Origin of the sequence: Micromonospora sp. MP36 (assembly GCF_008119785.1) — a bacterium.
Lineage (GTDB): Bacteria > Actinomycetota > Actinomycetes > Mycobacteriales > Micromonosporaceae > Micromonospora.
This window is the reverse complement of record NZ_VSFA01000062.1, coordinates 1-41,437: the sequence shown is the minus strand read 5'-3', so window position 1 is coordinate 41,437 and position 41,437 is coordinate 1. Positions and strand designations below refer to the sequence as shown.

Here is a 41,437-nt window from a genome sequence, read left to right as displayed (position 1 = left end):
CCGGAAACCGAGGAGGTATGGCACCGCGGTTACCAGGTCGGCTGGGGATCGCACGGTCAGCTTGTTGTCTGGAAACGACATGGTGATCTCCACTGCTGGTTGAGGTCGACAATTGGCCGGAGGCGAGCGGGTAGGCGCCGCGCGTGCCCGGCGTCGGCTGGGCGCAGCGCGACGCGGCCCCTGCGGGAACAGGCGCGCCGATCACCGGATCGGCGCGCCTGACGGTTCAGTCGCTGTCGGGGTCCAGGTACAGGTCGATACCGGCGCTGTCGACGCTGGCGGTCACGGTGACCAGGTCGTGGTCGATGCCGGCCAGCGCCTGGGCCAGGTCGGCGCGGGCGAGGGCTTCAGCTGCCGCGGCGGCGTCGGCGGAGGTGGCGTGGCCGCGCAGCCACATGTCGTACTCGTGCCGCCACGGAATCCGCCAGCCGTCCTGGTCGACTGTGGCGTACTCGGGGATGGACCAGCCGTACGCGGTCCACGGCCGTGTCTGGTCGGGGCTGCTGGTGGTGGCCGTGCGCATCGTGTCTCGTGCCGCGTCGCAGGCCTCCCGGGCGGTGCCTGCCCTGATCGGCAGCGTCAGGTCGGCGACCACGGTGACGTGGTGCGCTCGAGGTAGTGGGTGGAGCCCGAGATCGGCCAGGAACCGGTCGACGCGCTGCGCGGTGTGTTGATAGGTGCCACCGATCTCGTCATCGGCCAGGGCGCGGATCGCGCGGGCGCGGATGCTGCGCCGCAGGTCGGCGAGGGCCCTGCACCGCCGCGTCGCGTGCCGCCGCCGCGGCGGTGAGGTCGTCTGCGAGTTCGGTCAGCTGTGCCGTGCCTGCCACGGGTTGCGCGACGGTGTCGATGTCGTCCGGCGGGACGTCGTCGGGGTCGTCGGCGGCCTGCCATGTCAGCCCGGTGAGGGTGATGCCGGCGCCGGCCAGCGCGGGCAGGTGGCCCTCCACGATCGCGCGTGCGGCGTCGTGCGCGTCGGCCTCACGGGTCACCGTGACCCAGGTCTGGAGCGTGACTTGCACGGTGATGCGGTACCGCTGCGGCCCAGGCTGGTCGTGTCCGTTCGGCGTGGGTGTCACGTCGATGACGTGTCGCGGGTAGACCGCCATCGCCGGCTGCAGTAGGCGCAGTTCCTCCGGTACGCCGAAGCGTGCCTGCTCGCGGGCCTCGTTGTGGTCGGCGTGCGGGCGTGTGTACGACAGCTGCGCCTCGGCGGAGACGGTCCATCGTTGTGGCAGCGGTTCCAGGCCCCACGTGGCGAGGGCGTCCTCGCAGCCGGTCCGGCAGATCAGCCCGTCCCGCAGCGCGGCGATGAGGGCGGAGCGGGCGTCGACGGCCAGAGTCTGCCGCTGTTCGATGGCGGTGATCGTGTCGGTGTGCAGGGTGTGGATCTGGTCCGCGAGGTTGGTGTCGGTCATCGCTGCGCCGCCGGATTGCTCGCAGCCGAGCGGGTGCTGGTGACCTGCCTGGCGCGGGGAGTCAGCCGTACGGTGGCCGTGTGGTGGGCTCGGCCGGATCCGCTGTCTCCGCCGACGAGTGCGGTGACACCGATGAGGAGATCGGGCGGGGCTGCGTTGTGCTGGTCGGCGAGGAGATCGCCGTCTGTCAGGTACCAGGCGGGACGAAGCATTTGCGTCCTCCTTCGGACATGAAGGAAGGCGGCCACCGGGTGGTGGCCGCCTGAAGGGATGGGGGTGTCCTGCCCCGGTCGCAGATGAGGCGAGGGGCGGGTCAGTGCTGAGGGTCTGAGGCTGGCGGACGGCGGCCGACCGGGAAGGGTGGGCGCGATGCCGTCGCGGACGTGTCAGATCAGCACATGAAATAAGGAGAAGAGCCCTCAGGCTAACCGCGTTGCTGCCGGTGGAGCTGGGGCTGTCAGGTCCGGCCGTCTGGCAGAACCTGACAGCCCAGCTCACCTGCTGTCAGCCGTCGGCGGGCCTGACGCGGGAGTTCGGCTGGCCACGCCGCAGGACCAGGACATCCTCGTGCGCGACGAGGTGCACAGGGAGGCCCTCGGCCCTGGACTTGCGTACCGCCATGAGCCCGAACATCGAGGCGCGGTGCACGATCTGGCCGTCGCGGACGGCGGCGAGCATCGCCGCGCACCGCTGCACCGGTATCAGCCCGACCTGCTGCGCGACCGTCAGGAGCTCACCGGGCAGGTCGATGAAGTCGTCCGGGCTGCGGCGTACCGGGCGGCAGGTGATGACTACCGTGCCGCCGGGGCGCAGCAGCCGGTAGCTGGCGGACAGGATCGCGGCGAACCCATCGAGCAGACCGGACCATCCGGCGTAGGCGAGGTTGCCGCGCGCGCGGTCGCCGTACAGGTGGGCCCGCTTCATGACCCCGGTACCGGTCATGCGGACAAGTCCGTGGGTGGATCGCCCGTACGGCGGTGAGGTGAGCACGAGCCCGACCTCGCCGACCGCGGACGCGGGGGCAAGATCGAGCAGCGCGGTCGCGTCGCCGGTGATGACCGTGGCCATGCCGGCGGCGCCTTGGGACGTGGCGAGGGCGACGTTCGCGGCCGCCAAGGCGGTAAACCGCGGTTCGATGTCCACGCCGAGCGCGTGCCGCCCGAGGTGCAGGGCCTCGACGAGGGTGGTGCCCGACCCGCACATCGGGTCGAGCACCAGATCCCCTGGCGCGGTGTAGGCGGCGATGGCGTGCGCGGCAAGGTGGGGCAGCATCTTGCCCGGGTGCGTGGACGACTCCGGCACGTATCGGCCGCGTCGCTGGTCGCGAGCCGGCTGCTGGCAGGTCAGCCACACGGACGTGATCGGCATCGGCTCAGGCATCGCCGTCACCTCCCGCCGTCTGGGTGAAAACCAGGACGTCGGTGTGGATGTCCAGCTGTGTCCGCTGTCCGCGCGTGGGTGGCTGGTCGGCCGCCACGATGTGCTGCAGGTAGGACAGACCTGCCTGTTTGCCGGCGATGACGACGTCGACCGGAAGGATCGGGTCGCCGTGCGCCAGCAGCACCGCCAGGCATCCGCCGGGCAGGAGCTTGGCCCGACCCCGAGCGAAGAACTCGAGTGCGCCGGCGTCTGGGGCGAGTGGCCAGCCGGTGACGATCAGCATCGCCGCCTCGCTCCCCCAGCCCATCGCACGCGCCGCCTGCAGGTGGCGGTAGCGGTGGGCGACGAGGATGGCGCCGGCGAGCTGCGGCCCCTCCGTCAGGTCGATGATCAGGTCGGACGGGTGGGTGAGGTTGTAGACGAGTCGGAGACCCATCGCGGTGGACATGGTCTCGCCCGGCTGCGGGGCGGGTACCGGCCAGACGGTGATGGGCACGGGCGGGTCGCCGGGCACCACGTCCCCCACGGGAACGGGTGCGCGGTGATGGTTTCTATCGGTCATAGGCACGGTGGCCCCCGGACCGGCGGACGTACTGACGGTCCCCAGTACGCCGCTGACAGGCCGATCGAACCCGCCCCCGGCCTGACAGAACTGGTCACCCCGGCCGCCTGACAGCCACGTCGGCGGGCGCGGGCAGTCGGCGCAGCGGCGAACCTGACACCACCGGGCACGACCTGTCCCGGTCTGACAAACGCTCGTGGTGTCAGTTCGAGCTGTCCCAATCGAGGTCTCGGAGCCATCGCACATCGCGAAGCGCTCCCCTCGAAGGGAGACATCACCATGCCAACGACCACCCGAACGAGGACGGCCGACACGGCCCTGACCGCTGCCGAGAAGGCATTCGAGCTGCTGACCTGCGAACCCGCGCCGCTGGTGTTCAACGCGCGTCCGGTGCCAGGTCTGCCGAACACGACGATGCCGCTGGACGAGCTACGCAACCTGCTGATGTACGAGCGCTACGACAGCGACACCACCGACGAGCTGTGGCGGCAACTGGCCCACCACGCCCGCGAACAGGGACCAGCCTGGGTCGTCGGCGCAATCGGCGTGGCCCTGCCCGCGCTCACGCACCTCGCGGCGAAGATCAGCCGCGGCCACCCGCGGCAGGCCGAGGATGTGGACTCCGAAGTCCTGGCCGGGTTCCTCCAGGCCCTGCGCACGGCGGACCTCGCCCCACCCCGCCTATGGCTACGCCTGTGCTGGGCGGCTTGGCGCGCCGGCGCGGCAGTCGTGAAGGCCGTCGACGGCGAGGAGTTGCCGCTGGAGCTGTCTAGCGGCTCGCGTTCGCCGAGGATGCCCTACGGGCACCCGGATCTGCTGCTCGGCCGAGCAGCCGCCGCCGGCCTGATCACCGCCGAAGCCGCCGAGCTGATCAGCGCGACCCGGTTCGGCGACGCACTGATCGAGCACTTGGCCGCCGAGATAGGCGTGACCGCGTCGATCCTGCGGATGCGCCGCCGCCGCGCCGAACGCGTCGTGGCCGCCGCCCTCACACGAGGCGACCTCTCCGGTCCGGTCCGCTCCCACGATGGCGACGTCCGGCAGCGGGCAGCGGCGCACCCGAATGCCCATCCAGCCAACACGCGCTCGTCGGGATTTCCTCACGCTCGCCGCCCTGCCGGTCGGTGGCACCGGTGAACTCGGCTGGCGCACTCGATCCGCGGCTACGCACAGGATCATGGCTCGCGGGCGTCGGCTGATCGGGCGCGGGCTATGACGCTCGTCGGTTCTTGAGGAAGGGCAGCATCCGGTTCGCTTCGTCGTTGACGGCTTGCCGTTCGGTGGCCGTGAGAGGCCGAAATGGTACGAGTCGTATGTCGTCTCCGGTGAACGACCAGGTCCCACGGGCGAAGCCGTCGATGAGAATGGTGGGGCGTACCAGGGCTCGGCCGGGCATGACCTGCTTGCGGTATTCGTCGCTGATGATGCGGGTGCGGTCGGCGTGGCCCAGCAGGGCGTTGTCGTACGCGGGTAGCAGTCGCACGGGCGCTGGGATGTGCGGGTCGGGTAGCTGCGTGTCGGGCAGGTCGAGCAGGGTCTGGCCGTCGGGTCCGGTGTAGTGGCGTAGTTCGATGCTCATGTCCTCGACGACTTGGTTGAGCCGGGTCAGCCCGCTCCATGCCTGGACGTCGGCCACCGTGGCGGGTCCGAAGGCGGCGAGGTAGCGGCGGATCAGGTCCTGGATCGCCGCGGGTTCGATGGCGTCGGCCGGCAGGGCGGTGACGGTGATGGAAGATCGGTTGCCCCAGCTGCCCCAGGACGCGGTGGTGGGATCGTGGATGAGTGGGGTGCGTAGTTCGAATTCGCCGGCGAGGATCCGGCCGTCGCGGCCCGGGTGGCGGGCGGCGAGGCGTTGGGCGAGTTCTTTACGGGCGAGCGGTCCGGCGTCCAGCAGCGCACGTCCGTCGGCCGTCAGCGTCTCGATAGGTAGCCGGTTTCTGTTGCGCCGGAAGTACGGCGAGTTCGCGGTGCGGTCGAGGACGGGTTGCAGCAGGGGCCGCAGCCGACGGAAATCGTCGGCTGCGGCGATGTGCTGGGTGCTGCGCAGGAGGCTGGAGCGCACGACCTGCCCGTCGGTCAACAGGGTGGTCAGGTCGGCGTGGGTGAAGCCGCGGATCCGGCTCCACAGCCCGGGGTAGGGCCAGTTCGGTTCCTGTGCCTGCAGGGCGACCAGACGCCGGATCACGTCAAGTGGCGCCTGGTCGGTGCGTTCCAGGAGGAATTGGCGCTGCAGCAGTGCCCGGTTGAGGGCGCGACGCGACAGCGGCGTCATGGCAGCCGCACCGAAACGTTGCCGCGGTAGCCGCCTCGCAACAGCGACAGGAAGGCATCGGGCACGGCGTCGATGCCGGCCTCGACGACCGTTTGCGGGAAGACGAACCTGTCCTGGTCGAGCCACGCTTTGAAGTGGGTGTGCCATGCGGCGATCTGGTCGGGCGTGTGGTAGCAGGAGAATGGCAGCAGCTCGATCCCCTTGGCTGCGGCGGCAGCCTGGTCGGGTTCGGGGAATCGCTGGGCCGCCGCACCCAGTTGGGTGGACAGCGATCCGCACAACGCGAACCGCGCTTCCGGCGCGGCGACCTCGAGCGCGGCCTCGTAGAGCGTGCCGCCGACGGTGTCGAAGAAGACCGTGATTCCCTCGGGTGCCAGTTCCTTCAGTGCTGCGACCGGATCCTGGTGGTAGTCGAATGCGGCGTCGATACCGAGCTCGCGGACCAGGTAATCCGCCTTGGCTTGGCTGCCCGCGCTGCCGATGACCTTCGAGGCGCCCAGATTGCGGGCGATCTGGGCGGCCAGGGAGCCGACGCCGCCGGCCGCGCCGGAGACGAACACGACATCGCCAGGGCCGACCTTGGCCACGTCTGCCATGCCGTAGTAGGCGGTCGGTCCCTGGCCGAGGTGGTAGCTCGGATCCGGGTACGCGTCGCGGTCCAGCTTGACATACGAGGCGGCCGGCCCGGCGGAATGCGTACTCCAGCCGCTCATCGACTGGACCAGGTCGCCCTCTCGCAGATCCGGGCTGGCCGACCGCAGCACCGTGCCGATGGCCATGACGCCGATGCGCTGGCCCGGCTGCCAGGCCGGGATCGGCAGGTGGCAGTCGGAGCGCATGAGCTCGAGGTATGTGGCGGCAAGCCCCAGGTAGTCGGTGCGGACGACGACCTCGCCGTCGATCTCGGTATCGACAACGGTGAAGTGCTCCCGGCGGGGTGCGCCGGCGATCTGGGTGGTCAGCTGTATCTCGCGAGTGATCATGTGAATGACCCTAGACCGGCTTCCGGTCACTTTTTGACCGGAAGCCGTGCGAGGATCGCGACATGGCCAACACCAGTTCCCGAACGCTGCGGCTGCTGTCGTTGCTGCAGACTCACCGCCACTGGTCCGGCACCGATCTGGCCGACCGCCTGGGAATCTCGGAACGCACCCTGCGCCGCGATGTCGACCGGCTACGGGAACTCGGCTACCCGGTGCACGCCTCCCGAGGCACCGACGGCGGTTACCAGTTGGCGCCCGGTGCGGTCCTGCCGCCGCTGCTGCTCGACGACGAGGAAGGCGTCGCGCTGGCGGTCGGCATGGGCAACGCCACCCAGAGCGGAATCGCCGGGATCGAAGACGCGGCGGTGCGCGCGCTGACCAAAGTGGTGCAGGTCCTCCCGCCGCGTCTCCGTGCCCGGGTCAACGCGTTACGCGCGATGACCATCTCGCCCACGGCCGCGGGACCGGTCGTGCCCGCCGAAGTGCTCACGGTGATCGCCCAAGCCTGCCGGGACGAGGAACGGCTGCGATTCCGCTACACCGCACGCGGCGGCCCCGACACCGAACGAGAAGTCGAACCGCACCGCCTGGTCGCGCTCGGCGGCCGCTGGTACCTGGCCGCCTACGACCTGACCCGACACGACTGGCGCAGCTTCCGCCTCGACCGACTGACCGACCCGGGCAGCGCCGGAACGAGGTTCCGGCCACGCCCCCTTCCCGCCGGCGACGCCGCCCAGTTCGTGCGCACCTCCACCGGCGTCCCTCCAGCACACACCGTGCAGGCCCTGGTCCACGCATCCGCCGAACACGTCCGCCGGGTCGCCGGGCAATGGGGCACGATCGAACCCATCGACAGCCAACACTGCCGTCTCACTATGGTATCCACCAGCCTGGACTGGCCCACTCAAGCACTGGGCAACATCGGCGCTGAATTCGAGGTGCTCAGCCCACCGGAATTCACCGACCACCTCCAAGACTGGGGAACCCGATTCCTCCGAGCCGCACAAGGATCAGCAGCCCGGACCAACTCCCAACGGACACAACACCAACCCGACGACGCAATCCACCGACCGAAGAAGCGACAGGATCTTGAGAAGGACGGCGCACCATCGGTTCGGCACGGAATGACCTGAAGAAGTGGGCAGAGGAGATCGATCGGGCGGACGTGCGGCTGGGTGGCCGGTCGCGTCACCGCGCTCCGGCCGCCGAGCCACTACGTCGGCACCCGCGTCGGTCAGTGGATCGTCACGGTTCCGGCCGCAGCGTCCACGGTGATGATCTGCCCGGTGGAGATCTTCCGGGTCGCGTCGGGAACGCAGATGACCGCGGGGATGCCGTACTCCCGGGCCACGGTGGGGCCGTGGGCCATGACCGCACCGGTTTCGGTGACCAGCGCTGCGACGGTGAGGAACAGTGGGGTCCATCCCGGGTCCGTGGTGGCGGTGACCAGGACGTCGCCGGGTTCGATGTGGGCAGTGCTCGGGTCGTGGACGACCCGGGCGGGGCCGGTCGCCTGGCCCGCGGCCGCCCCTACGCCCGTCAGCGCGCCATCCGCGGCGGCCGGTGCCGGCAGGACCGCCTCCAGGTCGGTGCCGTCCGACAGCAGCGCCACCGGTACGGTCCGGCGGCGCAACTCCCGCTGGTGGATCGCTTTGCGGGAGGCGACCGTCTGCCGGTGGTCGACGTTCTGGTGCACGGCATTGTGCACCTCGTCGAGGGTCAGGAACATGATGTCGCCGGGCTGGTCGAGCAGTCCGGTGCTGGTCAGGTCGACGCCCACGGAGAGCAGTTGCCGCCGCATCTCCCGCAACCGGTACAGGCCGGCGAACTTGCCCGCCTCCCGCAGGCCCCCCAACGCCCGGGCGCGGCGCAGCAGGAACCCGGCGAGGCGGCCCCGCACCGGCCTGCGGCGGCGGGCCCGGAAGACGAGCTCGTGGAGGGTGGCTTCCGCCGTGGCGGCCGCGCGTGCAAAGCGCCGGTCGGGTGCCTGCTCCGGATCCGTGACCCGTAGGTAGTTGGCGATCATGGTGAAGACCGGTGCAGGGTCTTCGTCCCAGCGCGGCACTCCAAGGTCGACCTCGGCGACGCCCCGGTGGCCGTAGGTGTCGAGGAACGCCGCCAGTCCGATGTCCGGGAGCGTCCCCTGTCGGTACCGCGCGGCCAGCTCGTCTGGCGGCGTGTGCAGCAGCAACTGTCGGTGGTCGCCGGCGCGCTGGGCAAGCCGCCACAGCGCGAGATCCATCTCGATGGTGACGTTGTAGGGCATCCCACCCAGGACGGCGTGGACCTCGTCCTCGCGGGCGACGCCCTTGAGTAGGTGAGCCGGCAGCGCGGCCGCGAGCATTCCGGCCACGATGGGTGAGACGATGTCATTCGGGCTGCTCGCCGGCTCCTGGGCCTGCACGAAGCACAGCCGTTCCGCGGCGGTACGCAGGCCGTCGGGCGCAGCTGACCGAAGCTTCAACTGCTCGATGGCGTCGAACATCCGCGTCCGCGCCGCGTCGGGTCGGGCCAGTGCCCGCACGCCACCGACCACCAGCCGCACGGCGGTCCGCAGTGATGCGGCGTCGGATCTACGCCGGCGTTCTGGGCGGTCCTTGCTCGGGGCGAACCGCGGGTCCGCCAGGACCTGCTGCATGACCGCCTGGGCACGTGGTCCGAAGTCGACAGCCATGAGCTTGACCAGTCGCTTGCGGGCGGACCTGCTGCGCGCCAGATCGGTCAGGTCGCCGTAGAGTCGCCCACCGATGTCGACGATCTCGGCCCTGATGCCGAGCGCGGCGAGCATCGCCGCGACCAGCGACTTCAGCGTTGACATGCCCATCGGCGTGACGGGCTGGAGCATGCCCTGGACGTGGCCGAATTCCAGGTAGACGCGCGGAAGGGGTTTGTCGGTGTCCGGCGGGAGGGGGAAGAGTGTGGTGATCGGCCGCGACTGCAGCAGCCACACCGTCCCGTCTTCGTCGATTGCCCACTCCACGTCCTGCGGGCAGCCGAAGTGCCGCTGGAGGCGCTCGCCGACGCCCCGCAGCTCGGCCAGTTGGGCCGTTGCCAGACAGCCGGTGCCATCCTGGTCCGTCCCGTCGAGGATGTAGTGGTCCACGACAGTGCCGCCGTCCACCACCGCCGTGCCGGGACCGGGCGCGGCGTCGACCATCATCTCGGTGCGGCAGCCGGTCAGTGGGTTCGCGGTGAACAGCACCCCTGACACCTCGGCGGCGACCATCCGTTGCACGACGACGGCCATCCGGACCGCGTCGTGATCGATGTGGTGGGCGTCGCGGTAGGCGACCGCGCGGGCGGCGTGCAGCGAGTCCCAGCACTTCTCGATCGCGGCGATCAGTTCAGCGGTGCCGGTGACGTTGAGAACGGTGTCCTGCTGTCCGGCGAAGCTCGCGTCCGGCAGGTCCTCGGCCGTCGCGCTGGACCGCACCGCCACTGGGCCCGCACCGAGCCGCTGGTACGCGTCGATGATCTCCGCCTTGGGGATGACGCCCGACCGGTACGCCTCGGTGGTGACGCAGAATCCCGGCGGCACTCGCTCGCCCCCGCGGATCAACTCGCCGAGGCCGGCCGCCTTGCCGCCCACCAGATCGGCCATTTGGGCGGACGCTTCGGGCAGCGGGATTACACGCATCGAGGGTCACCTCTTTGCAATACGACTGCATCGCGAACTACCGTAACCTGGTTGGCAATGCAGTCGCAATGTCAACGACCACCCCTGCAGAGAGCGCGGATCATGCCGACTTGGGACCGGCCTTACGGAAGCGACCAGGAGGATCTCCAAACTCTGCGCTACGTAGCGAGCGGGATGTCGATGGCCGGCCTGTTCCCGCTATGCGGCCTCACCATGGGGAGGTATCTGCGACCGGAGCGGCCGCCATCGTCGCCTTCGTACTGCTATGGGGAAGTCGTGCTGTGCGGGTAACGCTGCAGGCGCTCACGTCTTGCCACTCACCTGCCGCGAACCCTGCGCTTCTTGACCGATCGTCCATGGCAGCGACGAAGCTCACTACGCCGAAGCCAGCGGCCGTGTCCAGCACGTCCGGCTATTGCGGACGCGGCGCGGCAGGTGGACATGCGCCGCGTGGGCGGCGGCGACGGGTCATGGCCCTCCGACCGGAAGTGGCAGTATGAGGTGTGCGTTCACGGGGGCAGGGCGTGGCTGGCGAGGTACGGCCTGGCCGTGCGGCCCGATGGTGGGTCTGGACGGTGCCGGGGACTGCCGGATAAGACGATGCCGCTGGACGAGCTGCGCAAGCTGCTGGTGTGCGAGCGCTACGACAGCGACACCACCGACGAGCTGTGGCAGCAGTTGGCTCACCATGCCCGCGACCGGGGACCCGCCTGGGTCGTCGGTGCGATCGGGGTGGCTCTGCCCGCGCTGACGCACCTCGCGGCGAAGATCAGCCGCGGATACGTCCGGGCACGCCGACGACGTTGACTCCGAAGTACTGGCCGGGTTTCTCCAGGCACTACGTACGGGGGACCTCGCCCCACCCCGGCTGTGGCTGCGGCTGTGCTGGGCGGCATGGCGCGCCGGCGCCGCGGTCGTGAAGGCCGACGGCGGGGAGGAACTGCCGCTGGACCTACTGGTCCGCGAACGCCTGGCCGCCGGGGTGGCCCCGGGCCGCTACCAGATCCTCGCCGCGATCAACGCCGTACACACCTCCGCCCGCGACGTACGCGACACCGACTGGTCGCAGGTCGTCGCGCTCTACGACCAACTCGTCCGCCTCGACCCCTCCCCGATCATCGCCCTCAACCGGGCCATCGCGGTCGCCGAGCTCGACGGCCCGCACGTGGCCCTGGCGGCCGTCGACCGCCTCGAGGACAAGCTGGCCGGCTATCACGCCTACCACGCGACCCGCGCCGACCTGCTACGCCGGCTGGGCCAAAGCCAGCAGTCACACGCGGCATACGACAAAGCCATCGAGCTGGCCGGCAACACCGCCGAGACCGCCTACCTGACCCGCCGCCGAGACCAGCTGGGGTAGACGGGATCCCAACCGAACCCGCGCTCGAAGCGGCGGCCGGGTCCCGGGGCGCCCTGCCGACGCACTCCGCAACCTGTCGAGCCAGGTCGAGACGCGGGTAGAGCCCCTGATCTGGCGGGGAGGTTGCACCGTAGAGATGGTGCTTCGTTGGCATGCTGAAATGGTCTCCCGACGGTGGGCGTCGCCCTTGCCGAAACCTCATCCGGCCGGTGGGAGCAGCAGATTGAAGCACGCTGTAGCCACGGCCGCCCGTTGCCGGAGCGGCCGTGGCCGTCGCACCCATGCCGCCGTCAGGCGGGGTTGGTTTGCTCGACGTCATCGATGAGGAAGTGGTCATAGAAGGAGGCTGTGCCGCTGGATGCGAACTGGTGCCCGGTGAGCGCCGTGATACCCGGTGTCGTCGGTGGTGCCGAGCCGACCGGCGCGCCGTCGAGGAATACCTCGGCGCCGGTGAGGGTGGCCTCCACCCGGATCGTGTGCCACTCCTTCTGCGGCACGGTCCCGGCCGGGGTGAGCTTGTTCCATTTCTTTGCGGTGCCGTCGTACCAGCCGATGCTGCCGTCACTGCCGACGTTCATCTGGTACGCCGGCAGGCCGTGAGCGCTGGCGGTGTCGCCCCTGGTGGTGAACCCGAAGCTACGGGCGTAGCCGATGGAGTTTACCCGGAACTCCAGGGTTTGCTTCGGCGCCGCCGCGGAGACGCGGGTGGCCTGGGCGATCCGGTCGCTCCAGGCGTCGGCGAGGCGCATCACGTGGCGCGAGTCATCGACGTCGAAGTCGGTGACCGTCACCCCGACCGCGTCGGTGTAGCCGCGCGGCACCTGGTTGACGGGGTCGTTTTCGAATGAGTCCACGGTGGAGTACAGCTCGACCTCGTTGAGGAACGCCGCACCGTTGCTGCTCGGGTCGTTGACGGTGACGCGGACCTGCTTGGCGCGGACCTTGTCGATGTCGAAGTACTCCAGGGCATGACTGGTGATCTGGCCGGTGTCGACGACCGTCGTCCAGGTCGTGCCGTCGACGGAGGCTTCGACCTTCGCCGCGCTGGGCTGACCGGGGTGAAGGCTCAAGCCCGCGCGGGTCAGCGTGTACGTCCGGTCGAGCGTGAGGGTGTACGTCGCAGGGACCTCCCGGTCCTTGCGGACCGCTGACGACGCCCACTCGGTGCTGCCGTCGATGGCACCGAGCGGACTCATCTCCGGCAGTTTCGGGTTGGTGCTCGTCATCGTGGTGTCGATCGTGACCTTCTTCTTGGCGTACTTGCCGAGCAGGTCGATCTTGCCGGTGCCGGGGCCGACGATGTCGATGAACTTCTTCCATACACGGTACTCACCGTCGGTGTGGAACCCGGAGTCTGTTTCCGGGCAACCCCACGACGGCGCACAGTTGTCGCCCACCTGCAGCACCCGGTTCGCCGCGACGACGGCGTGGGCGCCGTTGCCCGACGAGCCATGGGACCGCTGGAAGCTGGAGACCACCCGCGGGTAGTTGCGGTAGGTCACCTGCGCTTTCTCCCAGCTGTTGCCGAGGCCGTCGGGTGAGATCGCGATCCAGTTGTCGGGTCGGCCCCACGTCATCGTCATGATGCCGTTGGGCAGCATGCGTAGCGTCGGCATCACCCCGGTGGTCGGAGCGGGCTCACCCGACGCGGTCGTGATCTTCGCCGGTACCGGTGTCGACCAGGTCTTCCCGTCGTCGGTCGAGCGGGCCGTGCGCAGCTCTGTCAGGGCGAGACCACCGAGCTTGTACGTCCGCATCACTGCGACCAGGTCACCGTTGACGGCGCGGGCGATTCCGGTCTCGTTGTACTGGTAGCCGTCGCTCGTCGGTGGCCCGACCGTGGCGTATCGCTTCCAGGTCTTGCCGTTGTCGATGCTGCGCGCGATCTCGGCGCGGTGGCCGGAGTCCTGCTGGTAAGCCGTGTAATAGCCCATCAGCAACGACCCGTCGAGGGCGTAGAAGATGTCGCGGTGCGCCCGCATTCCCCGGTCGAACCGTGCGGGGTTGAAGGTCTGGTCGGTGGTGAACATAGCGGCTTCCCGCTTCCACGTCTTGCCGTTGTCGGTCGAGCGGCGCGACACCAGTTCGACGGTGTGGGAGTCGATGACCTTCGCCGGGATGAACTCGACCATGAGGATCGCGCCGTCGCGGAGTTTGGTGTAGAAGCCGGAGCCGGAGTTGCGGTCGATGCCGCTCGGAAACGTGTAACCACGGTCATCGGAATGGATCATCGCGGCGAGGTTGTCGACCGTGGCGATGTCCTCGTTCTCCTGCCAGGTCATCAGCACGTGCTTGGTCGGCAGGTTGTTACGGTCGATCGTGTCGAACGTCTCGACGAACGCGTTGCCGGCGATGACGCCGGGGGCGCCTTCGTAGACCGCGCTGTACGGCTGCTGGGCGATGGCGTAGCCATCTGGGTCGCCACCGTCGGTGGGGTTTTCGCCACTGCTGCTCGCTTGCGGTGACGGTATCGCGATGACGCCCAGCGCCGCGACGCTGAGTACGGCCATCGCCGTGCGAGTCCTCTTCATGTCTGCTCCCGATTGCTGGTCGCCGATCAGCTCGGGCTCGACGGCGCTCTCGAAGACGAGGTATCCACGAGGTCGATCAGGAAGCCGTCGAGCGGTGTCGTTCAGCCGGCGCTGATGGGGGTGAATTTCACGTCGTCGTAGGAGTGCTCCATGTTGCCGACGTCCTCGGGGTTGAGGCCGGTGGCGACGTGCATGCCGGTGACCTTGGAGACGTCGGCGAGCTTGCGCTTCGTCGTGCCAAGGACGGTGCCGTCGAGGGTGGCAGTCGTTCCGGTCGGGGCAACGTCGAGGGAGAAGTGCGTCCACGAGCGGTTCGCAATGGCGGGGGACTTGCGGCCGATCTCCTCCCAGGCCGAGCCGTTCCAGGCCTTGGCGACCATGGCGTTCGCGCTCCAGTCGGCATAGGCATGGAGCTTCTCCGCAGTCTTGGTCGCACCGGAGTCATCCGTGCCGAGGATGTCCCACAACGCGCCGGAACCGTAGCCGTAGCCTTCGTAGCCGAACGCAATCTGCATCGACAACGCCGGCCGGAATGCCGGGATCGTCGCCTCGGCCCGTGCGGTCTGGTCATTGTCCTGCAATGCGGGCCCCGACGACGATCGGGGTCACCGAGACGATCTTCAATGGGGCTCCCGAAGCCGGTCCAACAGTTCACTGGCCCGCTGCCCTTGCCAGGACCCGGAACCACCTACATGCCCGGGTCCTGCCGGGCCGCAAAAGCAGCGGCGGCTTGGGTGTAGAGCTCCCTCAGCGCCGGGTCGGTCCTGGTGTGCGAGGCGCGGTAGACGAGCAGGAGACCGCACCGGTTGTAGTCGGTGTGGTTCGGCGTGCTCCAGTGCACGGTCTGGCAGTGGTGGATCATCGCGTCGCCCGGTTCGAGGATCGCGGTCGTGACCTGCTCGGCGGGGTACTCCCGGAGCTGTGACATGACCATCGAGTTGCCCGGGATACCGGACGCCCGGTGAGGCAGCAGGGTGTGGGTGGTACCGCGGGCGTACTGGACCGGTCCGTTCTGCTCGGTCGCGGCGTCGATCGCGATCCAGACCGTGCACATGTCCGGTGGATCCTGGCAGAAGTACGCGTTGTCCTGGTGTTGCGGGACGCCGCTGCCGTGCCGAGCCGGTTTGTTGAAAGTTTCGACCGCGCACAGCACCGGTTTTCCGCCGAGGAGAGCGCCGACCACGTGGAGGATGTCCTCCCGGTTGCCGAGCGCGGCGAAGTAGTCGTCGTACTTTTCCATGCGCCACAGGTTTCGTACCGAAACGCCGTCGGCTTCCCGCACCAGGTCGCCGGGCGGGAGGTGTGGCACGGTGTCGCGGATATAGCGCCTCAGCGCCACGCGGACGTCAGCGATGTCGGACGGCGACACCAGGCGCGGCACCGCGACGACACCGTTACGGCGGTAGTCGTCGACCAGTTTCCGCCACTCCGGTGCATCGCGCATCACTGTGTGTTTGGGTGCGGAAGTCATGGCTCGCTCCCCTGTCGGTGCTCGGTTAGGTGTGACCCTTGGGCTGACGTCGAAGCTGACGCTGTCGGCGAGGCTGTCCTTCATGACTTCACCTGCCTCACCGGTTGCTGATCAGGCGGTACCAGGAGCATTTCCGAAACGTTGTTCCATGTCAACGCTTCGATTAAGCTTGCAGCGCGTCAAGCGCCGAGGTGACGTCCGCGACAACCATCCGGGGCGAACTCCTGCGCGAAACTGCGGAGTGTCGGCTGACCCGATCAGCTACCCGGCCAGAGCCGGTTGGTCCCAGATGACAGGCCCCTGGGAGTAACGGGGGAAGCTCAGAGGAGATCACGTGAGATTTCTGCGTATCGGTCCCGTCGGCTACGAACGGCCCGTCGTGGCGGCAGCCGACGGCGTCTACTATGACCTGCGTCCCCTTACCGCCGACATCGATTGCGGCTTCCTCGCTGACGACGGGATACCGCGCACCCGGCGGGCGCTGGCAGCGAACGACCTTCCCACCACCACGATCGCCGGCGACCGAGTGGGCGCGCCGCTGGCGAATCCCGGGGCCGTCGTCTGCATCGGTATGAACTACGCGGCACACGCCGCCGAGTCCGGCGGGCAGCCGCCGGAACACCCGGTGTTGTTCCTCAAGACCCCCAATTCGGTCGTCGGGCCGTACGACGACGTGCTGATGCCGCCCGACGCGAAGAAGGTCGACTGGGAGGTCGAACTCGCCGTTGTCATCGGCCGGCGGGCACGCTACCTCAACAGCCCGGCGGACGCCGCCTCGGTGATCGCCGGCTACACGATCTCGAACGATGTGAGTGAACGCGCCTACCAGATTGATGTCTCCGGCGGGCAGTGGTCGAAGGGCAAGTGCGCAGAAACCTTCAACCCGCTGGGGCCGTGGTTAGCCACACCGGATCACGTCGGAGACCCGCAAGCACTGCGGCTGCGCAGCTGGGTCAATGACGATCCTCGTCAGGACTCCTCCACTGCTGACATGGTCTTCGGAGTTCACGAGCTCATCTGGTCGCTGAGCCAGTACCTGGTTCTCGAACCCGGCTACCTCGTCAATACTGGCACGCCGCAGGGCGTCGCCTTGTCCGGCCGTTTTCCCTATCTCGACGAGGGCGACACGGTTCGGATGGAGATCGACCGGCTCGGCGACATGAGGCAGCGGGTCCGGCGCGCGACACGCTGACCGTCGGCTCCGAGACTTCAAGGGCCGGGTGGCCGGAGGGGTCCAACCCTCCCGCCACTCGGCCCTCGTCACGTCCTACGGCTCGACTCTATTGATCGAGATAGTCGACGTTGCGGGTGTAGATCCCCACGATCGAGCCGATGTGCGGGTCGGACGTGATTGTGAAGTAGCGGCCCGGCGAGAGTTCCACGCTGGACGGGTTTGCCTGGTCGGTCGTCGGAGGGCCATGAATGGCGGCATCGTAGACGAGGATGTCCTTTTTAGCCTCGATGCCGTTCTCCGGGTGCATGAGGATCCGGCCGGCGGTCGGGCGTCCGGCGCCGAACTGCCCCGAAAGGTCACCGTACGTAAGCAGCATGTCGCCGTTGCGAAGCATGAGCTGATGGTGCGAGGACGCCGGCAACGTGGTGGTTTCCGGCGTGGTCCAGGTCGTGCCGTCGTCGTGGGACCACGACACGTATGCGATGTTGATTGAGGTGCGGACGATCGACATCAACGTTCCGTCACGAAGCACCGACAGGTTGGGCTCCTGGAAGTCGAAGCTGTCGCTGACTCCGATGAACGACTCGTTCGCCTTCGGCCAGCTCAGGCCACCATCGGTCGAGCGCACCACGCTCGCCGGGCCACGCCCTCCTTCAGGCAGGCGGCCGTACAGCGGGACAAGCAGGTCACCATCGGCGAGTTCGACGATCGGGCCATGAGTGGCCGCATGCCCGGCGTAGTAGGCGCCCACGACAACGTTCGAGGGCCCGTCCATCGCGGTACCGACCTTGACGGGCTCACCCCAGGTCGCCCCGTTGTCGTCGGAGCGGGTCACGTATGTGCCGCGCAACGTGGCCGGGTTGGCCGGGTAGCCGGTCCAGTCGGTGCGGAAGAAGTTCATCAGCACCGTGCCGTCACGCGTCTGCATCAGCTTCGGATCGCGATCGTCGATGGACGTGTCCACCGCGACCCGCGGCGAAGACCAGGTGCGCCCGTCATCACTGCTCTCGACAACCAGGATCCGGCCGTCCTGGTTGATGTGCGCGACCGAATCACGGTAGGCCACCAACAGGCGCCCGTCGTGCAACCGAACCATGTCCGCGAAGAACGCCTTCTTGCCGGCCGGCGCAGTCGCCACGATCACCGGATCTGTCGGCGTCCCCACCCCGCTCCCCGCCGTCGCGCCGGGAGCCTGCGCCCCGACGCCCAGAGCAACAGCCATCAGCGTCACGATCGCTTGCCGGAACACACCCATAGCCACCTCGCCTTCTGTCGTGTCAAGGAACATTTCCCTGCCTACCTAGAACGGCGTTTCATGTCAACGCGCGGACGAGCTTCCCGCGCTAATTCCCGGGCACTACGCCGGGATCTGCACATGCGTGCCTGGATTCGGGTCGGGCGAAAAGCGGCTGGTGGCGCGGCTCGCGGAGCACAGCCGATGACGGCGGTCCATTATTCTCAGTGCCGGGCCACAGTCTCCCAGTACTCCACGGCGTTTTCCCCGTCGACGACGTACATCCCGGACCACATGTTGACCGTGCCGCAGGCGTGGTTGGGCACGACGCGCAGCAGATCACCGACTCGAAGGCCAGCGGTGCCCGGGCCTGACACGAAGCCGTGCTCCTCGTTCGCGGCAGCGACAGTCAATCCATCGCCGGCCAGACCAAAGCCGTTGCCGGCCATCGACGGGTCCGAGCTGAGCGCCTTGGTACCCGCATCGATGATGGCCGTACCGTCGGCCCGTACGGTGATCACCCGCGCCAGGACGTTCAGTGCGCATTGCTCGAGGGTGGCGCTCCTCAGCGCGACTTGGTTGGCGTCGAAGAACACGTACGTGCCCGGCCGGGCCTCGGTCACGCCGGGCACGTACGGGACCGAGGTGGCCCCCGGGGTGGATCCCACCGACACCACATCGCAGGGGAAGCCAGCGGCGTGCAACGCCTCAGCGACGGAAGTCATCGCCTCGCCCACACCCCGTCCAGCTTTCTCCAGTCCGGACCTGTCGCCGATGTGGCGAGACAGATGCCCCTCGTGCGTGAAGACACCGCGTAGCAGCAGGTTGGGCAGCGCCGCCAACTCGCCGGCCAGCGCCGGCACGTGCTGCGGCGCTACTCCGCTGCGCCCCAGGCCGCTGTCCACCTCGATCAGGTACGGCACCCGGACCCCGGCGTCGGCTGCGGCGGCCGATAGTGGCCGAGCCACCTCGACCGAGTCGAGCGCGAACGTCACCCCGCCGCGCGTGGCGATCGACACGGCGAACGCCACCTTCGCCGGTCCCACTGGCTGGTGCGCCCACAGCACGTCGGACACACCCGCGTCCCGCAGCGCTGCCACCTCAGCCGCAGTGGCCGCGGTGAAACCGAGAGCGCCAGCGGCCGTCTGGGCCTGCGCGATGGCCAGACATTTGGAGGTCTTGAAATGCGGCCGCAGGCCCACGCCCGCCTGCCTCGCCGCTAGGGCCATGGCCGAGATGTTGGCCGCCAGGCGGTCGCGGTCGACAAGCAGTGCCGGCGTCGGCAACGCCCCCAATGGCACGGGCAGAGCAATCGGGTGCCTCATCGCAGACCTAGTGCGTCGCGCGGGTCGGAGTCGAGCAGGCACTCGATGGTCTCAGGCCGGATGTGGGGCATGCCCGCCGGCCGCATCGCACCCAGGGACCGCAAGCCGGAAATCGCCTCTTCTGGTGTCCACATCGGGAAGTCCGAGCCGAATAGTAACTTGTCAACGACCCCCCACTCCTGTGCCCGTACGAGCGCGGCAAAACCGTCGAACGGACGTGCCCAGGACGCTGACACGTCGGAGAAGACATGCCGGTTCTTGCGCAGCGTGACGATGGTTTCGCGCTGCCATGGATGTCCGAGGTGGGCGATGATCTGAACGAGGTCGGGGTGGCGACGGGCGACCTCGTCGACGACGAGTGGGTTGCTCACCGACAGGTCTCCGGCTGGGCTCGGTGTGGCACCCATGTGCCACAGCAGGACCAGTCCGTTTTCGCGCGCCGCTACGTAGAATGAGTCGTACCGCTCGTCGCGCGGGTCGAACAGCGCGAGCACCGGGTAGAGCTTGATTCCCCGCAGGCCTCGGGACACGCCGTCGGCCATCTGTTCGAGCACGTCAGGATCGGTCGGGTCGAGGGACATGAAACCGACGGTCTCGGTCTTTGTCTCGGCGCAGAATCGCTCAACGAAATCGTTCGGCGTTGCCACCCCTGCAGCGGTCGCCCGTAGGCCGAACACGAACGCTGCTCGCACGGGCTTCATCGCGCGGTCGTACTCCTCGGGGGTGACGTCCGGGTACGCCTTGCCGTAGACGGGCCGCCAGTGTTCATCCCATTCGCAGCCCCAGTGCCCGCTGAGCAGGCAGTGGGTATGTACGTCGATCATGCGGAACCCAGCCCTCCCTTCGGGGGCATGAGCGATCGGTAGACCATGCCCAACGCTGCAACTACGTCGCCGTCGGCGGCCATAGCCGAGGCGGTCGCGTGCAGCTGGTCTAGGTAGGTACGGTGCCGGTCGCGCTGGACTTCGCCGGAGGGGCCGGAGACGCTGATCGCCGCGATCTGCTCGCCGTCAACGTGTACTGGCACGGCGAGGCATCGCAGGCCCACGCTGCCCTCGTTGTCATCGAAGGCGTGGCCGCGTTCGGCGGTGCGCCGCAGTTCGCGCCGAAGCTCGGCGAGCGAGGTGATCGTGCGGTCGGTGCGGCGGGGCATCGGCTCGGCCGGCACGTGAGCGGTGACCTGTTCCGGGTCGAGCCCGGCGAGCAGCATCTTGCCCAGCGCGGTGCAGTGAGTGGAGTCGCGCGTTCCGGTCTGGACGGTGAAGCGGATCGGGCGATCGGGCTCCTCCACGCAGACGTGGAGCACCTGGTCTCCGTCGAGAAGTCCGAGGTTGGCAGTCTGGCCGCTGGCTCGGGCGAGTTCGCGCAGGTGCGGCCCGGCCACGACCGACAGGTCCAGCGCTGATACGTACGCGGTGGACAGCGATAGCACCTTGTGGCCGAGCCGGAATGCGGGCCGCTCGTCGACGCGTACGACGAACTGCATCTCACCGAGCACTGACAGCAATCTCACCAGGGTGCTTTTCGGCAGCCCGGTCCTTTCGTGGAAGTCGATCAGCGTGAGTGGTTGCGGCCCGGCCGCGAGCATTTCCAGTAGCGAGAGGCCCCGGGCCAGGGCGTGTGTGTGGTAGTTGGCCGAGGCGGGGCGGTCGTCGTCTACCGCCTGGCGTGGTCTCACCTTGGTACGCGGCATCCCTGTTCTCCGATCTCTTGCCGGTCGCGGTGTATCAGCACTGCGCCGGGCCGGGCCCCGGTGTGGTCATCCTCGACGACCACCTCACCGTTCACTACCACCAACCGCACACCGTCGGGGTAGTTCTGCGGCGCGTCGAACGTCGCCCGGTCCCGGAGCACGGCCGGGTCGAACACGACGAGGTCGGCGGCGTATCCGGGCGCGACGACTCCACGTTCGGTGAGCCCGAGACGCCGAGCGGCCTGGCCCGTGCACTTGGCCACCGCCGCAGGCAGCGGCAGCCCGCCCTCACCGGTGTAGTCGGCAAGCAGCCGCGGGAAGGTGCCATAGGAGCGGGGATGGGGCATCCCGGACCCGGTAGGCCCGTGCGGGTCCAGCGCGAAGCCGTCCGAACCGACCACCGTCAACGGATGGGCCAACACCTCACGCAGGTCGTCCTCACACCGCCCACCGGCGACCATGTCCACCGCCGCGTCGTAGGCCAGCAGGAGGTCCATCACCACATCGGCGCCCGATTGCCCACGCGCGGCGGCGAGGTCGGCGACGGTGGCACCCACGACCTGCGGATCGTCGGCGGGGAGCCGGCTGACGCGGATCTCGTCCCAGCCGACCGGATGGCCGACCAGTTCGTCGCGGATGCGCTCCCGTACCGCGGGGTCGCCCAGCCGGCGCAGCAGCGCTCCCGCGCCGCCCTCCTGCGCCCAACCCGGCATCAACTGAAACAGGCTGGTGCTGCCAGCCAGGTACGGGTACACGTCCACACCGACGTCCAGACCCCGCTCACAGGCCGCGCCGACCAGATCCAGCGCCGCTCGGGCCGCACCCCAGTTTCGCCGCCCCACCACCACCAGATGCGAGATCTGGGTACGGCACCCAGCCTGCTCGCCCACCCGCAACGCCTGCGCCACCGAGTCCAGCAGCCCGTCGGCGTAGTCGCGCACATGCCACGCGAAGACCCCGTCGTGCTCAGCGACGACCCGGCCCAGCGCCACCAGCTCCGCTTCGTCGGCGTAGCTCGCTGGCGGATACACCATGCCCGTGGACAACCCGGCCGCGCCCGCCGCCAGCCCGTCAGCAAGGAGCCCGCACATCCGGTCCCGCTCGGCCGCGGTGGCCGCCCGCCGCGCGAACCCGACCGTCGCTGCCCGCAGCGGCACATGCCCCACCAGGGTCATAACGTTGACCGCCGGCTGCGCCGCCCGTAGCGTCTCCAGATACTCGAGCAGGCTCCGCCAGCGCCACTCCACCGCCGGATCGCGGTCCAGGAAACCCACCGCAGCGCGCAAGGCGGCCGCGTCGGTGTCCGGCGGGACCGGCACCGTGCCCAGGCCACAGTTGCCGATCACCTGCGTGGTCACGCCTTGCCGCACCGCGCTGTGCGCGGCCGGACTGGACAACAGGGTCAGGTCGGAATGGGTGTGCACGTCCACGAACCCCGGACACACCACCAACCCGGCCGCATCTACGACACGGGCAGCGGACACGTCCGCCAGCGCGTCCACCGCCACGATCCGGCCATCGGCGACCGCCACATCCGCGACTCTCTCCGGCCCACCCGTCCCGTCCACCACCCGGCCACCGGCAAGCACGAGATCTGCGGTAGTCAGAGTGGTCATCGACGTGCCCGAAGGATCGCCTCGACCTCGACGGGGCTACCGAGGGGCAAGGCGGCCACCCCGATGGCGACCCGGGCGTGGGCGCCGCGGTCGGGCCCGAGGACGTCGAGCACGAGCGAGGACGCGGCGTGCGCGACGAGGTGCTGCTCGGTGAAGTCCGATGCGCTGGCGACGTACACCGTTAGCTTTGTGATCTGCTCGACCTCGTCGAGTGTGCCGAGTTCCTCGCGCACTGCTTCGAGCACGTTGCGGGTGCACTGCCAGGCACACGCCTGCGCGGTGGACAGATCCACATCCGCGCCCACACGACCTGTCGCGAGCAGCGCACCGTCGCGTACGGCAACCTGCCCGGATGCGACCAGCGTCGATCCGTCACGGCGTACCGCCGCGAGGGATGCCGCCCTGACGGGCTCGGGTGTGAGCGGGGCCGCGGCGAGCCGCTGGTCGGCATGCGGGGTCATCGGCTCCCGCCCAGGGCACCCGGTGAGACAACACGGTTGGTGAGTTCGCCGAGGCCGTCGATCGAGATGGTCATCTCGTCTCCCTCAGCTAGGTAGTGTCCGGTGGCCGCACCGACCCCGGACGGCGTGCCGGTCAGCAGCACGTCCCCAGGCTCGAGAGTCATCAGGCGGGAGGCGAACGCGACGAGTTCAGCGACGCTGAAGATCATCTGCTTCGTGGACGCCTCCTGTCGGATGACCCCGTTGACCCGCAGTTCGATCCCCAGGTCCTGCGGGTCGCTCACCTCGTCCGGCGTGACCAGGTACGGTCCGATCGGCGCGAAGCCGTCGAGCCACTTGCCGGCAAGCCAGTCGAAGAACCACACAGCCTTGTCGCCGGTGTCGCGCGGAAAGCCGTAGTCCATGGACCGTGCGGAAACGTCGTTGGCGACGCTGTAGCCGGCCACCACGTCGAGTGCCCGCGCTGGCTCGAGATCCTTGGCCGTCTGCCCGATTACCACTGCCAGCTCGGCCTCCCAGTCAACCTCGCGGCTGACCGCCGGCATCTCGATCGGATCGCCTGGCCCGACGATGGCGGTGGGTGGCATGAGGAACAGGCGCGGGACGAGATTCCGCTTGTCCAGGGGCGGCCCGCCCCCCTCTGTCACGTGGTCCTGGTAGTTCGCGGCGACGCCGAGCAGCTTGCCAGGGCGCAGCAACGGCGCCGTGAGGACCACGTCTGCCAGGGGGTAGGCCGGCGTCGAGGGCGGCCGCCAGCTGGCGAATCCGCCCTGCTCCGCGACCAGCGCGGTCAGATCGCCGTCGCCGAGTTCACCGACACTCGCCTCGTTGACCAGATACCCGTGCCGCAGGGCGCCGTCGCGGCGGTAGCTGACCAGTCTCATCCGTCTGCCTCCTTGAGGGATACCGGCCTACCGAATTCAGCGGAGAGGCGCGCGGCCTCGACAACGGCGGCCGCCGCGCGAGCGTCAGTGGGAGCAACCGTGCCCTGACGACCAGAACGGATAGCGGAGTGCAGCTCGTCCACGAGCGCGGTCACCGTGTCCGAACCGACCCACCCGTTGCGGCGCCCGGTGGCTGTGCGCAGGGTGTATGCGGGTCTGGCGGTGTCCACGGCGAGCAGGCCGTGCGAGCCGCTGATCCGGTAGCGGTGCAACGCGACCCCCGGTCCGCCGTCGAGGGCCGGTCCGCGACCTACCGTCACCGTGCTGGTCATGCCCCGTTCGTGGGACAGGCTGAGAACGGCAACATCGTCCACCTCGCCGTAGGTGAAGACCTGCGTCACGGGCAGCCCGGTCAGCACGCGGATCACGTCGAGCGGGTAGACCGCGAAGTTCGCCAGCTCCCCGAGCGGACTCGGTGGCCCGCCGGCGACCAGGAAGTCGGCCTGCACGTTCCACGGTAGCCCGACCCGGCCCGCCGCGACCGCTGCGGCCGCCGACCGTATCGCGGGGTGGAAGCGCCAATGGTGCGCGGGCAGGCATACGGAGCCGGTGTCCGCCGCGACGGCGGCGATTGCGTCGCACTCCTGCGCCGACAGCGTCATCGGCTTGTCGACGAGCACATGCCGGCCGGTCGCGAGCGCAGCCGTCGTGGTTGCCATGCGGTCGGTCAACGGGACGCAGACACTGACCACGTCGACCTCGGGACGGGCCAGCGCCTTGGAAAGTTCGTCGTCGTACGGCACGCCGAGCCGGACGGCGGCGGATCGGGATCGCTCGCGCAGGGCGTCGGTGGTGCCGTCGGCGTCGGTCACGGCGACGATGGTGAAGCCCGGGTGGTCGGCGAACGCCGGCAGGTACATCTCGGCCTGGTGGTCCTGCGCTGGCCCGAGGCCCGCGAAGCCGGCTAGCAGGACACCGAGCGGGGCGCTCATGCCGGCACCTCACGTGGCTCGGTGGCGAGCACGTCCGCCACGGACACTGGTGCGCCGGCCACGATCGACCGCTCGGCCGCCACGCCGAGTGCGACGGCGAGGACGCCATCGTGTCCGTCCACTGGCGGCGCGGTGCCGTGCAGGGCTGCCAGCCAGGCGTCGAGCTGCCGGGCGAACCCGTCGCTCGCCACTGTCGGCAACAGGCCCGGACCCCGCTCGTCGATCAGGAGGCTCGCGTCGGCGTCCCACGGCAGGGTCAGCAGCCCCGCCGTGCCTTGAACGAACACGTCTCGCATGGCCAGCGTCGCCGGGCGGTGGCCACGGCTCATTTCGCAGACTGCCACGGCCCCTCCCTCAAAGCGCACCACCATCTCCAGGTGGTCATAGATGTCGAGCTCTGACGAGGTCTGCTTGTGGCCCCGGGCGAAGACGCTTACCGGGGGACACCCGATCCACCACGTCACCACATCGAGCAGGTGAACGCCGTTGTGTAGGGCGTGGCCGCCGCTGCGGCGCCCGTCGAGCATCCAGCCGCGCCAGTCCGGCCAGATCCAACCGCCGAGTACGGAGAGGCGGACGAGTCTCGGACGTCCGACCTCTCCGGAGGTGATTGCGCGGCGTACGGCACGTGCGTAGTCGTAGCAGCGATGGGTGTGCGCGACCGCGAGCACCCGGCCGGCCGTGGCGAACGCGTCGGCGGCGGCGCGTGCATCGGCCACCGAGGTCGCCAGGGGTTTCTCGATGAGAAGGTGACATCCGGCCCCTGCGATTTGGCGGGCGAGTGCGCTGTGGGTGTCATTCGGGGTACACACGATCGCAGCGGCCACGCCCGGCCAGGACAGCGCCTCGGCGAGGTCGGTGCTCCAGCGCACGCCTCCCTGCGCTCGTGCGGTCGCGGCGGCCCGCTCCGGCGCGACGTCCACCACACCGACGAGGTGCGCGTCCGCACGGGAACGCAGCGCGGCCAGATGACTGTCGGCGACGAAGCCGGTCCCCACCACAATCACGCCGAGCGTGGAACTTTGTTCCATGCCGCTCAATGTTGGAGACGGAGTTCGGCACTGTCAAGAGCCTCGCGGATGCGTTGACATGAAACGCGCTGCGGCCTAGCGTCCGAATTCAAAATATCGTTCCATTTCTGGGAGACTGGGCATGCAATCCACGCGAACGGGCAGCACATCAACCGGTCTCACCCTCCAGCGCGCCGCCGAGGCCGTCATTCCCGGCGGAGTCAACTCGGCGACCCGCTACATCGGTGCGCCTTACTCCTTTGTGAGCGCCGACGGGGCCTACGTTACCGACGCCGACGGCACCCGCTACCTCGACTACCACGCTGCCTTCGGGGCCATCCTCCTAGGGCACAACGCACCGGTCGTCAACGACGCGGTGCGCGCCGCGCTGACCGGCGTCGACCTGATCGGCGTTGGCGTTTTGGAGGCCGAGATCGCACTGGCCAAACTGGTCGCCGAGGTCATCCCCGGCGCCGAGCAGATGATCGCCGCGACCAGTGGCAGCGAGGCCGCCTCTCAGGCCATCCGGTTGGCCCGCAGCGTCACCGGACGTCGGCTCGTCGTCAAGTTCCAGGGAGGCTTCCACGGCTGGCACGACTCGGTCGCGCGCAACGTCATCTCCCCGCCCGACCGCGCATACGGCTTGGACCCGTTGTCCGCCGGCATTCTCGACGAGGTCCTCGCGGCCACGCTGATCGCCGAGTTCAACGACATCGACTCGGTCCGCGAGCTGTTCGCTGCCTACCCGGGGCAGATCGCGGCGGTCATCCTCGAACCGATCCCACACAACGTGGGCGCGCTCGTGCCCACCGACGAGTTCATGACCGGCCTGCGCAAACTGACCGAGGCCGACGGGGCACTGCTCATCTTCGACGAGGTCATCACCGGTTTCCGCCACGCGCTCGGCGGCTACCAGCAGGTGTGCGGGGTGCGGCCGGACCTCACCACGTTCGGCAAGGCGATGGCAAACGGCTACCCGATCGGCGGGCTCGCGGGAAGCCGCGAGCTGATGCAGCGGTTCAGCTCCGCCGGCGGCGACGTGCTGCTCGCCGGGACGTACAACGGGCACCCGATCTGCGCTGCGGCTGCCATCGCCACCATCAACTACCTGCGCGACCACCCTGGCTTCTACGAGCGCACGCACAGGCTGGGCGAGCAGATGCGCACGGGCCTGCGAGGCATCGTCGATGAGCTCGGCATCACGGCAACGGTTGCCGGTTTCGGTGGCGTCTTCGCACTGTATTTCCTCCAGCCGCCGATCCGCGGCTACCGCGATCTGATGCGAAACGACGACGATGCGTACCTCACCTTCCACCGCCGGATGACCGACGCCGGCTTCCTGATGCTGCCCATCAGCCTCAAGCGCAACCACATCTCTGGCGCGCACACCGAGGACGACATCGACCGTACGCTGACCGCGGCACGGGACGTGCTCAAGGGCATGCGCTCCGAGGGCATCTGCTGACGTCGAGTCTTGCCGGCCACAGGCGGGACGCGAGGCTGTCGCCATACTGACCTCCAACGGATACGTGCTCGACGAGTCGCCCCGGCGGCTCGGAGAGCTGATACCCGTGCCGGGTGCCGAGCGCGGCGACCGCGACCGGCTGTGGGCGCGGCTGCGCCGGGACGGGTACCTCTTCTTGCCGCGGGCCTTGGACCGCGAGGAGTCGGTCGCGTCCGGCGCTACTACTTCTCGACGCTGGCGCCGACCGGCCTGCTCCGCGCCGGCAGCGACCCGGCGCTCGGCATTGCCGGCGATGGGGACGTGTCGCGCAGCCCAGCTGCGGAGGCTGCTGTTTGAAGAGATTGTGCCTGGCCCGGTGTACGCCCGCTTCTGCCTCCAACCGGCGATCCGCGACTGGTACGCGTGGTTCCTCGGGGGCGCCCCGTTCCTGCACCGGCGTAAGATCATCAGGCCTACCCGGCCCGGCGAGAACGGGCCGGGCACGGCGACCGCCGCCCACTACGACCTGGTCTACCTACACGACGGCACCGACCGGGTACTCAGCTCGTGGATCCCGCTCGGCGACTGCCCGCCCCACCTCGGTGGGCTGGTCTATCTCGAGGCAGCCACCACCGCGTGCTTGCGGAGGAGCAGGCCGGGACCCTCCGGCGTCAGGCCGCGTCCATCACCGCCGACCGCCGGGTTTGGCGGAAAGCTACGACGCCCGGTGGCTCGTCGCCGATTACGCGGCCGGCGACATGATGGTGCACTCAGCGCACATCATTCACGCCGCGCTGGACAACATCGACCCGCAGGGGCGGATGCGACTGTCGACCGACATCCGGTACCAGCGAGCGGACCAGCCCATCGACTGGCGGTGGCAGGATCACTGGTTCGACGGCAACAACCTGTGAGGCGACCTGCCCGGCCCGACATGGCCGGTGGTTGAACCGGATGCCGTGGCCGAGCCAATCTCGCTAATTGCCGACGGCAGGTGTCGGGCGGTAGGTGTCCGGGTTGGTCGGCCAGCTCACGACGGTCCGGCTCCCAACATCGAACCCGAAGCTCAGGAACGATCCGTCCGGCAGCTCCACGCTGCTCGGATTCGCCTGGTCATCCCAGCCGGAGTTGTAGAGCGGCACTTGCGGATAGTGGCTCCACGATCCCGACGGATGCTTGATCAACGCAGCATAGGTCGGGCGCCCGGCCTGCTCGGGGTTGCCAAAGGTGAGGAGCACCGATCCGTCCCTGGTGATCATCTGGTGGTGCGAGGACGTGGGAATGCCGCTTGCTTCCAGTGCGGTCCAGGTGTGGCCCCCGTCGAAGGAACGGGTGATCACTGAACCCACGTCTGCGCCGAAAGCCCGGTCGTTCGTGCGGATCAGCATCACGAGTTCCCCGGTGGGCAGAAGAGTCACGTTCGGCTCGCCGTAAGAGAATGCACTCGTGTCCGCGACGACCATCACTTCGTTGGCGGCCTGGAAGGAGCGTCCGCCATCGGTGCTGCGCGCGATCCGGGCTCCCCAACCATAGAGCGGCTGGATGACATCGCCGTTGGGCAGCTCGACCGCCGGTGCATGTGCCCAGGCTCCGGGCTGCACGCTGTCGATCTTCGTCGAGTCCGGGAAGGTGCGCCCACCGTCGGTGGAGCGGAAGACCAAGGTTCCCAGGTTCACGCCCGCACTGCTCGTCGACCAGTCGGTGCGGAACATGGTGAGCAGGACGGTGCCGTCACGCAGCTGCGTGATCTTCGGGTCGCGATTGTCGTAAGCGTTCTGGACAACGGTGTACGGCTGAGACCAGGTCTGCCCGTTGTCGTCGGACGCGACGGCGCGGATCACTCCATTGGCCTGCGTGTGCCCGTCGGCGTAGTGGTAAACCACCAGCAGCCGGCCATCGGCGAGCCGCAGCGCGTCCGGGAACCGTGGCTCGGCCGCGCTGGCCGGCTCCTGTGCCACCACGGTAGTCGGAATTCGCGAATATGACTGGGTGCGCATCTGCGTGCTGCGCCGCACTCCGGTGCGGCGATCGGTGAGCGTCACCGAGACCGGTTGGAGTCCGATGTGCGGCTCGGTGAGCAGAGCCGACACGGTGAACGCTCCGGCGCTGCCCTGTACCAGGCCGTTGACCCACCGGTCGCCCACGTGGACCTTGGCCCCGAAGTCCGGTGCGCTCGCGCCCTCATCGGCGAAGGTCGCGACCTTCTGGAAGTCGGTGCCCAGGCCCTGGGTGATCGACGTGAGAACGCCGGTCGGTGTCACACCTGGCGTCAGCGTGGGATCGTCGGTCGGAATATCGAGGGTCGCCAGGTTGTCCAGGAATACGTCGCTTCCCGTAGGGGAGGCACCGCTCGATGCGAGCTCGATGTCGGTGATGTCCGAGGCCCTGGATGCCGACACCGTCGTCCTGAAGACGAAGTCGCCGACCGAGAGGACGGCCTCGTTCGGTGTGGCATCGATGCGCATGTGCGTGACATGGTCGCGCTGGGTGAGATCGGGAATGATGGCAAGGCGCTGCCAGGACGTTCCGGAGTAGGTACTGACCTGGGCGTTGGGGGTGCGTCCGTATACCGGGGCGATCATGAAGCGCCAGGCGCCCAGGTCCGTTCGTGCCCCGGTGCCGTGCACAGCGATGAACACGGGCTGAACGACCTGGTGCAGCGAGACGTCGAACTCGAAGTGCTTTGCCGCGGCCGGGTTGCTGGGAAAGATCACTCGGCTCTGGGTGGTGGTCGAGGTGTCCGTCATGTGGACGGCGCGGTTGTGGAAGCTACCGAAGGGCGCCTCCGCTACCAGGACGCTGCCCCTGACAGTGGTGCCATCCGGTGGCGCATTGAGTGCCTCGGCGTCGAAGTCGCGGACCTCGCTCCGGCCGACCCGGGCGAGTGCGGATGCGTTGGCTGGGACAGCCAACGCAGAACCAGCGACCAGGGCCGCTACAACGGTCAGGGCCAACTTCACGCACTGTGGCATAGGAGTCTCCCACCGTCGCTACTTTTACGCCATTCAATGTAGAACGTTTCATGTCAAGCGGGTCCGATGAATGGAACTGTCATCCGAGCCGCCCGACCGCACCATGCGGTTAACAGTCAGTCGACGAACTCGACGTCCAGCCACTCGACCGGGGCGCCTTCGAGCCGCTCCGACAGCGGCAGGCGCAGCCACCCGCCGTCGACCGCGCACCGCTGACGCACCACAGCGCCGCCCAGGCGGTGCACGGTGACCGCCGCCGCGCGGGCGGGACCGTCGTGCCGGATCGTCACCTGGCCGTCGCCGAACGGCACGACGCCCAGCCGCCGGCTGGACCCGATGCCATCGTCGGTGCGCGACGCCACCACCACCTGCACGTCGGTGTGAACCACGTCGGCATAGGAGGCCGGGCCACGACCGCCGTCGAGGTGGTGTGTGCGCAGCGCGACCAGCATCGGGACGTTGTTCTCACACCGCAGCCAGGACGACGAACGAGCGCCGCTGGAGCCGCCGAGCCAGGTGGGCCGCAGCGGGGTCACCGAGAAGGTATTGCCGGCGCGGGAGATCGCGGCCAGCCCGTTGTGCCGAGCGATGTCACCAGGGTCCGGGTCGCTGTCGCGCTGGTCCCCCACGAAGCTGCCCAGGGACCCGAGCGATCCGGAGGCAATCGAGTCGAACCAGATCTCGCCCATCGCGACCCAGTCATAGCCACCGGAGCCGTAGCTCGGCACACCGATCTCGCCCAGCAGGCTGCTGAAGAAGAGCCGCCTGTTGACCTCCAGGTGGTATTCCCCGGCACATCTCCACAGGTCGTCCGTACTGTGCAGGTCGAAGTGGTCGACGAACAGGGGGGACAGTGAATAGTACATGACCACGATGTCGGGGTGCTCCGCGCGCATCGTGCCAACGATGACGTCGAGGCTCAGCCGCAGCAGCCGTTCGCCCGCCCAGGACGGGTCGGCGGGCGCTCCACGCGACAGCGAGGGCAATTCGTACCCGAAATCGAACTTCACGAGGTCCGGCCGGTAGCGGCGGATGAACCGTCGGACGCGTTCGGCGAGCACCGCCCGCACCTGCGGCCGCGAGACGTCGAACAGATAGTAGGGCCGGGCCGCCTGGCCCAGGACGATTGGCCGTCCGTCCGGCCCGTGGAGCATGTGGCTGGTGTCCAGGCCCAACGATTCCGGTTGCTCGCAACGCAGGAACGCCGCCCACAGGCCAAGAGCGAGCCCGTCCGCGCGCAGCCTGGCGAGGAACTCGTCGAATCGTGGGAAGCGCTGCTCGCAGTGCTCCAGATGGCCGTACTCGCGCTCCCACTTGTCGTCGATGACGAAGCACGCCGAGCGCATCCCGGAATTGCGCAGCCTGTCGTAGATCGCCTCCAGCGCCGGTTGATCGAAGCGGTCGGAGTGCTGCTCCATTACCAGTTGTGCACCCCAGGTGTTGTACTGCGGCAGGGCGGCAACGGAGTTCTTCGCCGCCGAGTTCCGCTTCGGCGCGATCCGGCCGGCCTCGACCAGGCCCCGGTAGTAGCCGCGGATGGCCTGCCGATAGTCGGCGCCGACCGACCAGTGCCAGGTCGGGCCGAGCAGATGCGGCCCCGCTCCACGGGCCTGTCCCCACAGGTCGCTGCGCACGTCGACGACGGGCCCGACCAGCCCCCGGGAGAGGCACAAGCGCACGTCCGCCGCGGGCAAATCGGCCAGGCCACAGCAGAAGGCGTCGGAGCGGTGCTCGGTGAGCCCGCCTCGGGCGTTCGGGTGGCCCTGGATGCTCAGGCCGGCGAAGTAGTGCGAGGGCAACGCCCACTGTTGGGCGATGCGGTCGCGGTCGGCGGTCGCACCGTGCCCCAGCCAGCAATCCACGTCGATGCGGCTGTCGGTGGGCAGTACCGGTCCGAGTGCGGAGCTGCCGCTGAGTCCCGGCTGGATCAGGTAGTCGAAGCGCAGCGCCGGACGTGGCCGGCCGTCCTCGACCGTGGCGAAGTAGTGCACGGCGAGCACGTCCTCGCCGTCGCACCCGGCGTAGCCGACCGGCTCCAGCCACAGCCCCGCGTCGTCGAATCGCCATACGACGGTGGTGCCGGCCTGCGGGTACTCGATGGTCAGCCGGTTGCCGTCCAACGTTGGCACGCGGGCCGAGCCTGGCACGCGTGGCCCGTCGCTGGTAACGACGACCGGTTGCGCCGGGCCGGACACGATCCGCCGACCACGTCCGTCATGCAAGTGGAACCGGTCGTCCTCGACGGACCATTCCCACGCGTACGTGCCGGCCTCGGCGCGCACGATGGATCTGTCGTGAAGCACCTTCACGTGGCCGCTCCTGTCGTCGCCTTTTGGTCGATCATCCGCAGCAGGCCGATGACCGCCTCCGCGTTGCACCCGGGCCAGTCCAGCGTGAGGAGTGGCCGGCCGAACCGCTCATCGAATCCCCACGTCGAGAACGCCCCGCCCGGCTGCTGGGTGCGAACGATCGCGTTGGCGGTCGCGACGGCCTTGTCCAGGTAGCCACCCTCGCCGGTCGCCTCATGCAACGCCGTCAGTGTCACCAGCCACCTGCCGGCGTGCGCCTCGATCGGCTTGTAGCAGACGTACTGCTCAAGGACGGCCGGGGTCGGGCACCGCACGTCGACCACCGGGTCGCGCGGCTGCCAGACCACGAACTGGTCCTCGATGTAGCGGTTCAGCTCCTTCGTCACCGCTAGCAGGTCCGGTCGGCGACGCAGCAGATAGGTGATCGTGTCGTTGGTGTCCCAGTGCTGGAGGTTCTCGTACGGCAACCGCTCCGATACATCCTCGTACATGCCCTGCCACAGGCCGTCGCGTACCGGCCCGGCCAGGATCCACTCGACCGCCCGCTCACGGGCCGCGGTGAGCGACGCGTCCAGCTCGATCTCTTCGAGGAGCTCGAACAGCCGCACCGGGGCGATCGCGTTGGACGTGTACTCCTCCACGACCTCGCCGGTGCGCGGCTGCACCCGGTAGGGCCAGGACCCGTCGGGGCGCTGCAGGTCCCGTAGCCTGCGTGCGAGGTGCCAGGCGTAGTCCAGATACCGCGGCTCGCCGGTGGCACGGTTCAGTTCCATCATCGCCTCGCCCACCCGTGCGGCCCGGACCAGGGTGATGGCGGTGCCCTCGACGACGCCACCGACCTGACCGTGCTCGAGGGTCGAGTACGGAAAGAGGGCGCAGGTCCAGTCTGCCGGGTGCCGGTGCGTCAACAGCCACTCCCCGTATCGATCGGCTTGGTGGCGGGCCTCGGCGGCCAGCCGATCGTCGGGGAAGGCGTCTGCGAACCGCAGGAAGCCCATGATGTACGACGGAGCGTGCAGTGCCGGGAACGAGACGTGCGACCGCTGGCCGGTGATGCTGTCTTCGAAGGATGACCAGGCGCACCTTGGCAGCCCGCGCTCGTAGGGCCTGACCTCGTCGCGCGCTGGCGCCAGCAGGTACGCCATGTTGCGGCGCACCGCATCCGCCCAGTCCAGTGGGGCCTGCGCTACGCCGTCGAAGCCCGGCGCCTTGGCGAACCGCCGGTGCCCGGCCAGGCAGGTCTCGGTTCCGTCCGGTCCGAGCCCGAGCACCATGACGTCCAGCGGACCGTATGGCAGCTGCTCCCACATCTGCGTCAGGTCGACCCGGGGCTGATCGGTCGGCTCGCGGCGTACGACGCCGGCTCCGTTGGCGATCAGCACCTCGTACCTCGCGGCCCCGGTCCGCTTGCCGTCCCAGGTCAGCGTCGGCGGGTAGACGAACCTGGTGGCGTATGCGGTGGGCCCGGTGAAGGCGATCGCCCGTGCAACGTGCTGACTCATTGATCCTCCTGCAGCGAAAGCGCACGAGCCACGGCGTGGTCGGTGAGGCGTTCGAGGGTGCCGGCCGCGAGCGTGGTCTGGCAGACCTGGTACGCGTCGTGCTCGTAGAGGTGCTCCGGCGGCAGGTAGACCCAGCCGGGGCCGTTGACAAGGTTCAGCGTGAAGACGGCCGCGCGGGGCAGGCGCCGGCGCAGCTGGGTCTGAAACGCCGAGAAGGCCTCGCCGGGATGGCCGACGATGACCACATCGCCGAGCCGCCAGGTCCACAGGCGATGCACGGCCGCCTGCTCCGCGAGGAAGTCCGCATGCAGCCGCTGCGCCCGCTGTAGCCGCTCGGCCCCGTATGCCTCCGGCGATCATGTGCTCGGCCATTCGCTGCGTCAGCAGGAACGGCGCATCCAGGTTGACCGACATGGTGTGCCGCCAGGATTTGGCGGTGATGTCGTTGAACCGCTCGATGTACGCAACGCCGGCGTTGTTCACGAGTACGTCGACGCGGCCGATCTCGGCCCACATGGCGTCGACGAACTCGGGAAGGTCGGCCAGGCGCGAGAGATCCTGGGGTCGGACCCAGACCTGACGGCCGTGGCCGCGAATCTCCTCCGTCACGTCCTGCAGGGCCGGCACGTCGATGTCGACAGCGACGATGTCCGCGCCGACGGCCGCGAGCCCGGCGGCAAGCACCCGGCCGATACCGCGAGCCGCACCGGTCACCACAGCCACCCGACCGGTGAGGTCGAAAGACTCGCTAGCCATGTGCCTCACCAGTCCGCGACGGCACCCGCAGCAACTGGTGGATCAGGAAACTGGGGCCGGCCGCCTCCGCCCCGTCAGCAATGGTTCTCATTCCGGCACCGGAAACCGTGCTCGCAGGTTGATCGTGGAGTAGGTCAGGTGCCGGGTCAGCACGTCCGCCTGCAGCGCCGCCTCCGTCAGGGGCAGATGGTCGTGAGTCTCGTTGTAGACCCGGTAGAACGCCTCGGCGAAGTTGACCCCGGCGACTCGACCGTGCTCCCCGTTCGCGGACTCGATCAGTTTGCGCGCGAACAGCCCGTGGTAGCCCTGGCTGACGAACTGGTCCATCGCCTCGACCTTCCGCCCGACGACGTCGGTGATGTCGACGTACACGTCATTCCGCAGGCCATGCAGGCTCAGCCCCTCGCCGATCGCCACCGGCAGCGTGGTGAGGAAGATCTGCTTGACGTAGAACTGGTCGCTGCCGTCGAGGTTGCGCAGGTGCTGGGAAGCCCGACCGAGCCCGGCGAGGGCCATCATCGTGGCCACGGTGTGCGGGTTGTGCCACGCGGGGTTCATCGGGTAGTCGCAGATGACGACATCGGGGCGTTCCCCGGCGACCTCGGCGGCGATCCGGTCCACGGTCGCTTCGCTGACGGTGGCGAAGTGGTCGTCGAGATCGAGGGTGATGAGCCTTGAGATGCCGATTACCTCGGCGGCGCGCTGGAGTTCTGCCTTCTTGTTCGCGACGATCTCGTCAAGTCCGGCACCGGTGACAATCGCGTCCGGGTTCTCTTTGCGGAACTCCTCGGCGTACTTGTTCGCGTGGATCCGACCGCCGTGCGTCAGGATCAGCGCGATGACCTCGTCGCCGCGGTCGGCGTGGCGGGCGAGGGTGCCGCCGCAGTTGGTGATCGTGTCGGCTGGATGGGCGTAGATGCTCATCACCTTCATGGCCCGATCCAATGCAGAAGGGCATTCCATGTCAAGGCTCGGCGATCGCGGTGGTCCGATTTCCGGGCTAGCAGCCATCCGTCGCTGGAGGTGCCACCCGCTGACGATGGCGTCCAGGAAGAACTGGATGTCCACCGCTCGACTCCCGTCCGGACATCGTGGAATATGATTCTATGAAGATTCGCGGCGCGATGTTGCGGCAGATCGGCCCGGCGAAGCCGTACGAGCAGTCCGGTCCGTTGACCGTGGAGGAGTTGGAGCTGGCTCCCCCGGGGCCGGGCGAGGTGCTACTGGAGATCGAAGCTGCGGGGCTTTGCCACTCCGACCTCTCGGTGGTCGACGGCGTGCGGCCGCGACCCGTGCCGATGCTCCTCGGCCACGAAGCCGCGGGACGCGTCGTGGGCCTCGGCGACGGGGTCGATGACATCTCCATCGGGCAGCGGGTGGTGCTGTCGTACCTGCCCGCGTGCAATGACTGCGTGGGTTGTTCCTCCGGTGGCCGCCGGCCGTGCGTCCCGGGCAGTGCGGCCAACGCCGCCGGGGAACTGCTGCGCGGTGGACGGCGGCTCAGCTCCGGCGGGGATCCGGTGAACCACCACCTCGGGGTCTCTGCGTTTGCGACCCACGCCGTGGTGGACGTGCGGTCCGTGGTCCCGGTGCCGGAGGACGTACCGGCCGAAGTGGCTGCCCTGATGGGCTGCGCGGTACTCACCGGGGGCGGTGCCGTCGTCAATGCTGGCTTGGTCAACCCTGGGGAGGCCGTGGCGGTGGTGGGGCTGGGTGGTGTGGGGCTGGCCGCCGTACTCGTGGCGAAGGCGGTCGGGGCACGCGAGATCGTCGCCGTCGACCCCCAACCGGACAAACGTCGGATCGCCGAAGACCTGGGTGCGACGCGCGGCCTCCATCCCGACGAGACCGAGGGGCTGCAGGTCGACTGCGCTATCGAGGCTGCAGGAGCCGCCGCCGCGGTCAATGTCGCAATCGCGGCGACCGCACCCGGTGGCCGGGCCGTCCTGGTGGGCCTGACCGCCCCCGGCGTCAATGTCCCGGTATCACCGCTCGACCTCGTCGCCGGCGGCCGCAGCGTCGTCGGCAGCTACATGGGTTCCTCGGTACCGGCGCGCGACGTTCCTCGGTTCCTGACGCTGTGGCGGCAGGGCCGACTGCCGGTCGAACGGCTTATCAGCGGCCGGATCGGCCTCAACGACCTCAACCAGGCGCTCGACGATCTCGCCGCCGCCCGGGTCCTGCGGCAGTGCGTGCTGCCACAGGCCTGACACCCACCGGACTCTTCTTCAGAGTCCCTGGAGCCGGTCCCTGACAAAGCGGGACCGGCTCTCGGTCGTCAGGCGCCAAGAATGTAGCGCGCCGCCGGGGCCAGTCGGTCGTGGACCGCTCTGCGGCCGACCGCATGCGTCATGGCGATCCGCCGGTCAGGCGGCGTCGCCAGACGGATGCAGCTTCATCCGCCCCACGGCTCGCTCCGACTCCGGTGCGAAGCGCTCACCCGCCAGCACGTCGGCCCGCTCGGGGAAGTGGCACGCGTACACGTGTCCGTCGCCCTGGTCGCCGGCCAGCGGTGGCTCCACCTCCGCGCAGACGTCCTGGGCCTTCCAACAGCGGGTACGGAAACGGCAGCCGCTCGGGGGGTTGGAAGCGCTCGGCACGTCACCGGCCAGCACCAGTCGCTCTCGCTTTCCGCGCTGGTCCGGATCTGGAATCGGGATGGCTGACAGCAGCGCCTGCGTGTATGGGTGGGCGGGCCTGGCGTAGAGGTCCCGGGTCGCCGCCAACTCCACGATCTTGCCGAGGTACATCACCGCCACGCGGTCGCAGACGTGCCGTACCACCGACAGGTCGTGCGACACGAACAGATACGCCAACCCGAGCTCGCGCTGCAGCGCCTCGAGCTGGTTGACCACCTGCGCTCTGATCGACACATCGAGAGCTGACACGGGCTCATCGAGCAGCAGTACGGCCGGCCCCAGCGCGAGCGCCCGGGCGATGCCAATGCGCTGCCGCTGCCCGCCGGAAAACTCGTGGGCGTACCGGTTCGCGTGTTCAGGCCGGAGGCCGACCATCTCGATCAGCTCCCGCACCCGGTCGCGTCCACCTTCGCGGTAGCGGCCCTGAATGCGCAGCGGCTCGGCCACCAGGTCGTGCACCGTCTTGCGCGGATTGAGCGACGCGTACGGGTCCTGGAACACGATCTGCATCTCGCGACGCAGGTCGCGCAGGCGGGCAGGACCGCACGAGGTGACGTCCTCACCCCGCAGCAGCACCTGGCCGGACGTCGGCTCCACCAGCCGTAGGATGAGCCGCGTCGTCGTCGACTTGCCGCAGCCCGACTCGCCGACGAGGCCGAGAGTCTCGCCTGCGTACAGCGCGAACGACACGCCGTCGACGGCCCGTACCGCGGCGTGCTGGCGCCGCAGCAGTCCCCGCCGGATCGGGAAGTGTTTGGTCAGCTCTACGACGCGCAGGATCTCGCCGCCGGGGGTGTCAGACATGCAAAGCCCCCTTGTCCTTCGCCAACTCGTCGTGGAAATGGCAGGCGCTGGCCCGCCCGTCCCCCAGATCGACCAGTGCGGGCCGTTCCGTAAGGCACACCTCCCGGCCGCGACTGAGCGCGCATCGCGGCACGAACGGGCATCCGGATGGCTGGGCGAGCAGGTTCGGCGGGGCGCCGGGAATGGGATCGAGCTGCTGCACGTCCGCGTCCAGCCGCGGGATGCTGTGCAGCAGGCCGACGGTGTAGGGGTGCCGTGGCTCGCGGAACAGCCGGCGGACGTCCGCGTGCTCAACGATCCCGCCGGCGTACATCACGAGAACGCGCTCGGCCATCTCCGCCACCACGCCGAGGTCGTGCGTGATCAGGATCGTGGCCGCGCCGGTCTCCCGCTGTGCCGCCTGCAGCAGCGACAGCACCTGCGCCTGGATGGTCACGTCGAGGGCGGTCGTCGGCTCGTCGGCGATCAGCAGGGACGGATCGTTGGCAATCGCCATCGCAATCATCACTCTCTGCCGCATGCCACCGGAGAACTCGTGCGGATACTGGCGAGCCCGTACCTCCGGTTGGGAGACCCCGACCAGCCGGAGCAGGTCCACGGCACGTGCGTGAGCCACGGCCGCGCGGCAGCGGTTGTGCAGCAGGATGGTCTCGGCGATCTGGCGGCCGACGCGATGCAGCGGATTCAGCGCGGTCATCGGATCCTGGAAGATCATCGCGATGTCGTTGCCGCGTACCGCCCGCAGTTCGCGCCCGGACATCGCCATCAGGTCCCGGCTCCGGAAGATCGCGCGCCCGGACAACACCCGCGCGGGTGGCTGCGGCAAGAGACCCAGCAACGACATCGCGGTAACGCTCTTACCCGAGCCGGACTCGCCGACGATCGCCAGGATTTCGCCGGCCGCCACGTCGAAACTGACCCCGTTGACCGCATGGACCACGCCGTCCTCGGTGGCGAACTCGACGGTGAGGTCCGCAACTGACAGCAGCGACTCGCCGCGCCTCCCGTTGCCGGTCATCAGCGGGCCTCTCTCGGGTCGAATGCGTCGCGCAGTCCATCGCCGACGAAGTTCACGCTGAGCACGGTCAGGGCGACCGCGACGCCTGGGGGCACCCACAACCACGGCATCTGGCTGATCACGCTGAGCCGCTGCGCGTCGTTGAGCATGTTGCCCCAGCTCGCCTGCGGGGGTTGGATGCCGAGCCCGAGGAACGACAGCGCCGCTTCGAGCAGGATGGCCTGCGCCACCTCGAGCGTTGCGACCACGACCACCGCACCGAGTACGGCCGGCAGTACGTGATGTCTCATCAGCCAGCCGGTACGAGCGCCGAACGCCCGGGACGCCTGGAAGAACTCCAGTTCCCGTATTGACAGCGTGATCCCGCGGACTATCCGGCCGGACGTCGGCCACGCGAAGACCCCGAACAACACCACCATCGAGACCGCGCTCGGGCCGAGGATGCCCGCGATCACGATCAGCACGATCAGCACGGGCAGCGACAGGAAAATGTCGGCCATCCGCATGATCACGCTGTCAACCCAGCCGCCCAGCACGCCGGCCAGCGCGCCGAGCAAGGTGCCGATGAGGCACGCGACGACAGCCGCCGAGAAGCCGACCGCGAGCGAGACCCGTCCGGCGTGCAGCAACCGGGAGAACACGTCGCGGCCAGAGTCATCGGTGCCCAGCCAGTGCTCGGCACTGGGCGGCTGACGCACCCCGGACAGGTTGATCCGGTTCGGGTCGTGACCAGACAACACCCCGGCGAACACCGCCGCCAGCACGGCCAGCACGAGGACGACCAGCCCAACCAGCGCAATCCGGTGGCGCGCGAAACGGCGCAGTGCCGTCCGCGCGGGTGACCGCAGCGCCAGCATGGTCTCCGCCTGCTGCTGCTCGGCGAGGGCCGGCGGGTTCGGCCGTTCCGCCGGTGGTTCCGCAGGCGGCAAGATCTCCCTGGCGGTCATCGCAGCCTCACCCTCGGGTCGACGACGGTGTACAGCAGATCGGCGATCAAGTTCGACAGCAACGTCAGGATCGCCACCATCATCGCGAACGCGATGATGATCGGATAGTCCCGCTTGCCGACGGCGTTCACCGTCAACTGTCCCATCCCGGGCCAGGCGAACACGGTCTCGATCACGACCGCACCCGCCAGCAGATACGGCAGGTTCAGGGCAACCACGGTGATCAGCGGGATCAATGCGTTGCGCAGCACGTGGCGGGTCAGCACACGGGACCGTCCCGCACCCTTGGCTTCCGCGGTACGCACGTAGTCGGTACGCAACTCACCGATGACGCTGCTGCGGACGTAGCGGGTCAATGCCCCGGAGCTGGCGAAGGCGAGGATCGTCATCGGCATGATCAGGTGCAGCAGGGAATCGCCGATGCTGGGATTTCCCGGGTTGGACATGCCGGCGGACGGAAGCACCCGGAGCTTGAGCGCGAACACGTAGATGCACAGGATCGCCACGAAGAACGATGGCGTACAGATGGCGCCGAGGGTGACGGCACTGGCGGCGTAGTCCACGGGTTTCCCTTTGCGTACCGCGGAGAGCAGGCCCAGCGGGATCGAGATCAGCAACGCGAGCAGCAGGCTGAGTGACATCAGGTAGACGGTCGGACCGATCCGCTCGCCGATCAGCTCGGCAACCGGCCGGCCGGTGCTGATGGAGTAACCAAGGTCGCCCTGGAAAGCATCACGCAGCCAGATGCCGTACTGGATCGGCAGCGGCTTGTCCAGGCCCAGCTCCGCGCGTTTCGCGTCGAGGAGGGCTTCGGTGCCAGGCCCGCGCGCCTCAGGCGGGAGCATCAGATCGACCGGATCGCCCGGGGCCATGCGGAGCAACGTGAAGATCCCGATCGAAATCACGAACAGCACGAGGATACTGACCGACATCCGCCGGATCATGTACCTGGCCATGCCACCTCCTGAGGTCTGCGCCGTCAGCAACTGGTCGGCGTGCCTGAACGAGCAGGCGGTGGGGGGGGGCTTCGGGGCCCGGGCCCC

36 protein-coding genes and 2 pseudogenes are annotated in these 41,437 nt (G+C 68.8%); 8 read left to right on the top strand and 30 right to left on the bottom strand.

Annotation, left to right across the window (positions count from 1 at the left end; all coding sequences use genetic code 11):
- Positions 1–226: 226 nt before the first annotated feature.
- The 5 genes from FXF52_RS28705 to FXF52_RS28685 all read right to left on the bottom strand — a co-directional run bounded on the left by FXF52_RS28705 (position 227) and on the right by FXF52_RS28685 (position 3,360).
- The gene (locus FXF52_RS28705) at positions 227–595 is read right to left on the bottom strand and encodes a hypothetical protein (RefSeq protein ID WP_148801460.1); all 369 of its coding nucleotides are present in this window, start codon (positions 593–595) and stop codon (positions 227–229) included.
- Between the two features lie 97 nt (positions 596–692).
- Positions 693–1,418, bottom strand: a complete 726-nt coding sequence (locus FXF52_RS28700; protein WP_148801459.1) for a hypothetical protein — start codon at positions 1,416–1,418, stop codon at positions 693–695.
- Positions 1,415–1,630: a hypothetical protein gene (locus tag FXF52_RS28695; RefSeq protein WP_148801458.1), complete on the bottom strand. Its 216-nt coding sequence runs from the start codon at positions 1,628–1,630 to the stop codon at positions 1,415–1,417. The genes FXF52_RS28700 and FXF52_RS28695 overlap by 4 nt, the downstream gene beginning before the upstream one ends.
- A 292-nt stretch (positions 1,631–1,922) precedes the next feature.
- Complete coding sequence (locus tag FXF52_RS28690) at positions 1,923–2,798, bottom strand: TRM11 family methyltransferase (RefSeq protein WP_148801457.1); 876 nt, start codon at positions 2,796–2,798, stop codon at positions 1,923–1,925.
- The gene (locus FXF52_RS28685; protein ID WP_255472437.1) at positions 2,791–3,360 is read right to left on the bottom strand and encodes a hypothetical protein; all 570 of its coding nucleotides are present in this window, start codon (positions 3,358–3,360) and stop codon (positions 2,791–2,793) included. The genes FXF52_RS28690 and FXF52_RS28685 overlap by 8 nt, the downstream gene beginning before the upstream one ends.
- Before the next feature lie 279 nt (positions 3,361–3,639).
- On the opposite strand from FXF52_RS28685, the gene FXF52_RS28680 reads away from it, so the two are divergent.
- Entirely contained in the window at positions 3,640–4,497 is an 858-nt protein-coding gene (locus FXF52_RS28680; protein WP_255472436.1) for a hypothetical protein, read from the top strand.
- Between the two features lie 73 nt (positions 4,498–4,570).
- On the opposite strand, the gene FXF52_RS28675 is transcribed toward FXF52_RS28680, so the two are convergent.
- The gene (locus FXF52_RS28675; RefSeq protein WP_148801456.1) at positions 4,571–5,632 is read right to left on the bottom strand and encodes a winged helix DNA-binding domain-containing protein; all 1,062 of its coding nucleotides are present in this window, start codon (positions 5,630–5,632) and stop codon (positions 4,571–4,573) included.
- Positions 5,629–6,615 (bottom strand): NADP-dependent oxidoreductase, encoded by a 987-nt coding sequence (locus FXF52_RS28670; RefSeq protein WP_148801455.1) that lies wholly within the window; start codon positions 6,613–6,615, stop codon positions 5,629–5,631. The genes FXF52_RS28675 and FXF52_RS28670 overlap by 4 nt, the downstream gene beginning before the upstream one ends.
- A 62-nt stretch (positions 6,616–6,677) precedes the next feature.
- On the opposite strand from FXF52_RS28670, the gene FXF52_RS28665 reads away from it, so the two are divergent.
- The gene (locus FXF52_RS28665; RefSeq protein ID WP_148801454.1) at positions 6,678–7,748 is read left to right on the top strand and encodes a YafY family protein; all 1,071 of its coding nucleotides are present in this window, start codon (positions 6,678–6,680) and stop codon (positions 7,746–7,748) included.
- Positions 7,749–7,849: 101 nt separating this feature from the next.
- Here FXF52_RS28665 and FXF52_RS28660 read toward each other — a convergent pair whose 3' ends face one another.
- Complete coding sequence (locus FXF52_RS28660; RefSeq protein ID WP_148801453.1) at positions 7,850–10,252, bottom strand: PEP/pyruvate-binding domain-containing protein; 2,403 nt, start codon at positions 10,250–10,252, stop codon at positions 7,850–7,852.
- 600 nt (positions 10,253–10,852) lie between these two features.
- Between FXF52_RS28660 and FXF52_RS43340 the strand changes: the two genes are divergently transcribed.
- The gene (locus tag FXF52_RS43340; protein ID WP_255472434.1) at positions 10,853–11,059 is read left to right on the top strand and encodes a hypothetical protein; all 207 of its coding nucleotides are present in this window, start codon (positions 10,853–10,855) and stop codon (positions 11,057–11,059) included.
- 148 nt (positions 11,060–11,207) lie between these two features.
- Positions 11,208–11,612 (top strand): annotated as a pseudogene (locus FXF52_RS28650) (RNA polymerase sigma factor); the annotation flags it as partial.
- A gap of 290 nt (positions 11,613–11,902) precedes the next feature.
- Here the strand turns inward: FXF52_RS28650 and FXF52_RS28645 are convergent.
- From FXF52_RS28645 to FXF52_RS28635, 3 genes are all read right to left on the bottom strand, one after another.
- Positions 11,903–14,143: a discoidin domain-containing protein gene (locus FXF52_RS28645; protein ID WP_148801452.1), complete on the bottom strand. Its 2,241-nt coding sequence runs from the start codon at positions 14,141–14,143 to the stop codon at positions 11,903–11,905.
- 101 nt (positions 14,144–14,244) lie between these two features.
- Positions 14,245–14,724 carry a hypothetical protein gene (locus FXF52_RS28640; protein WP_148801451.1) on the bottom strand — a complete coding sequence of 160 codons (480 nt, stop codon included), beginning with the start codon at positions 14,722–14,724 and terminating at the stop codon, positions 14,245–14,247.
- Positions 14,725–14,831: 107 nt separating this feature from the next.
- Positions 14,832–15,614: a phytanoyl-CoA dioxygenase family protein gene (locus FXF52_RS28635; RefSeq protein WP_187413759.1), complete on the bottom strand. Its 783-nt coding sequence runs from the start codon at positions 15,612–15,614 to the stop codon at positions 14,832–14,834.
- A 334-nt stretch (positions 15,615–15,948) separates the two neighbouring features.
- Here FXF52_RS28635 and FXF52_RS28630 point away from each other — a divergent pair, with 334 nt between their 5' ends.
- Positions 15,949–16,806, top strand: coding sequence for a fumarylacetoacetate hydrolase family protein (locus FXF52_RS28630; protein WP_148801449.1), 858 nt, complete (start codon positions 15,949–15,951; stop codon positions 16,804–16,806).
- Between the two features lie 88 nt (positions 16,807–16,894).
- On the opposite strand, the gene FXF52_RS28625 is transcribed toward FXF52_RS28630, so the two are convergent.
- The 9 genes from FXF52_RS28625 to FXF52_RS28585 all read right to left on the bottom strand — a co-directional run bounded on the left by FXF52_RS28625 (position 16,895) and on the right by FXF52_RS28585 (position 26,024).
- The gene (locus FXF52_RS28625) at positions 16,895–18,076 is read right to left on the bottom strand and encodes a sialidase family protein (protein ID WP_148801448.1); all 1,182 of its coding nucleotides are present in this window, start codon (positions 18,074–18,076) and stop codon (positions 16,895–16,897) included.
- 170 nt (positions 18,077–18,246) lie between these two features.
- A complete protein-coding gene (locus tag FXF52_RS28620) occupies positions 18,247–19,389 on the bottom strand; it encodes an alanine racemase (protein WP_148801447.1) in 1,143 nt (380 codons plus the stop codon).
- A complete protein-coding gene (locus tag FXF52_RS28615; protein WP_148801446.1) occupies positions 19,344–20,171 on the bottom strand; it encodes an amidohydrolase family protein in 828 nt (275 codons plus the stop codon). Before FXF52_RS28615 ends, FXF52_RS28620 begins: the two co-directional genes overlap by 46 nt.
- The gene (locus FXF52_RS28610; protein WP_148801445.1) at positions 20,168–21,040 is read right to left on the bottom strand and encodes an IclR family transcriptional regulator; all 873 of its coding nucleotides are present in this window, start codon (positions 21,038–21,040) and stop codon (positions 20,168–20,170) included. Before FXF52_RS28610 ends, FXF52_RS28615 begins: the two co-directional genes overlap by 4 nt.
- Positions 21,022–22,656 (bottom strand): amidohydrolase family protein, encoded by a 1,635-nt coding sequence (locus FXF52_RS28605; protein WP_148801444.1) that lies wholly within the window; start codon positions 22,654–22,656, stop codon positions 21,022–21,024. The genes FXF52_RS28610 and FXF52_RS28605 overlap by 19 nt, the downstream gene beginning before the upstream one ends.
- On the bottom strand, positions 22,653–23,117 hold the full coding sequence (locus FXF52_RS28600) for a RidA family protein (protein ID WP_148801443.1): 465 nt from the start codon (positions 23,115–23,117) through the stop codon (positions 22,653–22,655). Before FXF52_RS28600 ends, FXF52_RS28605 begins: the two co-directional genes overlap by 4 nt.
- The gene (locus FXF52_RS28595; protein ID WP_148801442.1) at positions 23,114–24,001 is read right to left on the bottom strand and encodes a fumarylacetoacetate hydrolase family protein; all 888 of its coding nucleotides are present in this window, start codon (positions 23,999–24,001) and stop codon (positions 23,114–23,116) included. The genes FXF52_RS28600 and FXF52_RS28595 overlap by 4 nt, the downstream gene beginning before the upstream one ends.
- Positions 23,998–24,993, bottom strand: coding sequence for a Gfo/Idh/MocA family protein (locus FXF52_RS28590; RefSeq protein ID WP_148801441.1), 996 nt, complete (start codon positions 24,991–24,993; stop codon positions 23,998–24,000). The genes FXF52_RS28595 and FXF52_RS28590 overlap by 4 nt, the downstream gene beginning before the upstream one ends.
- Positions 24,990–26,024 carry a Gfo/Idh/MocA family protein gene (locus FXF52_RS28585; protein ID WP_148801440.1) on the bottom strand — a complete coding sequence of 345 codons (1,035 nt, stop codon included), beginning with the start codon at positions 26,022–26,024 and terminating at the stop codon, positions 24,990–24,992. Before FXF52_RS28585 ends, FXF52_RS28590 begins: the two co-directional genes overlap by 4 nt.
- A gap of 121 nt (positions 26,025–26,145) precedes the next feature.
- Between FXF52_RS28585 and FXF52_RS28580 the strand changes: the two genes are divergently transcribed.
- Together FXF52_RS28580 and FXF52_RS42560 are read left to right on the top strand one after the other, a co-directional pair.
- Positions 26,146–27,468 (top strand): aspartate aminotransferase family protein, encoded by a 1,323-nt coding sequence (locus FXF52_RS28580; protein WP_148801439.1) that lies wholly within the window; start codon positions 26,146–26,148, stop codon positions 27,466–27,468.
- A gap of 683 nt (positions 27,469–28,151) precedes the next feature.
- Entirely contained in the window at positions 28,152–28,361 is a 210-nt protein-coding gene (locus FXF52_RS42560; RefSeq protein ID WP_222870727.1) for a hypothetical protein, read from the top strand.
- Positions 28,362–28,424: 63 nt separating this feature from the next.
- Here FXF52_RS42560 and FXF52_RS28570 read toward each other — a convergent pair whose 3' ends face one another.
- The 6 genes and pseudogenes from FXF52_RS28570 to FXF52_RS28555 form a co-directional block, all read right to left on the bottom strand.
- The gene (locus tag FXF52_RS28570) at positions 28,425–30,407 is read right to left on the bottom strand and encodes a sialidase family protein (RefSeq protein ID WP_187413758.1); all 1,983 of its coding nucleotides are present in this window, start codon (positions 30,405–30,407) and stop codon (positions 28,425–28,427) included.
- Between the two features lie 128 nt (positions 30,408–30,535).
- Positions 30,536–32,548, bottom strand: a complete 2,013-nt coding sequence (locus tag FXF52_RS28565) for a hypothetical protein (protein WP_148801437.1) — start codon at positions 32,546–32,548, stop codon at positions 30,536–30,538.
- Between the two features lie 176 nt (positions 32,549–32,724).
- Entirely contained in the window at positions 32,725–34,230 is a 1,506-nt protein-coding gene (locus FXF52_RS28560; RefSeq protein ID WP_255472431.1) for a hypothetical protein, read from the bottom strand.
- Entirely contained in the window at positions 34,227–34,508 is a 282-nt protein-coding gene (locus FXF52_RS43335; protein WP_255472430.1) for a hypothetical protein, read from the bottom strand. Before FXF52_RS43335 ends, FXF52_RS28560 begins: the two co-directional genes overlap by 4 nt.
- Before the next feature lie 67 nt (positions 34,509–34,575).
- A pseudogene (locus FXF52_RS44185) lies at positions 34,576–34,986 on the bottom strand (SDR family NAD(P)-dependent oxidoreductase); the annotation flags it as partial.
- Between the two features lie 87 nt (positions 34,987–35,073).
- Positions 35,074–35,919: a PIG-L deacetylase family protein gene (locus FXF52_RS28555; RefSeq protein ID WP_187413757.1), complete on the bottom strand. Its 846-nt coding sequence runs from the start codon at positions 35,917–35,919 to the stop codon at positions 35,074–35,076.
- Between the two features lie 173 nt (positions 35,920–36,092).
- Between FXF52_RS28555 and FXF52_RS28550 the strand changes: the two genes are divergently transcribed.
- On the top strand, positions 36,093–37,196 hold the full coding sequence (locus FXF52_RS28550) for a zinc-binding dehydrogenase (protein WP_148801434.1): 1,104 nt from the start codon (positions 36,093–36,095) through the stop codon (positions 37,194–37,196).
- A gap of 156 nt (positions 37,197–37,352) precedes the next feature.
- On the opposite strand, the gene FXF52_RS28545 is transcribed toward FXF52_RS28550, so the two are convergent.
- The 4 genes from FXF52_RS28545 to FXF52_RS28530 form a co-directional block, all read right to left on the bottom strand.
- Entirely contained in the window at positions 37,353–38,429 is a 1,077-nt protein-coding gene (locus tag FXF52_RS28545) for an ABC transporter ATP-binding protein (protein ID WP_148801433.1), read from the bottom strand.
- A complete protein-coding gene (locus FXF52_RS28540; RefSeq protein WP_148801432.1) occupies positions 38,422–39,447 on the bottom strand; it encodes an ABC transporter ATP-binding protein in 1,026 nt (341 codons plus the stop codon). Before FXF52_RS28540 ends, FXF52_RS28545 begins: the two co-directional genes overlap by 8 nt.
- On the bottom strand, positions 39,447–40,304 hold the full coding sequence (gene opp4C, locus FXF52_RS28535; protein WP_148801431.1) for an oligopeptide ABC transporter permease: 858 nt from the start codon (positions 40,302–40,304) through the stop codon (positions 39,447–39,449). The genes FXF52_RS28540 and opp4C overlap by 1 nt, the downstream gene beginning before the upstream one ends.
- Before the next feature lie 86 nt (positions 40,305–40,390).
- Positions 40,391–41,350: an ABC transporter permease gene (locus tag FXF52_RS28530; RefSeq protein WP_148801430.1), complete on the bottom strand. Its 960-nt coding sequence runs from the start codon at positions 41,348–41,350 to the stop codon at positions 40,391–40,393.
- Between the last annotated feature and the right edge of the window lie 87 nt (positions 41,351–41,437).

What these genes read in the sequence shown, in the direction of transcription:
- FXF52_RS28700 (WP_148801459.1), bottom strand. Translation starts at nt 1,418, where the DNA reads ATGACCGACACCAACCTCGCGGACCAGATCCACACCCTGCACACCGAC.
- FXF52_RS28695 (WP_148801458.1), bottom strand. Translation starts at nt 1,630, where the DNA reads ATGCTTCGTCCCGCCTGGTACCTGACAGACGGCGATCTCCTCGCCGAC.
- FXF52_RS28690 (WP_148801457.1), bottom strand. Translation starts at nt 2,798, where the DNA reads ATGCCTGAGCCGATGCCGATCACGTCCGTGTGGCTGACCTGCCAGCAG.
- FXF52_RS28685 (WP_255472437.1), bottom strand. Translation starts at nt 3,360, where the DNA reads ATGACCGATAGAAACCATCACCGCGCACCCGTTCCCGTGGGGGACGTG.
- FXF52_RS28680 (WP_255472436.1), top strand. Translation starts at nt 3,640, where the DNA reads ATGCCAACGACCACCCGAACGAGGACGGCCGACACGGCCCTGACCGCT.
- FXF52_RS28675 (WP_148801456.1), bottom strand. Translation starts at nt 5,632, where the DNA reads ATGACGCCGCTGTCGCGTCGCGCCCTCAACCGGGCACTGCTGCAGCGC.
- FXF52_RS28670 (WP_148801455.1), bottom strand. Translation starts at nt 6,615, where the DNA reads ATGATCACTCGCGAGATACAGCTGACCACCCAGATCGCCGGCGCACCC.
- FXF52_RS28665 (WP_148801454.1), top strand. Translation starts at nt 6,678, where the DNA reads ATGGCCAACACCAGTTCCCGAACGCTGCGGCTGCTGTCGTTGCTGCAG.
- FXF52_RS28660 (WP_148801453.1), bottom strand. Translation starts at nt 10,252, where the DNA reads ATGCGTGTAATCCCGCTGCCCGAAGCGTCCGCCCAAATGGCCGATCTG.
- FXF52_RS43340 (WP_255472434.1), top strand. Translation starts at nt 10,853, where the DNA reads ATGCCGCTGGACGAGCTGCGCAAGCTGCTGGTGTGCGAGCGCTACGAC.
- FXF52_RS28645 (WP_148801452.1), bottom strand. Translation starts at nt 14,143, where the DNA reads ATGAAGAGGACTCGCACGGCGATGGCCGTACTCAGCGTCGCGGCGCTG.
- FXF52_RS28635 (WP_187413759.1), bottom strand. Translation starts at nt 15,614, where the DNA reads ATGACTTCCGCACCCAAACACACAGTGATGCGCGATGCACCGGAGTGG.
- FXF52_RS28625 (WP_148801448.1), bottom strand. Translation starts at nt 18,076, where the DNA reads ATGTTCCTTGACACGACAGAAGGCGAGGTGGCTATGGGTGTGTTCCGG.
- FXF52_RS28615 (WP_148801446.1), bottom strand. Translation starts at nt 20,171, where the DNA reads ATGATCGACGTACATACCCACTGCCTGCTCAGCGGGCACTGGGGCTGC.
- FXF52_RS28610 (WP_148801445.1), bottom strand. Translation starts at nt 21,040, where the DNA reads ATGCCGCGTACCAAGGTGAGACCACGCCAGGCGGTAGACGACGACCGC.
- FXF52_RS28605 (WP_148801444.1), bottom strand. Translation starts at nt 22,656, where the DNA reads ATGACCACTCTGACTACCGCAGATCTCGTGCTTGCCGGTGGCCGGGTG.
- FXF52_RS28600 (WP_148801443.1), bottom strand. Translation starts at nt 23,117, where the DNA reads ATGACCCCGCATGCCGACCAGCGGCTCGCCGCGGCCCCGCTCACACCC.
- FXF52_RS28595 (WP_148801442.1), bottom strand. Translation starts at nt 24,001, where the DNA reads ATGAGACTGGTCAGCTACCGCCGCGACGGCGCCCTGCGGCACGGGTAT.
- FXF52_RS28590 (WP_148801441.1), bottom strand. Translation starts at nt 24,993, where the DNA reads ATGAGCGCCCCGCTCGGTGTCCTGCTAGCCGGCTTCGCGGGCCTCGGG.
- FXF52_RS28585 (WP_148801440.1), bottom strand. Translation starts at nt 26,024, where the DNA reads ATGGAACAAAGTTCCACGCTCGGCGTGATTGTGGTGGGGACCGGCTTC.
- FXF52_RS28580 (WP_148801439.1), top strand. Translation starts at nt 26,146, where the DNA reads ATGCAATCCACGCGAACGGGCAGCACATCAACCGGTCTCACCCTCCAG.
- FXF52_RS28560 (WP_255472431.1), bottom strand. Translation starts at nt 34,230, where the DNA reads ATGAGTCAGCACGTTGCACGGGCGATCGCCTTCACCGGGCCCACCGCA.
- FXF52_RS28555 (WP_187413757.1), bottom strand. Translation starts at nt 35,919, where the DNA reads ATGAAGGTGATGAGCATCTACGCCCATCCAGCCGACACGATCACCAAC.
- FXF52_RS28550 (WP_148801434.1), top strand. Translation starts at nt 36,093, where the DNA reads ATGAAGATTCGCGGCGCGATGTTGCGGCAGATCGGCCCGGCGAAGCCG.
- FXF52_RS28545 (WP_148801433.1), bottom strand. Translation starts at nt 38,429, where the DNA reads ATGTCTGACACCCCCGGCGGCGAGATCCTGCGCGTCGTAGAGCTGACC.
- FXF52_RS28540 (WP_148801432.1), bottom strand. Translation starts at nt 39,447, where the DNA reads ATGACCGGCAACGGGAGGCGCGGCGAGTCGCTGCTGTCAGTTGCGGAC.
- opp4C (WP_148801431.1), bottom strand. Translation starts at nt 40,304, where the DNA reads ATGCTGGCGCTGCGGTCACCCGCGCGGACGGCACTGCGCCGTTTCGCG.
- FXF52_RS28530 (WP_148801430.1), bottom strand. Translation starts at nt 41,350, where the DNA reads ATGGCCAGGTACATGATCCGGCGGATGTCGGTCAGTATCCTCGTGCTG.